The following is a 57,546-nucleotide window of genomic DNA, read 5'->3' as shown; positions in this document are numbered from 1 at the left end:
CGTCCTGGTGCTCGACCAGCTGGTCGTCCGGCGCGTGCCGGCCCTGGCGAACTGGTTCGACACGGTCCAGCACTAGCAGCGAGGGTGGGGCCCATGACCGACGAGACCGACTTCGCCAGCCGCTTCCGCGCCGCCGCCCGCTCCTGCGAGCGGACGGTCTTCTGGCGCAAGACCCGCCCGGCCGACGACCTCGGCCGGTTGGCGATCGCCTGCGAGGAGCTGGGGATCGAGGACTGGGACTCCTACGGCTCCCGCGGGGCGGTGACCGACCTGGAGACGCAGGTCGCCGCGCTCCTGGGCAAGCCGGCCGCACTCTTCGTCCCGAGCGGCACCATGGCACAGCAGGCCGTGCTGCGGATCTGGTGCGACCGGTCGGGGAGCCGTCGCGTGGCGCTGCCCGACCTGTCCCACCTCGTCCACCACGAGGAGGACGGCCCCCGGCGACTGCACGGACTGGAGTGGGAGTTCCTCACCACCGGTCGGCGTACGCCGGTCGCGGCCGACCTCGAGGCGGTTCCCGGCCAGCTCGGGGCGGCGCTCACCGAGCTGCCGCTGCGCGACGCCGGCTGCCTGCTGCCGTCGTGGGACGACCTCGTCGGGCTGTCCACGGCGGCCCGGGAGGGCGGCGTACCGCTCCACCTCGACGGGGCGCGGCTGTGGGAGTCGCAGCCGTTCTACGACCGGCCCCTCGACGAGATCGCGGCGCTGTTCGACAGCATCTACGTGTCGTTCTACAAGGGCCTCGGCGCCCAGGCCGGCGCCTGCGTCGTCGCCGACGAGGACGTGGTCGACGAGCTGCGGTCGTGGCGCAAGCGGATGGGCGGCACGCTCTTCACCATGACGCCGTACGCCGTCGGCGGACTGCTCGGCCTGCGCGACGAGCTGCCGCGGATGGGGGAGTACGCCGACTGGGCGCGGTCGCTGGCCGGCGCCCTGCCGTCGCGGGGACTGCGCGTGCACCCGGCCGTGCCCGGCATGTGCACGTTCGAGGTGTACGCCGACGGCCGGGCCGACGAGGTCAACGACCGCCTGGTCGACTTCATGGAGGCCGAGCACACCCTGCTGTGCGGACCGTTCCGGCAGACCGACGACCCGGGCACGGTCGTTGCCGAGCTGGCCTGCTACGCCGCCGCCACCGAGCACGACCCCGAGACGGTGGCCGACTGGCTGGCCCGCGTGGTCAACGGCTGAGGGCCCCGAAATGGCCGCTGGGACCTGAGTCACGAGGTGACTCAGGTCCCAGCGGGAACAGCGAGGGTGCTGCGATCAGCCGTTGACGGCGGTCTTGAACGCGGCGCCGGCCTTGAACGCGGGGGCCTTGCTGGCCGCGATCTCCATGGTCTCGCCGGTCTGCGGGTTGCGGCCGGTGCGGGCCGAACGCTCGCGCGACTCGAACGTGCCGAAGCCGGGGAGGGTGACCTTCTCGCCCTTGGCCACGGTCGAGGTGATCGAGGTGATCACGGCCTCGAGGGCCTTGTCGGCCTGCGCGTTGGTCAGGTCGGCGTGCTGGGCGATGGCGTCGCGAAGCTCGGTCTTGTTCACGTGTATTGCTCCTTGTTCGATCCTTGGGATTTCACTCCACCCAACAGGATCCGGGGGTTGATCCCCAAACCCGGCTACGTCTGGGCGTCGTGCTCGAAGAGCAACGCTATAGGCACACCCGGGATTGACGTGGCACCCATACCCGCTCAGGCGAGCCCTCTCGTGGTCGCGAGGGGCCCCGAGGCCGCCACGGGTCGCCGGTCAGCCGCGGCTCGCCCGGCCGACCAGGATCGGCAGGACGGCCAGCAGGAGCACGGCCGCGGTGAGCACCGCGGCCCCGGCGACCCAGCCGGCGACCCGGCCGAGGACGACGTCGAACACCATCGAGGTGACGCCGGCGATCAGCAGGGCGACCGCCCCCAGCAGCACCTGGGAGACCGGCTGGGCGGTGGCGACGAGCCACTCCTTGACCCCGTCGCCGAACAGTCGCCGGTGCACCGCGACGGGCACCAGCATCATCAGCGTGGTCAGGCCGGCCAGCGTGAGGACGCAGAGGTACAGCGTCCGCTGGTAGTGGTCCAGCTCGGCGAAGGCGCTCTGGAAGGGGAGGGTGACCAGGAAGCCGGCCAGCAGCTGGACCCCCGTCTGCATGACCCGCAGCTCCTGCAACAGGTCGTCCCAGTTGCGGTCGAGCTGCTCGTCGCGGGTCTCGTGGCGGCCTCGGGTCGTCGGCTCGGAGCCTTCGGTCATCCCGTCAACTTACTCGCGCGGACGACCGTCGCGCCCGCAGGATTCGGTGACGTCCGGCGCGGGTCGCCGGGCCCTTCGGCCCTCCCGCGCTCCGGTCCCCAGCGGCAGCGTGGGGACGAGGACCCACTCACGAAGCTCGGAGACCGCCATGCCCGACCAGAAGGCCAAGCCTGTCCTCGTCGCCGTCGGGCACGACCCGATGGACGCGGCCCTGGCGTACGCCACCGAGGTGGCGGTCCGCGAGGGCTGCGGGCTGCACCTGATCCACGTCCTGCACCACGTCGCCCAGGGCCCCGAGATGGTGCTGGTCGACATCGTGGACCTCGAGCACGCTGCCCGGGGTGTCCTGGGGGCGGCCGTGGAACGGGCCCGCGACCTCCTCCCGGAGGGCCTGCCCGTCACCACCCAGCTGGTCTGGGGCGGACCGGTGCCGGCCATCGTGTCGGCGTCGGAGGAGTGCCGCATGGTGGTCCTCCAGCGTCGCCCGCTCGCGCGGGTCCTGAGGGTGGTGACCCGGTCGACGTCCAGCGGCGTGGCCGCGCACGCGCACGTACCGGTCGTGTCGGTGCCGGCCGCGTGGACGCCCCGCGAGGACGACGTCCCGACGGTCGCCGTCGGGGTGGACATCCCCGAGCGGGCCGAGCACGTGCTCCGGGCGGCCGCCCACGAGGCCCGGGCGCGCGGAGCCACGTTGCGCGTCGTGCACACCTGGGCCTACCCGGGTGCCTACGACGACATCATCGTGTCGCGGATCGAGCACGAACAGTGGACCGAGCGCGCCACCCAGGACATCCACACCGCGCTCGCCGCACTCGGCGACGAGGTCGAGGGCCTCACGGTCGTGATCGAGGCGCGGCACGCGCACGCGGGCGACGCGCTCATCCGGGCGGCCCGCACCTCCGAGGTCCTGGTCATCGGGCGGCACGACCCGCTCGTCCCGGCCGGGTCCCACCTGGGTCCGGTGGCGCGGGCCGTCCTGCGCGAGGCCGCCTGTCCCGTGCTGCTGGCCGACCCCCGGCCCCGACACCACTGGGGCACCACGCGCCAGCACGCCGACGTGGTCTGAGGGCCCGGCGGGCCGTGATGGTCTAGATTGCGCTCCCGTGAGTGCCCAGGCCCCTTCCGCAGTCATCCTGATCCGCGCCGAACGGTTCACCCCCAACCCGGCGACGGCCGCCGACAACGCCTTCCAGGCCGACGCGCCCGTCGGTCAGAGCGACGACGACACGGCGGCGCGGGCGCTGGCGGAGATGGACGCCCTGGCCGAGGCCCTGCGCGGGGCCGGGGTCCGGGTGCACGTCTTCGCCGACGAGGACCACACGCGTCCCGACAGCGTCTTCCCCAACAACTGGCTCTCCACCCACGCGGGCGGCATGGTCGCCGTCTACCCGATGTACGCCTCCAACCGGCGCCACGAGCGTCGCGCCGACGTGCTGGAGATGCTCAAGTCGTCGTACCGCGTGCAGACGATCGTCGACTACTCGGGCCTCGAGCCGGACGGGATCTTCCTCGAGGGCACGGGCGCCATGGTGCTCGACCACGTGTCCCGGGTGGCCTACACGGCGCGCAGCTACCGCGCCGACACCCATGTCCTGGAGCGCTTCTGCACCGACTTCGGCTACGAGCCGATGGCCTTCGACGCGGTCGACTCGACGGGCGTGCCGGTCTACCACACCAACGTCATCGCCTGCATCGGCACCGAGGTCGCCCTGATCGCTCTCGAGATGATCCCCGACCCGGACCGGCGGGCCCAGGTCCGTGAGCGCCTCTCGGTCAACGGGCGGACCGTCGTGGAGCTGACGGAGGACCAGATCCGCGAGTTCGCCGGCAACGCCGTCGAGCTGTGCGGGCGTACGCCGCAGGGCCGGCGCCGCTACATCATGGCCATGTCGGCGCGCGCGTGCGGCAGCCTCCGTCCCGACCAGGTCGCGGCGATCGAGGAGTCCTGCGAGATCGTCGCCGTGGACATCCCGACCATCGAGCTCGCCGGCGGCTCGGTGCGCTGCATGATCGCGGGGGTGCACCTCGACCGTCGGCCGAGCGCCGAGCCGGAGCTCACCGAGGCCGTCGAGGCCATCAACGAGGACGCCGGGACCCTCGACGGCAGCGACCTCATCCTGGCCGACGAGAAGGCCGACGCCTAGCCGTAGGCGGCGACGAGCTGGGCCTCCGCCGCGTCGAGGTAGCCCGCCATCGCGGACTCGGCGCCGGTGAGGTCCCCGGCGGCGAGCAGCTCGAGGATCCTCCGGTTGCCCGGCAGGTAGGCCTCGTGGAAGGCCTGCGGTGCGGCCATGACGTGGAAGACCAGCCGCAGCTCGGCGAGCAGGTGTCCCATCGCCTCGTCCACCCGGGGGCTCTCCGCGAGAGCGGAGACCGCCTGGTGGAAGTGCATGTTGGCCGTGCCCACGGCCACCCACTGCCCGCGGGCGGCGGCGGCCTCGCCCTCCTCGACGGCGTCCCGGGCCGGTTCCAGCAGCCGGGTCCAGCGGTCGGTGCCGAGCTCGTCGGGGGCGTACCGCTCGGCGGCCCGCCGGACGGCGCCGCACTCCAGGATGCGGCGCAGCTGGTAGAGGTCGTGGACGTCCTCCACCGTGAGCTTGCGGACGAAGACGCCGCGATTGAACTCGTGCACCAGCAGGCGCTCGTGCCCGAGCAGCCGGAACGCCTCGCGCAGGGTGTTGCGCGAGACCCCCAGTGCGGCGCCGATGTCCTCCTCGGAGAGGCGGGTGCCCGGGGCGAGGCTGCCCTCGGTGATGCGGGTCCGCAGCACGTCGGCGACCCGGCCGGCGGTGCTGGCGCGGCCCAGCCGGGACCGCTCGGCCTGGAGCTCGTCGAGCCACTCGGTGGTCGTCACGAATCCGACGATAGCGGATCGGACTATTGACGGATTGTTCAACAATCGGCATTCTGGTGTGACGGGGACCACCTCCCGATCGCATCATTCGGGACCGACAGATGGGTGAGCCATGACCGACGACCAGGCCAGCGAGAGCAGGACCGGCCGGACCAGTCCGCAGCAGGAGTCCCCGACGGCGAGCCCCGGCGGCAGTGCCCGCGGAGCCCTGCTGGGCGCGATGTTCCTGATGGCCACGAGCGCCATCGGCCCCGGCTTCATCACCCAGACCACCGTCTTCACCGCCGAGCTCGGTGCCGCGTTCGCCTTTGCGATCCTGGTGTCGATCCTCGTCGACATCGCCGTCCAGCTGAACGTGTGGCGGGTCGTCGGAGTGTCCGGGATGCGTGCTCAGGAGCTGGCCAACACGGTGCTCCCGGGCGCCGGCTACGTGTTGTCCGCCCTCGTGGTGCTCGGCGGCCTGGTGTTCAACATCGGCAACATCGGCGGCACGGCGCTGGGCGCCAACGCCATGCTCGGGATCGACGTCAAGATCGGCGGCGCCGTCTCCGCGGCGATCGCGATCGGGATCTTCCTCAGCAAGCGGGCCGGCATCGCGATGGACCGCATCGTGGTCGTGCTCGGCGTCCTGATGATCGCCATGGTGCTGTACGCCGCCATCGTCTCGGACCCGCCCGTCGGTGACGCCCTGCGCCAGACCGTGCTCCCGGACCAGATCGACTTCCTCATCATCACCACCCTGATCGGCGGCACGGTGGGTGGCTACATCACCTACGCCGGGGCCCACCGGTTGGTCGACTCGGGCATCACCGGTCCCGACCACGTCCGCGACATCACCCGCGGGTCGGTCACCGGCATCATGGTGACCGGCGTGATGCGCGCCCTGCTGTTCCTCGCCGTGCTGGGCGTCGTCGCCGGCGGCGTGACGCTGGCCGCGGGCAACCCGCCCGCCKCCGCCTTCCAGGCAGCACTGGGCGACGTGGGGGTGCGCGTCTTCGGCATCATCCTGTGGGCCGCGAGCATCACCTCGGTGATCGGCGCGTCGTACACCTCGGTGTCGTTCCTCGCCGGCTTCTCCAAGCGTCTGGAGGCCAGGCGCAACCTCATCACCGTCGGATTCATCGTCTTCTCGGCCGTGGTCTACCTCGCGCTCGGCAAGGCGCCCGTCACGCTGCTGGTCCTGGCCGGTGCGCTCAACGGACTGATCCTCCCGGTCGGCTTCGCCGTGATCCTGTGGGTCGCCGCGCGCCGGATGGACCTCCTCAACGGCTACCGGTACCCGAGGTGGCTGCTGGCCATCGGAGCCCTCGTGTGGGTGCTCACCGTCTACCTCGGCTGGAACTCCCTCGAGGGCATCAAGGCACTGCTGTGACGGCCGTGCAGCGGATCGACCTCAACGCCGACCTGGCGGAGGGCTTCGGCGCCTGGACCCTCGGCGACGACGACGCCCTGCTCGAGGTCATCACCAGTGCCAACGTGGCGTGTGGCTTCCACGCGGGCGACCCGACGGTGCTGCGGCGCACCTGCGAGCGAGCCGCGGAGCGTGGCGTGGTGATCGGCGCCCAGGTCGGCTACCGCGACCTGGCGGGCTTCGGCCGGCGCTTCGTCGACATGGATCCCGAGGAGCTGACCAACGACGTGCTGTACCAGATCGGAGCCCTGGAGGCCTTCGCCCGGGTGGCCGGCACCCGGGTCGCCTACGTCAAGCCGCACGGCGCGCTCTACAACGCGATCGTGCACCACCAGGCGCAGGCCGAGGCCGTCGTCGAGGCCGTCATGCGCTACGACCCGACGCTGCCGGTGCTCGGGCTGCCCGGCTCGGTGTGGCTGGCGGCGGCCGAGGGTGCCGGGCTCACGCCGGTGCCCGAGGCCTTCGCCGACCGCGCCTACACGCCGCAGGGCACCCTGGTCCCGCGGCGCGAGCCCGACGCCGTGCTCCACGACGCCGACGAGGTGGCCGAGCGCACCGTCCGGATGGTCACCCGGCAGGAGGTGGTGGCCGCCGACGGCTCGGTCGTCTCGGTGAGTGCCGCGTCGGTGTGCGTGCACGGGGACAGCCCGGGGGCGGTGGCCATGGCGACCGCCGTACGACGCGGGCTCGAGGAGGCGGGCGTCCGGCTGGCCCCGTTCGCCGGGGGTGACGCCGCATGAGGCTGCTCCCGTGCGGCGACTCCGGGCTGCTCGTCGAGCTGGCCGACCTCGACGCCGTGCTCGCGCTCTACGCCGAGCTGGTCGACGACCCGCCCGAGGGCGTCGTCGACCTGGTGCCGGCCGCCCGGACCCTGATGCTGCGCATCGACCCTGCGCACTCGGACCCGACGCGCGTCGGCCAGGCGGTCCGGGCCGCCGAGCCGCGGCCGGGCAACCGCCCCGACGCCGGCCGCCTGGAGGTGCCCGTCTCCTACGACGGCGAGGACCTCGCCGAGGTCGGTCGGCTGACCGGGCTGGGGGAGCGGGGCGTCGTCGAGGCGCACACGGCCCAGGAGTGGACGGTCGCGTTCTGCGGCTTCTCGCCCGGCTTCGGCTACCTCGTCGGCACCGACGACCGGTTGACCGTGCCGCGGCGCAGCGCCCCCCGCACCCGCGTCCCGGCCCGCGCCGTGGCGCTGGCCGGCGAGTTCAGCGGGGTCTACCCCCGGGAGTCGCCCGGCGGCTGGCAGCTCATCGGGCACACCACCCTCCAGCCCTGGGACCTCGACCGCGACCCGCCGGCCCTGCTGGTGCCCGGTGTCCGCGTCAGGTTCGTGGAGGCGTGATGCCGCTCGGGAGCAGGACCGGGCACGCGACGTCGACCTGGCTCGAGGTCGTCGCTCCCGGAGTGCTGACCACCGTGCAGGACCTGGGCCGCCCGGGCCTGGGCGCGCTGGGCGTCGGCCACTCCGGTGCCGCGGACGTCCCGGCCCTGTGCCTGGCCAACCGGATGCTCGGCAACCCCGAGTCCGCGGCCGCGCTGGAGGCGACCTTCGGGGGCCTGGAGCTCATCGCCCACGGGAACGTGACCGTCACCCTGACCGGAGCCCCCTGCCCGGTCACGGTCGACGGTCGCCACGAGGGCGCCCACGGCGTCGTCTGGGTGCCCGACGGCGCGACGCTGCGCCTGGGCACGCCCCCGGCCGGACTGCGCAGCTACCTCGGCGTGCGGGGCGGGGTCGCCGTGCCGCCCCAGCTGGGCTCCCGGTCCGCGGACACACTCGCCGCGCTCGGCCCGGCGCCGCTGGCCGTGGGCGACCGGCTGCCGGTGGGCGCCGCCGTGGCGCCGCTGCCCGGCGTCGACCTGGCACCGGTGGCCGCGCCCGAGGCGGGCGACGTGACCCTGCGCGTCGTCGACGGACCGCGCGCCGACTGGTTCACCGCGACCGCCCGGGACGCCCTCGTGTCCGGTCCCTACGAGGTCACCGCGGACAGCAACCGCATCGGGATGCGGCTGTCCGGGCCGGAGCTCGAGCGCACGCAGGAGCGCGAGCTGCCCACCGAGGGCATGGTCTGCGGCGCGCTCCAGGTGCCGCCCTCCGGGCAGCCGACCCTCTTCCTGGCCGACCATCCCGTCACCGGCGGCTATCCCGTCATCGCGGTGGTCGTGCCCAGGGACCTCTCACGCGCGGCCCAGGTCCGCCCCGGCCAGCGCATCACCTTCACCCGAGTGCCGACCACCCCGCTGACAGGAGCACACGATGACTGAGACCACCCTGCCCGACCGTCCCGCCGCCCTGACGCCCGCCGAGGCCCGCGAGGTGTTCCGGTCGGGGCTGAAGGTCCCGACCTCGGGCTGGTGCACCGGCTGGACGCAGGCCAACGTGCTGGCGGTGCCCCGGGCACTCGCGTACGACGTCCTGCTCTTCGCCCAGCGCAACCCGGCGGCCTGTCCCGTCCTCGACGTCACCGAGCCGGGCGAGGTCGGCAGCCCCCGGTTCGCGGGTGACCTGCGCACCGACCTGCCGTCGTACCGCATCTACGAGCACGGTGAGATGGTCGGCGAGGTCGACGACGTGAGCGACCGGTGGCGCGACGACATGGTCGCCTTCCTCATCGGCTGCAGCTTCACCTTCGAGGGGGCGCTGCTCGACGCAGGCGTGCCCGTGCGCCACATCGAGCAGGGCAGCAACGTGCCGATGTACCGCACCGACGTCGCGTGTCGTCCCGCCGGCGTCCTGTCGGGCCCGCTCGTGGTGTCGATGCGCCCGATGCCGGCCTCGCAGGTGGCCACCGCCGTCCGCGTGACCTCCCGCTATCCCGCGGTCCACGGGGCGCCGGTGCACATCGGCTCGCCCGCCGAGCTCGGCATCGCCGACCTCGACGCCCCCGACTTCGGGGACCCCGTCGAGGTGCGTCCGGGCGAGGTGCCCGTCTTCTGGGCCTGCGGGGTCACCCCGCAGGCGGCCGTCATGCAGTCCCGCCCGGAGCTGGCCATCGGTCACGCGCCGGGCCACATGGCCATCACCGACATCCGCGAGAGCGAGCACCTCGTGCCGTGAGGTCGCAGCGTCAGCGCGCCCCGGCCTCGGTGCCGAACCAGCCGGACGGGCCGAGCTCGGAGCCCATCCGCGGGACGTACTGGTCGAAGTAGACCCGCGAGATCAGCTCGCGCCGGCTGCGGACGTCGGCCTTCTCGAAGACCGATTTCAGGTGGTCCTGGACGGTGTACGCCGAGACGTGCAGCGTCGCGCCGATCTGCTTGGTGTCGACGCCCTGCAGGACGAGCTGGGTCACGTCGCGCTCGCGCTGGGTCAGGCCGAACGCCGCGACGACCAGCGCGACGATCTCCGGCGGGCGGGCCTCCTCGATCGTCACCACCACGTCGCCCTCGCGGTCCGCGAAGGTCGTGAGCGGGGACGCGTGCAGCACCAGCCACATCCCGCTGGACCCGCGGACGCGGCTGCGAGGTGGCACGCTCGTCTCGCCCCGGGCGAAGCGGCGCGCCGCGCCCACCAGGGCACCGATGGCCGCCATCGGGTCACCGGCCGCCTCGCCCTTGAGCAGGTCGGCCACCCGCTCCTCGGCACCCATGCTCATCTGCACGACCTGGTTGTCGGAGCCGACGATGAGCACCGCGGGCCCGACGGGTCCGTCCGCGACGCCCGGCGCCGTGGCGATGCGCGCCAGCATGCCGGTCCGGACCCCCTGGGCGAACAGGCCCGAGAGCGAGGCCAGGAAGTCCACGTCGGCCTCGTCGAACGCCACGTCGTCGGAGCCCCGGAAGAGCGCCATCGCGCCCCAGGGCTGGGTGCCGTCCCGGAAGATCATCCGCGCCTCGTCGTGGAAGCCGAAGCGCGGCCGCATGAAGTGGCTCATCCGCCCGGACCGCTCGATGTCCCCACCCGTGGCGAGGTGGACACCGGCCGCCGGCACGACCGCCGCGGTCAGCTCCGAGAACGCGGTCGCCTCGACGGTGCCGTACTCGATCAGGCCGAACTCGTGGTCGTGCTCGTTGACGTCCCGCAGGTCGCCGTACTTGCGGGCGCTGGTGAGCAGGTGCGTGCTGGGGTCGTGGGTGGCCAGGCAGGCACTCGCCCACGGGACCGCACGGGCGACCGAGTCGACGGCCTCCTCGAAGAAGGTGTCCAGGTCGAGGCCGGCGCGGGCCACGACCTCGACGTCGCGGCGCACCCGCTCGACGGTCAGTGCGGTGGCCATCTCCCGAGTGTCCGCGCAGACCCCTGATCGGCACATCCCACATTTCTGGGTGGACCAGACCACCACTGCCGGACGGGCCGATCTCCCCGCCCGTCCGGGATGGTCGCGACCCCGTCACCGACCGCACGGTAGGGCCATGGACCTCCTCACCGGCACCCGAGCGGCGCCACTCGACGACGAGGGCCGGCTCCTGCACGGGGAGGACGTCGCGGCCCAGCTCGCGCTCGCTGTGGAGCGGCTCGAGGCCGCCCTGCGTGCCGACGGCCGCAGCCCGGCCGAGCTCTGCGACCTCCGCGTGCTGACCACGGACCGTGACGCACTCACCGGCGTGCTCGACGTGCTCCTCGAACGGCTCGCGTCCCTGGGCGTCACGCCGCGGGTCGCGGTCGACGAGGTCGAGCAGCTCGACCTCCCCGGGATGCTCGTCGCCCTCGAGCCAGCCCTCGAGCCAGCCCTCGAGCCAGCCCTCGCACCAGCCCTGGAACCGATCACCMCACCCACACGAGAAGGAAGCACCATGACCACCAGCACCACCACCGTGAGCATCGCCCCGAGCACGGCCGCCGCCCTGCGCGGCCTCTGCGAGGGCCGCGTCCACCTGCCGGGAGACGCGGCGTACGACGTCCACCGCGTCCCGTGGAACCTCGCCGTCGAGCTGCGCCCGGCCGCCGTGGCGATCCCGCACAGCGTCGCCGAGGTCCAGGACGTCGTGCGTGCAGCGGCCGCGGCCGGCCTGCGCGTCGCCCCGCAGAGCACCGGACACGGGGCCGGTGCCCTCGGGGAGAAGGACCTCGGCGACGTCGTCCTCCTGCGCCTCTCCGAGCTCACCGGCGTCACCGTCGACGCCGAGGCGCGCACCGCCCGGGTGGTGGGCGGCACCCAGTGGCAGGACGTGGTCGCGGCCACTGCACCCCACGGCCTGACCGCGCCGCACGGCAGTGCCCCCGACATCGCCGTGGCGGGATACGCGCTCAACGGCGGCCTGTCGTTCTACGGCCGCCGGCACGGGCTCGCGGTCAACTCCATCCGGGCCGTCGACGTCGTCCTGCCCGACGGCTCGTGCGTGCACGCCGACGCCGGGCTCAACGCCGAGCTGTTCTGGGCGGTCCGCGGGGGCGGGGCCAACCTCGGGGTCGTGGTCGCGATCGAGCTCGACCTCCTGCCGTACGCCGACGTGTTCGCCGGCATGCTCCTGTGGGACCGGGAGCAGGCGGCGGCGGTCGTCCCCGCCTGGGTCCGGTGGAGCCGGGAGGTCCCGGAGTCGGTCACCACCTCGCTGCGGGTGATGAGCTTCCCGCCCCTTCCCGAGCTGCCGCCGTTCCTCAGCGGTCGCGACCTGGTCGTCATCGACGGCGCGGTCCTCGAGGACGACGCCCGGGCGGCGGAGCTGCTGGCGCCCCTGCGGGTGCTGGCGCCCGAGATGGACACCTTCGGCCGGATGCCGGTCACCGGGCTGCTCGGCGTCCACATGGACCCGCCGGCCCCGGTCCCCGCGGTGTCCGACCACAGCGTACTCGGCGAGCTGGACGAGGCCGCGGTCGAGGCGTTCCTGGCGGCCGTCGGCCCCGGCACCACCACGGGGCTGCTGTTCGCCGAGCTGCGCCAGCTCGGCGGGGCGCTCGGTCGACCGGCCCCGGGAGGCGGAGCCCTCTCGCACCTGACGGGCTCCTACGCGATGTACTGCGTCGCGATCGCCCCGTTCCCGGCGGCGGCGGCGGCCGGGGCGGCGGCAGCGGCCGGCGTCGTACGGGCGCTCGCCCCGTGGTCCCTGCCCAGCAGGATCGCCACCTTCACCGAGGCCGACGAGGACACGAGCAGCATGTTCGACGGCGAGGCGTGGGCGCGGCTCGCGCGGTTCCGCGACGCCCACGACCCGCAGCGGGTCCTCCTGGCGCACCACGCGGTCTGAGGGACACGCGGCGCCATGGCCTGACCCCGGGGGATCAGGCCATGGCATCGGGGTTGAAGAGGGCGACCTTGAGGGCGCCGGTCTCGCCGGCCTGGGAGAACACGTCGTAGGCGTCCTGCATCTCGTCGATCCCGTAGCGATGGGTGCACAGCGCCCCGACGTCCAGCCGGCCCTCGCTGAGCAGGCGCAGGAGCAGCGGCGTCGTCCGCGTGTCGACCAGGCCGGTCGTGATGGTGACGTCCTTGATCCACAGGGTCTCGAGGTGGAGGGTCGCGGGCTCGCCGTGGACCCCGACGTTGGCGACGTGGCCACCCGGGCGCACGAGCTCGGTGCACAGCTCGAAGCTCGTCGGCACGCCCACCGCCTCGATCGCCACGTCCGCGCCGGCGCCCCCGGTGAGCGAGGACACCATCGCGAGGGCCCCCTCGGGGCCGACCACGTCGTCGGCACCGGCGGCCAGCGCGCTCCGGCGTCGCGCCTCGGCGGGATCGACCAGGATGATCCGCGAGGGGCTGAAGAGCCGGCCCGTGATGAGGGCGGCCAGCCCGATGGGACCGGCACCCACGACGACCACGGTGTCGCCGGGGGAGACGTGCGCGGCCAGCACCCCGACCTCGTACGACGTGGGCAGGATGTCGGCGAGCATGAGCGCGTCCTCGTTGCTGACGTTGTCGGGCAGCACGTGGAGCGAGTGGTCGGCGAAGGGCACCCGGACCTGCTCGGCCTGGGTGCCGTCGACGGTGTGGCCCAGGACCCAGCCCCCGCCGCCCAGGCACTGCCCGTAGCGGCCCTCCTTGCAGTAGCGGCAGCGACCGCACGAGGAGATGCAGGAGACGAGGACACGATCACCCGCGCGGACGTCGCGCACGTGGTCGCCCACCTCGAGGACGGTCCCGACGGCCTCGTGCCCCAGGATGCGGCCCACCTCGACCTCGGGGACGTCCCCCTTGAGGATGTGGAGGTCGGTGCCGCAGATCGTGACGGCGTCGACGCGCACGATCGCGTCGTCGGGGTCCTTGATCGCAGGATCCGGCACGTCGACCCAGGATCGGTGGTCGACGCCGCCGTAGACGAGTGCCTTCATGACGGTCCTGTCCTCTCGACGGGTGCTCGTCCTCCATCCTGCGACCGGCACCGGGGCGACGCCGGAGGCGTGGTGCCCCGCAGGCAGGGACCTTGGTCCCCAGGGCCAGGTCGAGCCCAACGTCCGGACGGGACGGGCCTTCGGGCCCTGCCCGGAGGGGTGAGGCGTGTCGGACGCTGGAGACGGAGGCGTCGAGCACAGATCGGGGCCGGGTCGAGGACAGGGGCTGCCATGAGGGCCTACCGAATCGGGTGGCACATCGTCAACGGTGCCGTCTGCCTTCTGGCACTGGTCGGAACGGCGCTGGCGGTGCAACCCGTCCTCTTCCTCGCCATCGGTGCCACCCTCGCCATGCTGGGGGCCCTGCTGGGCGTGGCGTTCAAGGAGGAGCTGAAGGACGTCCCGCACCCGGTCCTGACGGGCGCTGCGCTGGCTACCACCCCGGCCCTGCTACCGGGACTCACCGAGGTGYTGGGCGGAGCGACCATGGCCGTGGCGGGGGTGCTCGTGCTGTCGTCGCCCTGGGTGGTGGCGTGGGCCGACCGCCGGCTGCGGCCGTGGTTGTTGCCCGCCCGCATCGTCCAGGCGGGCATGGCCGAGCCGGACGAGGCGCTGCGCCGGCAGTGGGCGGAGTCCACCCGACAGCTGGCGAAGGCCACCTCGCTCGCGGACCGGATGGTCGTCGTGCACGCCCGTCAGCAGATCCTCGACGACGTCGCGGCCCGCAACGGGGGGCGGCTGCCGGCCTTCGTGTGGACGATGCCCGAGGCCCGCGGTGGACTGGACCACCCGTTCGGCGAGCCGCACCGGCCGCGGTGACGCGAGCGATTCCGGGACCTTCGGCCCTACCCGTGACGTCGGGGTGCACCGACGGTGGGACCACGACGACCGGTGTACGCCGGTCGGCGCCGCGGGCGGACGACGCGCCCGAGGGCTCCCGGGGAAGGGGTGGATCGTGGCGACAGCGATCGAGGTCAGGCAGGCCCACCAGGACATGCTCGAGACGGCAGCGCGCCTGGTCGACGAGATCGGGCACCTGCCGCCCGGCGGAGTGCTCCGCTCCTACTGGCGGGCGGTGAGGCTCATGCGGCTCGCCGGCTGTCCCGTGCCCGCCCTCGCGGGGGAGGCAGAGATGCTCGCGCGGGACCTGCTGGGCGCCCGGGGCGTGCGCGTGCCGCAGCCGCGGAGCTCCATGCCGATCGCTCGCGCCAGCTGAGCCGCACGGTCGTGCTGGCCCTGCCGCCGGTCCCCCCGGTCACACCCACCGTGGTGGACATCCGGGCGTCCCACCATCCCGGTGTCGACCGGATCGTGATCGAGCTCGCCGGCGGGCTGCCCGCCACCCGCCGGGTGCGCTACGTCGACCGGCTGGTCGCCGACGGCTCCGGGTTGCCGGTCCGCATCGCCGGACGTGCGGTGCTGCGCGTGGTGCTCGGCCCGGCCCAGGCCCACGACGCGCAGGGTCACTCCACGGTCCCGCGGCGCACGGCGTACTCCTTGCCCAACGTGATGACCACCGTCCGGGCGGGCGACTTCGAGGGGGTGACGACGTACGGGATCGGGCTGGCCAAGCGCACGCCCTTCGAGGTCTCGACGCTCCAGGACCCGAGCCGTGTGGTCATCGACGTGCGCGCGGGCTTCCGCACGGAGCAGCGACCGGTCTTCTTCCTCGACCGGGACCGCTTCGTCGACGGGGTCGAGCCGTTCTTCGTCCGGCGGATGCGACCGGTCCGGCCCGGGACCCCGGCGACCGGCCTCATGGACCGGCTCTTCGCCGGGCCGCTCCCGGCGGAGCAGCGGGCCGGCCTGCGCCTGCTGAGGTCGCGGGCGACCGGGTTCGCCGACCTGGCCGTGGCGGGCGGGGTGGCCCGCGTCCGGCTGACCGGCGGCTGCAGCAGCGGTGGGTCGACGGTCACGGTGGCGGGCTCGATCATGCCGACACTGCGCCGCCTCCCGACCGTGGACTGGGTGAAGGTGCTCGATCCCTCGGGCCACACCGAGGCCCCGACGGGCCCCACGGACTCGATCCCCGCCTGCCTCGAGCCCTGAGGCCGCGCGACCGGATCAGTCCCTGAGCGCCAGCGGCACCAGGGCCACCGCGCAGGACGCGTGCTCCAGCACCGAGCAGGCCACGGACCCGTAGACCATCTCGTGCGCCGCGCTGCCGTGGTGGGTGCCGAGGACCACCATCTCCTTGTCGGCGGCCGCGTCGAGGACGGCCAGGTCGGCCAGGCCGGTGGCCAGGGTGCGGTGCACCTCGACGTCGGGGTACTTCTCGGCCATGCCGGCCAGGGTCTCGGCGAGGATGAGCAGCTCGTCCTCGTCGGCGTGGATGCCCTCCTCCTCGCCGTGGGCGTGGACGGCCGCGTGCCGGACGTCCCAGTAGGCGTGCAGGACGGTCAGCGGGAGCTGTCGCATCGAGGCCTGCTGGTAGGCGAACTCGAGGGCCGGCGCGCAGCGGGCCGAGCCGTCGACGGCGGCCAGGATGCCACTGCGCTCCGCGCCGTCGGTGGGTCGCATCACCACGACAGGGCAGGCGGCGTGGTGGGCGACCCCGACCGCCACCGAGCCGAGCAGCAGGCTGCCCACCGGGCCGCGGCCGCGGGAGCCCATGACCACGAGCGAGGCCCGGGACGCCGCGTCGACCAGCACCTGGCGCGGGTCGCCGAAGCCGAGCACCTCGTGCACGTCGAGCTCCGGGGCGCGTCCGGTCACGTCGGTACGCGACTCCGCGAGCAGCTCGTGGGCCTGGGACTCCAATGCCTCGAGCCCGACGCCGGTGCCCATGCTGGGTGACAGCCCGACCGGCGCCAGCCAGACGGTGCTCATCGGTGAGAGGGCGTGCACCAGGGTGAGCGAGCGGTGCGTCAGCAGCGCCTGCTCGACGGCGAAGTCCACGGCGTGGTCGGAGGACGGGGAGCCGTCGACGGCCGCGACGATCGTGCCCAGGGGTGCGCGGACGGTGTTCATGGTGCTCTCCTCGTGCCCTCGCCAGCGGACCTCGCTGCCGGTACCTCCAGACTCCTCGACCCCCGCTAGGCAGGGGAGGGGCGCTCGGTCCCGATCGCAAGGACGTTGTGCCCTGCGTGGGCCGCTCGTCCTGCGGACGCCGGATCACCGGTGAGCACCCGGACGGCGAGCGACGTCGTCGCCTCGATGCCCAGGAAGCCGACCACGCGGCTCACCCGGTCGATGTCCAGCGGCAGCAGCCCCGGAGTCCCCGGGACGTCCGGGGTGAGCCCGAGGTCGAGGTCGTCGCGCCCGGACATCATCCGCACGTTGAAGTCGTAGCGCTCGCGCGCCCCGGGTGCGGTGAGTCGTCGTACGACGCCGGCGCCCAGTCGGCGGCCGCCGGTCTCGGCGGCCAGGGCGTCGAGCGCCGCCGCCAGGGAGCGGCCGCCGTCGTGGTCGACGTCGGCCCACACGGCGTCCATCGAGCCGGCGGTGAGCAGCAGCGCGGCCGCCGCCTTCTCGCCGATCCCGGTCACGCCGGGCAGGTTGTCGCTGGCGTCGCCGCGCAGCGCGGCGTACGCGAGGTAGCTCTCGGCGGCCACGCCGTACATCGCGTGCAGCCGGGCCGGGTTGAGGAGCGGGGAGGCGTTGATCCCGCCGTCGATGAGCCGCAGCACCTGGGTGTGGTCGCTGATGTGGGCGAAGGCGTCCCGGTCGGAGGTGATGATCACACAGTTCCAGTCGTGGGCGGTGGCCCACGTCGCCYCCGACGCGTTGACGTCGTCGGCCTCGAGCCCCTCCGGGGTGAGGGTGGCCAGGCCGAGGGCGTCGAGCAGGGCACCCGCGCGCTCGAGCTGGTCGACGAGCTCGGGGTCCTTCTCGGCCCGCCCCGCCTTGTAGTCGGGGTAGAGCTCACGGCGCACGGACGCGGTGCGGTCGTCCAGCCCGAAGATCACCGCGTCCGGCGCGAACTGGTCGATCGACTCCAGGATCTGGCGGAGCATGCCGTGCAGCGCCCACACCGGCCGGCCCGCCCGGTCGGTGATCCGGGTGTGCGCTCGCGCGTGGTGGTTGCGGTGCAGGAGCGACGGTGCGTCCACGACCAGCAGCAGTCGGCGCTCGTGGGGCTCGGAGGGGGACTCGGGCGGGGGCATGGCTGACCCAGCCTGCCACCTCGCGTGCTGCTCGCGGTCTCGGGCCGGTGCCGGCACGAGCGTGCCTCGGACGAGGGAGGACGGATCCGTCGCCCAGGCACTAGCCTCAGGGGTGGGGCAGAGTGGGGAGGGGGGTCGCATGACCGAGGCGGCAGGGAGCGGCGAGGGACCGCAGCTCGACGAGCTGCTGTCGCAGTTTGTCGCGCGCGCCCAGGACGTGATGGCGGCCCAGAACCGGCTGCGCGGCCTCCTGCACGCCAACCGACTCGTCATCGGCGAGCTCTCCCAGTCCACCGTGCTGGAGCGCATCGTCCAGGCGGCCTGCGAGCTCGTGAACGCGCCGTACGGCGCGATCGGGGTCATCAGTCCTGGGGGCAGGGGCCTCGCGGAGTTCATCCAGGTGGGCATCGACCCCGACCAGATGGCTCGCATGGGGCACCTCCCGGAGGGGAAGGGGCTCCTGGGTGCCCTCATCGACGACCCCCGGCCCATCCGGTTGCGGAACCTCAGCGACGACGTCCGGTCGGTCGGCTTCCCGGACTCCCACCCGCCCATGCGGGGGTTCCTGGGGGTGCCCATCCGCGTGCGTGGCGAGATCTACGGCAACCTCTACCTCGCATCGCTGGCCGAGGGTGAGTTCAGCGCCGAGGACGAGGAGCTGGTCCTGGCGCTGGCCGCGACGGCCGGGGTGGCGATCGAGAACGCCCGGCTCTACGAGGAGGCCACGCACCGTCAGGACTGGCTCGAGGCCTCGACCAGCATGACGCGACGGGTGCTCACCGACCCCGAGGATGAGTCGCTGCGGACGGTCGGGCAGGTGGTCGCCGACCTCGCCGACGCCGACCTGGTCACCGTGATCCTGCCGGGGGCCGATGCGCAGGAGCTCCAGGTGAGTGTCGCGGTGGGCCAGGATGCCGATGACCTGGTCGGCTTCACCTACCCACTCGACGGTTCCATCGCCAAGACAGTGCTGCAGAGCGGCCGGGCGCAGGTGTTCGACGACGCCGCCGCCCTGCAGCCGCCGTCGGCGGTCGTCGCGGTGGCGCAGGTGGTCCCCCTGGGGCCGGTGATGGTCGTCCCCCTCGCGGGAGCCAAGGGGATCCTGGGCGTCCTCGTGGTCGGACGCCGACAGGGATGCCGGCCCTTCGACGCCGCCGAGGTCGACATGGCCTCCAGCTTCGCCTCCCACGCCTCCGTGGCCCTCGAGCTCGCCGACGGACGGCGTGAGGTGCAGCGGATGGCCCTGTTCGAGGACCGGGCGCGGATCGCCCGCGACCTGCACGACCACGTGATCCAGCAGCTGTTCGGGGCAGGCATCTCCCTCCAGGGCGTCCTGGCGGGAATGGAAGGAGGCGCCGGCGGCGAGCTGGTGAACCGGGTGATCGACAGCATCGACGACTCGATCCGGCAGATCCGGGCCTCCATCTTCCAGCTCCGGCCCCACGCCATGCTGGGCGTCGGCCTCAGGTCCGCCGTGCTGGCGGTGGTGGCCGGAGCGACCCCCTCCCTGGGTTGGGAGCCGCGGGTGGAGTTCGTCGGGGCGGTGGACTCGGTGAGTGACGAGCAGTTCGCCGACGACGTGGCGGCGGTGGTGCGCGAGTCGCTGAGCAACGTGGCGCGTCACGCCAACGCGCGCCATGCCACCGTCTCCGTCTCGGTGATCGGTCCGATGCTCGAGGTCGTCGTGGAGGACGACGGCATGGGCTTCAGCGACGTGGGACGGAGCAGCGGCCTCACCAACCTGCGCAAGCGGGCTGAGAGGCGTTCCGGCAGCTTCGTCGTCGGGCAYGGACCCCGTGGGCTCGGGACCCGCCTGACCTGGCAGGCGCCGTACCTCACGATGTGAGCCGAGGGGACCAAAGACCCTCCCGACCGGGACCATCGGCCCTGAGGCCTTCCACCCCGGCGATACATCCTTGTGGTGAGGGCGATCTCGACCGACCGGGCACCAAGTGCCACGTCGTGTTCGGAGCCCTCTGGCCCGACGAGTCGGCCACCGCATACCCGTGCTGCCCCAGGGGGGTCGCCGCACGGTCCCGACCCCCTCGCTCACGCAGCCCGGGGGTCGGGTGCGGGCCGACGTCGGGCCACCCCACGTTCCTGCCGTGGTGGTCGTCAGTGGGACCGGGCCGTGGCCGGAGCCGACCACGACGCGAGGAGCGCCAGTGCGTCCGCGGTCCGGGACGCGGGCTCGGCCGCGTAGATGGTCAGGGTGAGCCCGGGCTCCGAGAGCATCTCGACGCTCTCGTAGGCGAGCTCGAGGTCGCCCACGGCTGTGTGGTGGAACGTCTTGCTGCCGGCCGCGTGGATCCGGACGTCGTGGTTGCTCCACCGGCGCCGGAACTCGTCGCTGCGCGTGGCGAGCTCCCCCACGAGGTCGTGCATCTGGGGGTCGTGGGGGTCGCGTCCCGCCTCGGTGCGCAGGATGGCCACGCAGGTGTCGGCTGCGGCGTCCCAGCTCGGGTAGAAGCTGTGGGAGTCCTCGTCGAGGAAGGTGTAGCGCGCGAAGTTGGGGACCTCACCGGGTGAGCGCTCGTACATCGCCGCGTGCATGGCGTGCCCGAGCCGGTTGGTGGCCAGCAGGTCCATGCGTCCGTTGCGGACGATCGCCGGGCCCCCGGTGATCGTGTCCAGGACCCAGGACAGGGCCGGACCGGGGACCCAGGCGCGACGGGTCCGGCGGCGGGGTCGCAGCATCTGACTGGTGCCGTCGGCCGCCTGGGCGAGGTGGAACAGGTGTGCCCGCTCGGCGTCATCGAGCTGCAGGGCGCGGGCGATCGCGTCGAGCACCGAGGCGCTGACGCCCGACAGGGCGCCCCGCTCGAGCTTGGCGTAGTACTCGATGCTCACCCCGGCCAGCGCGGCGACCTCGCCGCGCCGCAGGCCGGGCACCCGACGTGCACCCACGTCCGGGAGCCCCACGTCGGCCGGCGTCAGCTTCGCGCGCCGCGTCGACAAGAACTCGCGCACCTCGTCCCGATTGTCCACGGCCACCACCGTACGGCGGCTCGGGGGCGTGTGGGATGCCCTGTCAGTACACGTCACGACGGAGCCTTTTCCAGGTCCTGCCGACCGGGTCTCATGGTTCGTGACACGGCGCGGACCCCCTCGCGCCCGAGCGAGAGGAAGACTGTGCGGACCACCGCGATCGACCGTCGGGACCGACGCGAGGACACCTCCGGGCGGAGCGGGCCGAGCCCTGTCGTGCTGAGCCGGGTCGTCCTGGCCAACGTGGTGCTGCTGACGATGATCGCGCCGCTGGCCACGGACATGTACGTCCCGGCGTTCCCCCTCGTGGGCAGGGACCTGCAGGCCACCGCGACCGAGGTCCAGCTGACCCTCACCACCTTCTTCGTGGGCATGGYGCTCGGCCAGCTCGTGGGCGGCCCGGTCTCCGACCAGCGTGGGCGCCGCGGGCCGCTGCTCGGCTCGATCGCCGTGATGATCCTCGCCTCCGCGGTGTGCGCGGTGAGCCCGACGATCGGGATCATGATGGCGGCCCGCTGCGTCCAGGGCTTCGCCGGTGGCTGGGCGATGGTGATCGCCCGGTCCGTGGTCGTCGACCTCACCTCGGGTCCCCGCCTCGTGCGCTCGCTCAACCTGGTCCAGGGGGTGGCGGGCGTCGCACCGATCATGGGACCGCTCGCCGGCGCCCTGATCCTGCAGCTCTCGCACTGGCGGATGTCGTTCTGGCTGCTCGCCGCGTGGGCCGTGGCCATGCTGGTCGCCGTCGCTTGGTCGGTACCGGAGTCGCTTCCGGTCGAGCGTCGCCACGGCGGCGGGCTCGCTCAGCTGCGGCGGTCCGCGGGGACGGTGCTGGGTCGCCCCGGCTTCGTCGGCCACCTCGTCGTGATGGCTTTCTCGATGGGCATCATCTTCGCCTACGTCGCCACCTCGGCCTTCGTGCTCCAGTCGATGAACGGACTCTCCCCGGTCACCTACTCGATCGACTTCGCGCTCAACGCCGTGGGACTCACGGTGGCCACCCTCGCCGCCGCACGGCTGGCCGACCGCGTCCCGACCCGCACCGTGGTCGCGGCGGGGCTGGTCGCCACCGGTGCCGCCGGGGTCCTGCTGCTCGTGGGCGCGGTCTGGTTCGACATGCCGCTCTGGGTCGCGGTGGTCGGCTTCTTCGTCCTGATGAGCGCCCAGGGCCTGATCGGCCCCAACGCGGGCGCGCTGGCCTCCGCGGAGGTGCCCGAGCACCCCGGCACCGGCTCGGCGATCCTCGGGTTCTGCCAGTGGTGCATGGCCGGCCTCGTGGCGCCGATCGCCGGGCTCGGCGGCGAGCACACCGCCGTACCCATGGCGGTCATCGTCCTCGTCCTGGTGGCGGTGTCCGTCGCGGCGCTGCGCCTGGCCGCCCGCGCCCCCAGTCCTCAAGGTCCTGGTCACCCCGTGATCGCGTCCCTCCACCGCAGGACGGAGTCCTCATCGTGCTCTGGCGACTGATCCCGCTCGTCGCGGCGGGTGCCCTGCTCGGTGCCTGCTCGACCTCCGAGGGCGGGGGCCGTGCTGCGACCCCCGCGCAGGACGCCACCGCCGAGGGCCCTGCCCGCCTCGGGATCGTGGCGGGCGGCGTGGAGCTCACCGCGACCCTGCGCGACACCGCGGCCGCCCGAGACCTGGTGGCGCTGCTGCCGCTGTCGGTCGCGATGCGTGACCACGGCGGCGTGGAGAAGACCGGCCGGCTGCCGGGTCCGCTGTCCATGGCCGACGACCCGTCGGGGGCCGACCCGGACCCGCGCGACCTCGGGTACTACGCCCCGGGCGACAGCCTGGTCCTCTACTACGGGGACCAGTCCTACTTCGAAGGGATCGTGGTCCTCGGACGTCTCGAGGGGGACGTCGACGCCCTGGCCGGGCTGACCGGCACCGTGACCGTGGAGGTACGCAGCCTCCCGTCCCGATCGGGCGGACCGGGCATACCCGATCGGTGGGAGGTTGGCCGGTCGGCGCCACCGTGCCTCCCGCGCGGGCCATAGGTTCCCGGGATGCGAGGGCGACGACTGGCCAGCGCCCTGGTGGCCGGCGCCCTGCTGGTCGCGGTCGTCGCGGTCGTCGCGGCTCGCGACGCCGGGACCGCGGTGGCGGGCGGCGCGCGCGTCGACGGTTATCCGCAGCGCATCGGCTTCGAGCGGCCGTCACCCGCGTTGCCGCAGCGGCCGGGTCCGCTGGCGGCGACGCTCTTCGACAATGACTTCGGGACGTCGCGCCCGCTCGGCGTGACGTCCCGCGGGCGCCTCTACGAGCTTCCCTACGGGCCGAACGTGCTCTCGCCCGACGGGCGGCTGCTGCTGACCGGCCAGGGGGACTGGTCCGACAGCAGGATCGCGGTGCACGACCTCTCGACCGGGGAGGTCCACGTCTTCGAGGACATCGGCCAGACGATCTTCGGCACCGAGCGCGGAGAGGTCACCCACAAGATCGACTCGAACGGAGCCGTCCTGTGGTCCCCGGACGGGTCCGTCGTCCTGGCGCGCTTCGCGGGCGACGGCCCGGGCGGCCGTCCCCGCACGCGGCTGCTCGACGTCTCGTCCGGCGCCCTCACCGACGTCAGCGGCGGAGCACCCGCCGGCTTCCTCACCGCCGCGGAGGTGGTGACCGTCGGCGAGGTCGTCGAGGACGGCGTGACCACGGGCATGGTCGCGACCACGACCGACGTGGTGAGCGGTGCGACGAGCAGCCTGCCCCTGCGGCTGGACGGGCCGTGGCGCGGTGCCGCGGACTCGAGCGTGGAGGCGAGCGTCTCGCCGGAGGGGACGCTGCTCCTGGTGGAGGCCGAGAAGGGGCGGCGGCCGGACGCGACCTTGCGCCTCTTCTCCCTCGCCGACGGCACCGAGCTCGCCCCGCGCAGCATCCGCGGGTGGGACGGCTGCTCGCCGGGCTGGCTCGGCGACGACCCCGTGCTCCCGACCACCACGCGGGGCTTCCGGGGCTCGCTCGCCGCCGGCGAGGCGCTGGTCACCGCCGAAGGGACGCGCCCGCTCGTGGCCGTGCACCACCGGATGCAGTCGTCGTGCCTCCAGCTGAGCGCCGCTGCCTTGCGGGCCGGCCSGCACCGGTCCCTCCTCGGCACCTCCACAGCGCTGTGGACCTGGTACTGGTGGCAGCTGCTCCTTGCCACCTCGCTCGCGCTGCTCGGGATCGCCCTGGTGGCCCGGCGCCGGTCGCGCCCCCGTCCGTTCCACCCTCGAGTCGACGCGGTGCGCTAGGGAAGGACGACTCGACCCATGAACGTCTCCTCACCGACGGAGGCGCCGGCCTCGCGGAACTGGACGACCATCTGGCCGCCTCCGGTCGTCCCCTCGTAGCGGCCGGAGCCCTCCAGGACCACCCACTCGCTGGTCTGCACGGCATCGTCCATCTGGTCGGGTCCTGGCCCGAACCCGATTCTCAGCTCACCCTCGTCGCAGAGGAAGACGTTCACGGCGGGGTAGCCGATGTCGGGACTTCCACGCTCGTGTCGGACGCGACCACCGGAACAGAAGGGCGACTGGCCGATGACGGACCCGGCGAGGACCCTTCCTGAGAACCCCCGGACTCGCGTCCGCACCAGCATCGGGCTGGCCCCCTCGTTCCTGGGGGTCGCCACACCCGTGCTGGTCGTCGGCGTGACGGAGCTGCTGGACGTGGCGCCACCGTCACCCCGCGGGTCGTCACCGCTGCAGGCGCCCAGGCCGGCGAGCGCGATCACCAGGACACCGGCGGAGCGCCGCAGCCACGTCCACGGTGTCGTCGAGAAGGTCATCGGCGCTCCTGACCCGACCGATACGTCGGCCTGCGCGCCATTGTCCGTCGCTCGGTCCGCCGGCACCAGAGCCGGCACCGCGCGATGCGGACCTTCGCCTCTATCCCGGTCCGGTCGACCGGCGTTACGTCGTGACCACTGACACGGGAGCCCACCCGGGGCGTCCGTGACGTCAGTCAGGACTGAGGAGCACCACATGTATGCACGCGTAGTCATCTACACGCATGACGAGGACCCGGTCGCGCTCGAGGCCAAGGCCCGCGCGGGGGTGATCCCGATCGTGACCGGTACGCCGGGATACATCTCCTACGGGGTGATGTTCGAGGGCAACCGCGTGGTGTCGATCAGCCAGTGGGAGTCCGAGGAGCACGCCAAGGTCGCCGACGCCGCGCTCGCCCAGTGGGTCGAGGACAACACCACGATGACGAGCGCCACCCGCATCACCGGTGACCTGGCGTGGCTGGAGCTCGCCGGCGGTTGACGGCCGGTCCGGCCGGGTCGACCATGCTTGAAGGTGCGTCGCAGGGAGGTCCCATGCCGGCAGGTAGGGCAGACGAGTCACCGCAGTCCCGCGCCGCGAGCGCCGCTGGTGACCTCTCGGACCGCTGGCCCGGACCCGTCGCGGGTACGGACCTCGCCGCGCTGCGAGCCCTTCCGGCCGTCGAGGCCCGGGCGCTCGTCTCGCGACTGTGCGCCGCGCTGCCGTCCTCGTCGGACGGCGCCGTCGAGTCGCAGCTGCTCGCCGACCTGCGCCGCATCGTCCTGGCGCTGCTCACCCCTCCGGACCGAGCCGACTACGAGGCCCTGGCCGCCAGGTACGACGACTGGATGACGCAGGGCTCCTCCGGCCAGGTGCCGGTCGTCGACGCCCTGGACGCCCTGGCCGAGGCCTTCGTGCCACCCATGGCGGCGGCCCCCGTCGCTCCGACGACCGCGTCGCAGCCGTACGGCGAGCCCACCAGCGAGCCGCCCCGGGGTGCCGGGGGCGGGTTCGGGGCCCTGTGGGCCCGGGTCCGCTCTGGGATGTCGGCGCTCCGACGCGACCCGTCCCCGACGTCGATGCCGGCGCCGACGCGAGCTGCGCCTCCCGAGATGGACATCCTGCTCGGGGACCCCGTCGGGGAGGCCCTCCCGCCGCAGCCGGAGGACTCGCCCGAGGCGCCCGCGKCGCGGCAGTGGCGAGCCGACGTGACGGGCCGTGCACCCGACGAGGCCTACACGGTCGGGCAGGAGTACCACGTCGAGCTCGGCATCACCGCCGATGTGCAGGGCGCCGCGGCGGTGGCCGACTTCGAGGGTGAGCGGGCGCTGCTGGACAGTGCCCCTGACGCCCAGTCCTTCCAGCTCACCGTCCAGGTCGACACCGAGGACTTCGAGGTCCGCGGTGAGCGGAGCCGGACGCTGTCGCTCCCGAGGACCGGGCCGAGCAGCACCGCCGGTTTCGACGTCGTCCCGTTGCACGCGGGGCCCTGCAGCCTCACCGGCACCGTCCACCTCGACGGCAACTTCGTCAGCCAGCTCGCGTTGGACGTGCCCGTCGGCGACCCTGCCGACACCGACGTCACGATGACGAGCGTCGGCCGGCCGCCGGAGTCCGCGACGACCCTCGAGCCGCGCGACATCATGCTCATCCTCGAGCCGGCGCCCGAGGGCGGTTTCGTGTGCACGCCGGTGGGCGGCATCTCGTCGCGTGTTCACCTGCCCATCACCCGCGAGGAGCTGGCGCTGGCCACGGAGGCGGTCCAGCAGGCGATGCTCGGGGTGGTGCTCAGCGTGGACGCGGAGGGCCGCAAGCCCTTCACCTCCTCCATCGACATCCCCGAGGAGATGGAGTCGCAAGCCCTGCAGAGCCTCGCGCGAGCCGGGGGACGGCTGTTCCAGCAGCTCTTCAACCACCCGGGAGCGGGCGCGGACGTGGCGCGGGTGGGGGAGTGGCTGCGCCAGCAGGCCGGCGCCGACGGCGTACGGCTGACCGTCCAGGTCGTCGCCCACGACGTGCCTGTCCCGTGGGCCCTGCTCTACCTCGGGCCGGTCGCGGCCGGCGCGGAGCTGAGCTGGGACCACTTCCTCGGGGCGCGCCACGTCATCGAGCAGATCCCCTTCCAGATGTCGCTGTCCGTGCCCGACCAACGCATCGTCAGCACCCCGGTCCTGTCCGTCGGCATCAACACCAACCGCGACATCGACGCGCAGTTCGGCGTCACCCTGGTGGCCGACCACGTGACGTACTGGAACGACCTGCGCGACCGTCGGCACACGATGACGCTCATGCCGCGCAGCACGCGCGCCTCGGTGGTGGCGGCGCTCGCGGATCCGGCGACGGCCGACCAGATCCAGTACTTCTACTGCCACGCCACGAGCAAGGGCAAGGACGGCAACCCCGACGGGGCGACCCTGCAGATGGGTCTCCAGGACATCCTCACGCTGGCCGACCTCAACCTCGACGCACCCGCGATGGTCCAGCTCGAGTCGCACCCCCTGGTCTTCATCAACGCCTGCGAGTCGGGGGATCTGTCGCCCCTCTTCTACGCCGGCTTCGTGCCCTACTTCATGGCCAAGGGGGCGCGCGGGGTGATCGGCACCGAGTGCCGTACCCCGGCGTTGTTCGCAGTGCGCTTCGCCGAGGCGTTCTTCGGACGACTGCTCGACGGACGCACCGTCGGGGACAGCGTGCTCGGCGCCCGACGCGACTTCCTCGAGCAGCACCGCAACCCGCTGGGACTCATGTACGCCGTGCACTGCGACGCCGACACCCGCATCGACCCGGCGCTCACCTGATCCCGACCCCGACGCTGACACCTGCACGGAGGCACCCATGTCGATCCGCACGGTCCCGGACACGACGGTCACCTACCACCTCGTGCTGTACGACAAGGACGGGACGGAGACGCCCGACGAGGACGGTTCCCTGGCGTCGACGCACGTCCTGTCGGCGGTGACGGAGGAGGTCACCGATGTCTTCCTCCTCAGCCACGGCTGGAAGGGCGACGTCCAGGCGGCGATCCGCCAGTACGACCGCTGGATCGGTGCGATGGCCCGCCAGGGGGCCGACCGCGAGCGCATCCGCGCGGTGGTGCCGGACTTCAAGGCCCTGCTCGTCGGCCTGCACTGGCCGAGCCAGCCGTGGGGCGACGAGAGACCTCCGGCGGCACTCCTGGGTGATGAGGTGCAGGACGAGTTCGTCGAAGAGGCGGGTATGGACATCGGGCGGCTCGTGGACCTCTACGCGCGTCGGCTGACGACCGCGGACGCCGACGGAGCCGCCGAGGCCGAGGTGCGCACGGCACTCACCACCATCCTCTCCTCGGCCGACGACCCTGCCGTCGCGGCCCGGGTGGCTCGCGGCGATCTCCCACCCGCACTCACCGCGGCGTACACGACGCTCTTCGCGCACGCCGACGTGGGGACCGAGGGCTTCGTGGCGGCACCGGGCGACGACCACGACGACTTCGACCCGCGGCTGACGATCACGCAATGGGTCGGTCAGGACCCGGCGGCCGCCCCGGAGATCGATCCGCTGCTGGGACCCCTCGACGGACTCGGCGACCTCGTCGCGAAGGCGAAGGACGCCCTCCTCATGCCCGTGCGACAGCTGTCCTTCTGGACCATGAAGCGCCGGGCACGGGTGGTGGGCGAGCGCGGTCCGCACGACCTCGTCGCGGCGATCCAGGCCGCCGTACCGTCGGCCCGGATCCATCTCATGGGTCACAGCTTCGGCTGCATCGTCGTGTCGGCGGCCGTCGCGGGACCCTCGACCGAAGGACGGCTGACCTCGCGCCTCCCGGACGCCGTCGACTCCGTGTTCCTGGCCCAGGGCGCGATGTCGCTGTGGTCGTACGCCGACGACGTCCCGTTCGCTCCCGGCTCGCAGGGCTACTTCCGGGTCGTCCGCGGGGACCCGACCCTCGTCGACGGGCCGATCGTCACGACCCGGTCGATCCACGACACCGCGGTCGGCAGGCTGTACCCGCTCGGAGCCAAGGTCGCCGACGACGTCCTCCTGGGCGGGGAGCTGCCCCGGTTCGGCGGGATCGGCGCCTGGGGGATCCAGGGTGCCGGGGGTCATGACTGCGAGGTCCTGGCCCCCACGGAGGACTACGACTTCACCCGCGGCGAGATCTACAACGTCGAGGCGAGCCGGGTCATCAAGGTCGGGACGGGTGCGTCGGGGGCGCACAGCGACATCAGTCACGACGAGGTCGCCCACGTGATGTGGCAGGCGGTGATGGCTGCGGCGCGAGACTCGGGCGCACCACCTCCGTGAGCTGCTGTCCGCCCACGACCAGCTGGACCTCGGGCAGGTAGATCTCGACGCCCGGTGGGGCGGTGAGGATGAGGTCGGCCTGGGTGTCGTCGAGTCGGTGGGTGCCGGTGTGGTCGACGAGGTAGCTGAGGCCGTGGGGTGTCTGCCACAGGTGTCGGCCGGGGCCGACGGTCCGGCAGCGGTATCCGCCGTGGGTCTTCCAGCGGTGGTGGCGTCGGCGCAGGGGGCCGCTGTTGTCAGGTCCGGTCTGCCCGGGCGGGCCGTTCGGGTCGTACGGGACGTTGTGGTCGAAGTCGACCTGGTCGCGGGTGGCGGTGCGGGGGCTGTAGGGGAACACGTCGCCGCCGGTCTGGGTCCAGACGTGGTCCTTGAGGGATTCGGGGTGCTCGTAGGCGTCGACTCGACGGCGGTCTCGCAGGTCCAGCACGGGCAGGACGGTGACATCGGCGTGGCCGAAGAGGTCGCCGAGCTGGGCGACGTCGACGGGTCCGATGCCCTCGACGCGGGCGATGCCGGTGCGGGTGCGTAGCGCGTGGTCGGTGACGTGGACGAACAGCTGGCCGCGCCCGCGCAGGGACGCGAGCTGACGGGTGGTGAGGCCGCAGAGCCGGTCGACCGTGTCAGTGAGGTGGTCGGGAGACCACACCGGCCGAGGGTCCGGTCCCGTCCCTGCCGGTGGCTCGGTCTCGCCGGTCTCCGGGTCGGGTGCGCCGAGGTCGGTCTCGTCGTCGGTCTCGGGGTGGGGGTCGGGGTGGGTGTGGTCGAGGAGGAGGCGGAGGAGGTCGACGGGCCGCGCGAGCCAGCCCAGGGCCAGGGACCGGAGCTCGTCGTGGTTGTGGTCGTGGCCGTGGGTGGCGGTGAGGATGTCGGCGACGCGGTCGACCATGGCGTCGATCCAGGCGGCGTCGCCGGCGGTGACGCGCGCGATGAGATGGCGGTAGCCGTACTCGTCGGCGCGTGAGAGACGGACGTAGCGCTCGTGTCGGATCCGTTCGCGTTCGGCGGCGTGGGTCTCGGGGTCGGCGGCGATGACCTTGGCCCGGGCGATCGCAATCACCGTGGAGGGGGCGTGTCCGGCGATGGCACGGGCCACGGCCCGGTCGACCATGGCGACGGTCTCGAGCAGCAAGGGTCGGCACATGGTCGCGACCTTGCGGGCCAACCACGGCTCGCACCGCCCCGCGAGAACGACCGCCCAGGTGCGGGGGAGACGGTGGATGAGGTCGAGGGTGTCGGCGATCAACGCTCGCGCGGTCAGGGAATGGGTCTCCTGGGCCATCGCGAGCTCGGCCAGTGCGTACTCCCGAAGGTCGGGGGTGCCGTCCCCGCCGGGCTGGACCATCGGGTCCCGCTCGTCACGGGCCGTGCCGTGGAGGACCGCCCACTGCGCGGCGAGGAGCATCTCGTCGACCTCGGCCAGGCGCCGCACGCGGCGCCGCTCGGTGGCCATGTTGAGCAGGGCCAGCTCGTCGAGGTCCTCGAGCCCGGGCACGGCCGGGGCGTCGGGGAGCGCTGGTGACGGAGACATGCTCCGATTCTCTCTCGAACACCAGTTCGGATCAAGGAAATTTGGAGGTATGTGGACGATGGGATCTGACAGAGGTCTGTCCCTCTTGACGGCCGTGATTCCGGCATGCTTGTTTGCCGGATCTAGCACCCGCACCTCTCAACTGGGGTGGCACGTAGGTCCTGGAGTGCGACGACGCCGAGCGGCTGGCACGGTTCTGGCAAGAGGTTCTCGACCTGCCCGAGCCCGAGGGCGACTGCGCGTTCTGCTCGCCGCGCGGATCACCCGGAGCCCGGGCCTACTACCAACAACTCCGCACCTGTGGCACCGGCCACCAAGCCGCCCTACGCCAGCTCGCGAACCGCCTCGTCGGGATCCTCCACGGCTGCCTGAAGACCCAAACTCCCTACGAGGAACACACCGCCTGGAGCCACCACATCACCAGCGCCGCTTGACATCGAAGAACCTGGGATGTCTGCCGCGACTCGTGCGCCCGCTGATGGCTCCACGAGCGGGCGGCCTCACGTCCGGTGCGACTCACGATCCCCGCCTAACGCGGCCAAACCGAGTTGCATCACCTCGCGAGTCGACGACTATGTGCGGGTGAGCCCACTCGCCTCTGTGCCGGCCGACGTTGCCCCACACCCCCAGGTCGTGACCCGGCTGCTTCGCGAGCAAGCCCCGCATCTGGCCGACATGCCCGTCCGGCCAAACAGCGCGTCCGGGAGCAGCAACTGGGTCTTCCGCCTTGGAGACACCCTGGCCATCCGTTTGCCACGGTCGGACGACTACGTCGCGGACCTGGTGAATGAGGTGCGCTGGCTGCCCCGCCTTGCACCCACACTGCCAGTTCCGGTCCCAGAGGTCGTCGCCGTCGGCCAGCCCAGCGGGGCCTTTCCCCGGCCATGGGCGGTCGTGTCCTGGGTGCCGGGCGACCTTCCGCTCGCACTAGACGGTTCCCAGCAGGCGCTACTTGCAGATTCCTTAGGCACCTTCCTCCAGAGCCTCCACGCTGTCGACATCGCCGACGTCCCGGTCGAGCCGGAGCAATGGGGTTATCGCTGCGGCGAGCCCGTCACCGACACAATCGACGAATGGGCCGAATACGCGGCTGCAGAACTGGCGGACCTGTTCAACCCAACCAGCGTTCGTGAGGCATGGCGGCGACTGCGCGACGTCCCTGCGGCCACCGAAGCCGCCTGCTGGGTGCACACCGACCTGTCCGAGGAGAACCTGCTCGCTCATCACGACGGAAGGCTGGCCGGGGTGATCGACTTCGGCGGCGTTGGCGTCGGCGATCGGTCCGTGGACCTGCTCTACGCCTGGAGCCTCTTCGACGCCCCGGCTCGCGATGTACTCCGCGCCGCGTCCGGGGCCGATCACGCAACCTGGACTCGCGCCCGCGCGTGGGCCTTCGTCGGCCCAGGCCTGCTCACCATCGCCAACTATCGGCTCACCATGCCCTCCCGAGTCGAGCGCCTCACCTCGATGGTCGAGACGATCGCAGCCGAGGTAGACATCCGGCTCCGGTGACGGCCATCTTCTGGTGGTGCAAACGCCGGGACGTCGCAGGGCAAGCGCGCGTGCGACTCTGCGAGGTGGCAACGTCCGCACTTACCGCTGGTCGGGTGTGCGCTGCGGCCCGACGAGCAGGCCGAACATCCGCCAGCCCAGCTCTCTCACATGCGCGGCGGCCGTATGTGTCAGAAACGGGCCGCGACGCGCAGGTGGATGCCTACGGCTTGGGTGCCTCGCTGGTACCCGTGCGAGTAGGTGAGGTCGACGCCCCTCGTCGTGCGATGCCTGGCCTGCTGAGGTGGGCCACCATGACCGGTTGTTGTCCAGCGGTTGCTGAGGTGTCCAGCGGGGTGCCGTCGTTTACCGGCACCGGCTCCAGGCAGTTCTGATCGAAGGCGCGCCGGCCGTTGAGTCCGAGCACCACCGACCCATCGGCTGGGAGCGTGCAGACGTAGAACTCGAACCTCGCGTCGGCGGTGTTTCGGATGACTCGCGGAGTCGCGGCGTGGATCGTGACAATGTCGCTTCCTTCCGGGCGGTACGTGACGCCGACCGTCACCATGTCCTCGCCCGCTGGTAGGGGCACGGTCAGCTTGTTGCCGTCGCCGGGGAACGTGTCTGGATGGATGCGCCACTGCCATGACCACGCCAGTGCCGCGACCACACCACACGCGAGCAGACCCACGAGAGTGAATCCGAGCAAGTGCCGACGGGCGCGGGGCGCTTGCCTATCGCGCACCGCGGGGTCTGCATGGCCGTCACAGCGCAACCTTTCCATATCTTGGCGATGCTCCGGACTATGTATGCCAGCAGAGGTGGCGCCCAACTGACCGGGTCTGCCGCGATCCGCGTGGCTTGGCCGACAACGCGTACACCCGGTGACGTGTAACTTCGCCGAATGCCCTGGACCACGCCGGAGCGGCGCGAGCCACCTCACGACCCGGGCGACGAGCGCACCGCCCTCGAGGACCGCCTCGACTACCACCGCACCACGCTCCTGATGAAGTGCGGTGGGCTCACTCCCCACCAGCTCGTGCAGCAGTCTGTGCCGCCGTCGAACCTCTCGCTGCTCGGCCTGGTCCGCCACCTCTCCGGAGTCGAGGCCTGGTTCCACGGCTACGACGGCCGACCCGACCACCAGTTCTTCTGGAACTACGTCCCGGGAGCCAGCGATGGCTYCATCGGCGTCAGCCGGGACCGGGCCGACGACGACCTGGCCAGCTATCTGGCGAGCGTCGAGCGGTCGCGCCAAGCCGTCAAGGACCGGACTCTCGACGAGGTGGCCCCGGGCGAGCACGACACGCTGCGGTGGATCTATCTCCACATGATCGAGGAGTACGCACGCCACAACGGCCACGCCGACATTCTCCGCGAGCGCATTGACGGTGCCACCGGCGAGTAGCCGGACGCGCTCAGTCGTGACGAGCGGCGAGCGCCAGCCCGGCCGCCCACCCGGGCGCGCGACCTCCTCGCGGCGGTGCGATCACGTCCATGTCGTGGCCGGCGGATGCCAGCAGCCACGCCACGGCGGAGTTGGAGTTCCACATCTCGCCGGTGCCCAGCTCGTCGCGTCCCCACGTCAGCGCCGGAAGGTCCGCAAGGGCGGCCAGCACGGCCCTCACCACGATCGGGTCGGACGTGGTGCGCACCGGGCTGTCCACGGCCTCGGCGATGTCGGGGATGAGGCCACCGGGCCAGCACCGCATCTCGTACCTGAACGCGCGGAGATGCCCGAGCAACCTCGACCCGACCGGCCCTTCGACGACGACACCGCGATCGGCGTCGGGCACGTTCCAGACCGGGCCCATCTCCACCGCACAGGTGGTGTCGGCCAGCCTCACCATCAGCCCGCAGTGGTACAGCTCCGCGGGTGCGCGATGTCCCCGCCTGGCCGAGAACCACTCGTACACGCGACCGTTCCAGCGCACGACATGGCCGCCCGCTCCCAGTGGGAGCCAGTACAGGTCCACCGACGCGTCTGCGGCTTCGTCCACTGCCATCACCCGTCCCCACCCCACCACGGCTGGGTCCCGGGGATCAGGGCCGAAGGTCATCGCGGTCAGGCGGGATCCGGCTCGTCACAGGCACTGACGGGGCTTCACCCGGTCGCGGGTGAGGCTTCGTGGGCTCCCCGCTGGCAGGATGACGCCATGCCCGGGGAGCCCTACGTCACGACACCGCTTGCTGCCCGCGACGTACGCCCCTGGTACCGGGCCTACGGACTGCAGGTGGTCCTTGCACTGGGCCTGTTCGGCGCTGCGCTGTTGATCGCCCGGATCGAGCACCTCCCCGTGCGCGACCCGGACGACTCGATCGTGGGGCCGTCGTACATCCGCCTGCCCCTCCTCGCGGTGGCGTGCTTCCTCGTCGACGTTGCCGCCCGTGCGCTGCACGGTGGCGGTCTCGCCGGGTGGCGGTCGCGCGTCCCGGCGATCGTGCGGGAGCGGTGGAGCGCCCCGCGGGTGCGCCTGGTGCTGATCGGCATGGGCAGCTGGTACCTCGCCTACGTCGGGTTCCGCAACCTCAAGAGCTACGTCCCGTTCGTGCGGCCGCACATGCTCGACGACGAGCTGCTGCGCCTCGACCGGAGCCTGGCCCTGGGCCACGACCCCGCCACGGTGCTCCACGACCTGATGGGCACCGGCTTCGCGGCCCACCTGATGTCCCTGACCTACGTCGCGTGGATCGTGTTCCTCACCCTCTCCCTGGTGATCGCGCTCTTCTGGACCAGCAACATCGACACCGCGTGCTGGTACGTCACGGCCGTCGCGGTCAACTGGGTGCTGGGGGTGTCGATCTACTACCTCGTCCCCTCCACCGGCCCGATCTACGCCCGCCCAGACCTGTTCGCGGACCTGCCCGAGACGCAGGTGACCCACATCGCGCAGAGCTGGCTGTCCGACCGGGTCGACATGCTCGCCGACCCGTTCGGGACCGACGCCCTGCAGACCATCGCGGCCTTCGCGTCGCTGCACGTGTCCGTCATGGTCACCGCCTCGCTGGTCGCGATGATGATCGGGTTGCGGCCGCTGTGGATCCAGTGGGGGCTGTGGGTCTTCCTCGTGCTCAACGTCCTGGCCACGGTCTACCTGGGCTGGCACTACCTCGTCGACGTGTTCGGCGGCGTGGGGATCGGGGTGGCCGCGGTGTGGATCGCGGCCTGGGGCACGGGCAACCGGCACCGGCTCCCGCGCATCCTGCCGACGCGCCACCAGGACGCCGACCTCCTGGGCTCCTCCGGTGAGGCGTACGACGCACGGGTCCCCGCCGTCGGTGGCGTGCGGCCCGAGCGCGAGCGGTTCTGGACGTGGCCGACGGTGGTGACCGTGCTGCGGACCGTCGGCGCGCTCGCCCTGGTCGGCATGGCCGTCGACGCACGCTCCCTGGGCCTGCTGCTCGCAGCGCTGGCCGTCTACTGGACGGGCGACATCCTCGATGGCTGGCTGGCCAGGCGCCTGGACCAGGAGACCCGGATCGGAGCCGTCGCGGACATCGTCTGCGACCGGCTGTCGGCCGTGCCGATCTACGTAGGACTGGCCTGGGTGGACAGCACCCTGGCGCTGCCGGTGGCGATCTACGTCGTGGAGTTCCTCGTCGTCGACCTGCTGCTCTCGCTGACGTTCCTGGCCTGGCCGCTGGTCAGCCCCAACTACTTCTACCTCGTGGACCACCGGATCTGGGCCCTCAACTGGTCGCCGCTCGCCAAGACGGTCAACGGGGCCGTCTTCCTCGGCATCCTCCTCCTGACCGGGAACGTCGTGCTCGCGACCGCCTTCGCCCTCGCGCTGCTGGTCCTCAAGGGCGGGTCCCTGGCCTGGGTGCTGCGCCGGTCGCTCCCCGCCGCAGCCACACGAGGTCTCCCGGTCCGTGCCCACACGCCGCCCTCGGCGCGGACGGCCCCGTGAGCCTGCCCGACACGCAGGACCGCTGGTGGGTGGCCCGGGTGTGGGGGATCGTCGCGCTCGTCTCGATCCTCACGGTCTGGGGCTCGTACGCCGTCGGCGTGCCGATCCGGGACCCGCACGGTGCGTGGCTGCCGCGGCGCCTGGCGATCACGCTGGTGCTGCTGGTGCTGCTCGCCGTGGTGGACGCAGCGGTCCGTGCCGGTCGACCGGGGTGGACGCCGCGGAGGACCCTCGGGGTGCTGCGCCAGCGGTGGACGCGCCGGCGCGTGGTCCTGGCTGCGAGCGGCCTGCTGGCCTACCACCTGGTGTACCTCGGCTACCACAACCTCAAGAGCTGGGTCGTCTTCCGGGAGCCACGCGACGCCATGCTCCAGCGGTGGGACGAGTGGCTCTTCCTCGGTCACACCCCGGCCGTGCTCCTGCACGACCTGCTCGGCCTGCACCTCGCGTCGTACGTGCTGACGTGGTGGTACGTGTCGTTCTCGACCGTGGTGACCTTCTCGCTGGTCGCGTCGCTGGCCTTCACCGACCGGATCCGGCAGGGATACGTCTACCTCACCTCGGCCATGTGGGTGTGGGTCCTGGGGGTCGGCGCCTACTACCTGATCCCGTCCCTCGGCCCGTTCAGCCACGCGCCTGAGGACTTCGCCGGCCTGGCCAGGACGATGAACCAGGACACCCAGGCGCGCTACCTGGACCAGCGTGCCGTGCTCCTGGCCGACCCCCGGGCGCACGACGCGACGGCGCAGGTCGCGGCCTTCGCGAGCCTGCACGTGGCGGTGGTCCTGATGATCCTGCTGATGGCGCGCTACTACGGCCTGCGCACGGTCTCCAGAGTCCTGGCCGTGTACCTCGCGGGCACCCTGGTGGCCACCGTCTACCTCGGCTGGCACTTCGTCGTCGACCTGGTCGGGGGGATCGCGATAGCGTACGCCGCCGTCGCGCTGGGGCGCCTGACGGTCTACGGGCGACGCGCCGGCGAGAGGACCACGACGAGCACGCCGGTGGCGAGGTAGGTCGAAGTGCCTCCGGTCCCTGGTCCCGCGTCCTCCCTCACCCCTCGGGGGTGATCCCGGAGGGGGCGTGCCGGTGCCACCGTGGCGGGACAGTCCGGTGAGAGGAGATCCGCCATGGCCACCCGTTCGACCAACGCGAACATCCAGCAGGACGAGGACGAGGAGCCCAGGTTCTGGAACGGGATGATCGCGTTCGCCGCGTTCATGTTCCTGCTGATCGGGGGCTTCCACTTCATCGGCGGACTGGTGGGGCTCTTCGAGGACGACCAGTACCTGGTCGGGGACTCCGAGCTGCTGATCCAGACCAACTACCGGTGGTGGGCACTGGCCCACATGCTCCTTGCCGTGGGGATGTGGGTGACCGGGTACGCGTTGTTCTTCAGGCGCACCTGGGCGCGGTCGGTCGCGGTCGCGGTCRCGGGGATCAGCGCGGTGACCAACCTCGCCTTCCTGTCGGCCAACCCCTGGTGGTTCACGTTGATGATCGCCCTGGACGTCCTGGTGATCTACGCCGTGACCGTGCACGGCGGCCCGGAGGACGGCTTCCAGGGCTGAGCGCGCACCGCCCACACTCCGGCGTCGGCGCGGCCTGACATGCTCGTGGCCGTGACCCACTCCGCTCGTCGGCTCCTGATGCTGCTGCTCGGCTGCGTCGTCCTCGGCGCCGGGGTCGCCCTGTTCCTCACCGCCGACCTGGGCTCGGACGGCTACTCGACCCTGGTGAACGGCATCGCCCTCACGACCGGGCTGGCGTTCTGGGTCGCCAACCTGCTGGTGGGGGTCGTGCTCGTCGCCCTGGCCGCCGTACGTCGCGTGCAGCCCGGGCTCGGCACGGTGGTCCAGGTGGTCGTCGTCGGGGTCACCGTGTCCGTGCTCCTCGGGTCGCTCGACACTCCCGCCGGGCTCGGACTGCGCCTGCTGCTGATGGCCGGTGCCTTCCCCGTGCTCGCCGTGGGGATCGCGGTCTACCTCGGCAGCCACACCGGTGCCGGTCCGGCGGAGGCGGCCGCCCTGGCATGGGACCCGCCCGTCCCGTTCCGGTGGAGCTACAGCGCGGTCCAGGGCGGGGGAGCGCTGATCGGCTGGCTCCTCGGCGCCACCGTCGGGCTCGGCACGGTCGCGGTCATCCTGTTGCTCGGCCCCGCGGTCGACCTCGCGAGCCGGCTGTTGCGCGTCGACGTGCATCAGGGGGTTGCCGCCGAGGCCGGTGCCGACCGGGCGGTGTGATCAGTCGTCGCGATCTGGTGGTTTCGGGACCTTTGGCCCTTCATCGCCGCTTCGAGCCTGCCTAGCCTCATCAGCGCAACAGACCACGGTGCACCCACCACGGCGACGGCACCATGCCCCTGAGGAGCAGACGTTGGAACGAAGCCAGGCCGCCCAGTCCGTCACTCTCGTCGACCGGTGGCGCTACCGGTCCGCGTTGCACGCCGCCCGGGTCCTGAACTCGCTCGCCCGACCCCCGGCCGGCGCCGGCCCGTCCGCACTGGTCCGCCCCCGGCAATCCGTGGAGAGCGGTACGTCCCGCGCCTCCTGACTCCGGACCCGACGGGGAGTCCGCGAGGAGACCTCCATGGAACGTCTGACCCCGTTGGCCACCGCCTTCCTTGACGCCGAGGACGTGGACCCCCGCGCCGCGCTCGCCATCGGCTCACTGGCCGTCTTCGAGGGACCCGCACCGGCATTCGAGGACTTCGTCGACCTGATCGCCGGGCGTCTCGCGCTGATCCCGCGCTACCGCCAGAAGCTGCGTACCGTCCCGCTCGACCTGGCGGCGCCGATGTGGGTCGACGACCCCGACTTCGACATCCGCTGGCACATCCGCAACACGGCCCTGCCCGCGCCCGGGGGACGTGAGGAGATCGGGCGGTTGATGAGCCGGGTGATGTCGCGCCGGATGGACCGCGACCGTCCCCTCTGGGAGTACTGGTTCTGCGAAGGCCTCGAGGGCGGTCGGTGGGCGCTGCTGTCCAAGCTGCACCACAGCCTCGTCGACGGGGTCTCCGGCACGGACCTGTACCGACTGGTGCTGGATCCCACCCCCACGACGCGACCGCCGGTCCCGGACGACTGGGTCCCCGCGTCCCCGCCCTCGTCGCTCTCCGTGACCGCGCAGGCCGCCTGGGAGCTGGTGACCTCGCCGATCCCCGCGGTGCGCGCCGTGGTCGGGACGGTCGCGAGCCCCCGTCGGCTCGCCAGTGCGTCCGTGCGGACCGCACGCGGTCTGCTGAGCATGACCTCGGCACTGCTCCCGGTCCAGTCCACCTCGTTGACGGGTCCGCTCGACGGCAGTCGTCGCTATGCGTGGGCGGACATCTCCCTGGACGACGTGCGTGTCGTGCGACGGCGGTACGGCGTCACGGTCAACGACGTCGCCCTGGCCGCGGTGAGCGGCGGCTTCCGGCAGCTGCTGATGTCGCGGGGGGAGGAGCCCGACCCGCACACCCTGCGCTCCCTGGTCCCGGTCTCGACCCGCGAGCCCGGCGCCGAGTCGATCCCGGACAACCGCGTCTCCCTGATGCTGCCCCACCTCCCGGTGGACGTGGCCGACCCGCACGAGCGGCTCCTGGAGGTGCAGGCACGCGTGCAGGCCCTGCGTGCGCAGCACGAGCCGGAGGCCGGCGCGAGCCTCACCAGTGCGGCGGCGTACGGCCCCTTCATGCCGGTGGCGTGGGGGATCCGGCTCGGACTGCGGCTGCCCCAGCGACAGATCACGACCGTGACCACCAACGTGCCCGGTCCACGTACGACGCTGTATGCCCTGGGCCGTGAGGTCACCGAGATGCTGCCGTACGTCCCGATCGCCGACCGGGTCCGCGTCGGGGTGGCGATGTTCTCCTACCGGGACACGCTCACCTTCGGCCTCACGGGTGACTACGACACGACCCCCGACCTGCAGCTGCTCGCCGACGGTATCTCCGCGTCGATGGAGGAGCTGCTGGCGCTCGCCCGACCGACCGGTTGAGGCCGGGGCCCGTCAGCGGGGCCAGCGGCGCTCGACGAGCGTGGCCGCCAGCTTGCCCGACGTGATCCCGATCAGGGACCCCGCCACCACGTCGCCCGGGTAGTGCACGCCGCAGTGCACCCGCGACTCCGCGACCGCGGTGGCGGCGAGCCGCAGCAGGATGCCCGGCCACGGACCGGTGGCAGTGACACCCTCGACGAAGGCGAAGGCCGACGCGGAGTGACCGGACGGGAACGACGTCGACGAGGGCATCGGCACGTGGCGCGCGTGCAGGGGATCGTCGGCGCGACCCGGACGACGACGCCGGGCCAGGGGCTTGAAGAGGAGGTTGACGGACCCGGACGCGACCCCGATCGAGGCCACCCCGCTCAGGGCCGCCCGGCGTCCGGCCGGCCCCCCGAACGCCGCCAGCACGGCGGCGACGCCGAACCACAGCTTCGACTTGTCGGCCGCGAGGCTCAGGCGCCGCAGGGCGACGTCCAGGGTGGGCGTCTCCGACTCGGCGACTGCGACGTAGAGGGCCCGGTCGAGCCGAGACATCTCCTCGAGGGCCGAGCGCACCCACGCGGACGCCGGTGTGTCGTCCGGCACCTCGGTCATGACGCCCCCTCGAGCCCGTGGTGGTGGGTCGGCGGGCGACCGCGGGCGACGTCCACGAGGTCACCGAGGTCGAACCCGTGGGCGTCGCGCCGTGCGGCGACGTCGAGGCTCTCCACCGGCACCCGCAACCTCAGTCCACGAGGGTGGATGGCGAACGTCAACGGGCTGTCGAGCTCGAGGGACTCCCCGTCGACGCCGGCGAAGACCCGCCCGCTGTGCGACCGGATCTCGAAGGACGTCGCCGTGAACTGGTGGATGTGAGGGTCACGTGCCGCCAGCCCGGCGGTGGAGCGGGCCACCATCGCGGCCGCCTCGCGACCGGTCCTGGCCGTCACGGCGACCACACCGAGGACGCCGGTCTCCACGCTGCGTCGCTGCGAGAGGTCCAGGGCGGGCCCGAGCACGTAGGGGTTGTTGGAGACCAGGACGAGGAAGGCGCCGTCGACCTCCACGCCGTCGGGCTTGGTGAACTGGAGGTCGAACGGCTCGGCCTGACGGCCGAGGAGCTCGGGCAGGAGCTGGCGCGAGGTCTGCGTCTTCGCTGCGCGATAGCCCTCCTGCTGCACGATGGTGGCGTAGACGCCGAGGGACACGTTGTTCACGAACAACCGGTCGCCGACGGTGGCGTAGTCGACCCGTCGCTCGATGCCCTCGCGGAAGGCAACTATCCCGGTCCTCGGGTCCTCCCGGTCCAGCCCGAGGTCGAGCGCGAAGTGGTTGCGGGTCCCGGCGGAGATGCAGACGAACGGGAGGTCGTGCTCGATCGCGATGGAGGCGACGAGCGCCTGGGACCCGTCCCCGCCGGCCATGCCGAGACAGTCCGCACCACCGGAGATGGCGTCGAGCGCGAGCTGGGCGAGATCGAGCCCGTGGTCGAGGAAGACCGTCTCCACGCCGAGGTCCGCGGCCAGCTCGGCCAGCCCGAACCTCTCCACCTTCCCCCCTCCGGACCACGGGTTGCACAGCAGCACCGGCTTCCCCGGTCGCGCGGTGACCTCAGCCGGGCGAGGTCCTGGTCGGTGCGGGTCGCGCAGCATCGCCACCCGCGCGGTCGCAGCGGCGACGGCCACGAGAACGACCAGGAGGAGCAGCTTCAGCAATGCCCCGTCGCTGCTGGACACCGAGCCCACGACAGCGACCGCGAGGACCACGCCCCCCAGTGCCACCCCGCCGAGGCCGACGGCGCGACGCGGCATGCGCTCGGTGAGGGCCCACCACCCACCCGCGACCACCAGAGCGAGACCGGCCAGGCCGCCCACGAGGAGACCGGGGTGTCGCAGCAGCATCACCACCACGGCACCGACCAGCACCAGGGTGGTCACCAGGGAGACGACCGCCGCCCACCGGCGACGGGAGGACGGTGCGTCGAGGACCTGTGTCACCGCGTCCTCCTGGTCCTCGGTCGTGCCTCGGGCCTCGAGGACCCCGGCTCCCCGACCGTAGGAGGGCCCGCGGGAGCCCGACCTCCCCCCGGCGCGACGTTCACCCGGGTGAGGTCTCCACGGGGGTGGGGTCGCCCCCGGACGCGCCGGAGCACGATGGGTCCGTGCGTCACCGTGGCGCGACTCGGCGTTGGGAGGCCACGTGAGCGCTCCGACCGACGCGGCCCCGGGGACGTGGACCCGCCACGTGCCGGCGGTGGGCCTGCTGCGCCGCTACCAGCGGGCCTGGCTCAGGCCGGACCTGGTGGCCGGGGTGGTGCTGGCCGCCATCCTCGTGCCGCAGGGCATGGCGTACGCCGAGCTGGCCGGCCTGCCCCCCGTCACCGGCTTGTACACCACGATCGCCTGCCTCGTCGGCTACGCCCTGATGGGTCCGTCCCGCATCCTGGTGCTCGGACCCGACTCGTCGGTGTCGCCCCTGATCCTCGCCGCGATCATCCCGCTCGGCGCGTCCACGGACCCGGCGAGGGCGATCGCGCTCGCCGGGATGATCGCCCTCTTCGTGGGCCTCATCGAGATCGGCCTGGGGGTTGCCAAGCTCGGCTTCGTCGCCGACCTGCTCTCCAAGGAGGTGCAGGTCGGCTACATGAACGGGCTGGGCATCACCATCATCGTCAGCCAGCTGCCCAAGCTGTGCGGGTTCTCGACCGATGCGGACGGCTTCGTCGACGACGTCCGCGCGTTCTTCACCGACCTCGACCAGACCAGCACGACCACCCTCGCGGTCGGCCTGGGGACGCTGGCGATCCTGCTCCTGCTGCCCCGGGTGACCAAGAAGCTGCCGGCGATCCTGATCGCGATCGTCGCCGCCACCGTCCTGTCCGCGGTCCTGGATCTCGCGAGCGAGGGCGTGGCCACGGTGGGTGCGCTCCCGCAGGGCCTGCCTTCGCCGGGACTTCCCCGGATCGCCTGGAGCGACGTCGGCCCTCTGCTCATCGCGGCCCTGGGCATCACCCTCGTGTCCCTGACCGACACCATCGCGACGTCGACCAGCTTCGCGGCCCGTCGTGGTGACGAGGTCCGCCCCGACCAGGAGATGATCGGACTCGGCACGGCCAACCTGGCTGCGGGCCTGTTCCAGGGGTTCGCCATCTCGACGAGCGGGTCGCGCACCGCGGTGGCCGAGCAGTCCGGCGCGAAGAGCCAGGTGACGGGGCTCGTCGGAGCGGGCATCGTCGCGGTGCTGCTGCTCTTCCTCAACGGCCTGCTGGCGGACCTCCCACAGACCGCCCTCGCCGCCGTCGTCATCACGGCGGCACTCTCGTTGATGGACCTCACCATCCTGCGGCGCTACTGGACGGTCCGCAGGAGCGCCTGGATGCTGTCGATCGTCGCGACCCTGGGCGTGGTCTTCTTCGGCGTCCTGGAGGGGATCCTGATCGCGATCGTCCTGTCGATCCTGCTCTTCTTCCGGCGCAGCTGGTGGCCGCACGGCGAGGTGCTCGGTCGCGTTCCCGACGGCACGTGGCACGGGGTCAGTCACCGCGACGACGCCACGGAGATCCCGGGCGTCCTCGTCTACCGGTGGGAGGCGCCGCTGTTCTTCGCCAACTCGGGGATGTTCCGGCACCAGCTTACGTCCCTGGCGAGCGCGAAGCAGGCCAGGTGGGTCGTGCTGCAGTGCGAGGCGGTGACCGACATCGACGTCACCGCGGCGGAGATGCTGGAGCAGACCGACCGGCAGCTCAACGAGCAGGGGGTCCATCTCGCGTTCGTCGAGCTCCGCACCCGGCTCCAGGACCTCGTGCTGCGCTACGGCCTGCTCGACACCGTGGACCGGGACCACTTCTACCCCTCGATGGACGCCGCGCTCGCGGAGATCGCCCAGACCGGGCCCGGGTAGGCCGGCCGAGGGACCGGGCGTGACAAGACCTCCGCCGCGAGCGGGGGCTCGGGACGGAGGCCTCGGCTGTGGGCGTCGGTCAGTCGCGTCGGTCGCGCCTGTCCTCACGTCGGTCGCCGCGGTCGTCGCGGCGGTCCTCTCGTCGGTCCGCGCGGCGGTTGTGGCCGTGGGCGACGACGACCGCCCCTCCCACCACTGCTGCCGTCCTCCGTCTGCGTCGTCGGGCTGCCATGGGCATGTCAGTCTCCTTCCTCTGCGTCGGCCTCCAGGGCGGCCAACATCGCTTGTACCGGGATCCGGCCGGACGCGACCAGCTCGCCGCCCACGTGACGCACGGCGGCGCCGAAGGGTGCGGCCCACAGGTTCTCCCAGACCAGGAGGGCGCCGGAGTGGCCCGGCTCGATGGTCACGGCCAGGTCGAGCACGTCATCCTCGGAGAGCACCATGGCCAGCTCCGTCTCGGCGAGTCGCAGGCCACCCAGCATGCCCTCACCGACGTCCTCCAGCTCGGCGAACTCGAGCGCGCCGTCGGCGTCCTTCTGCAGGAACAGCATGTCCAGGATGCGGATGAGGCCGCGGTCGACGTAGTCGGCGAGGATCGGCGCGAGCGTGCCGTCCCCGAAGTTCTCGGTGGGGAACTCGACGACGAGCCAGTCCACCGGACCGAGCTCGTCGAGGGAGCGACTCGCGTCGCTCCCGTCCTTCGTTGCAGCAACCCCCATCAGGGTCACCACCTCTCTTGTCGGAACACCTTGTCCTGCTGATCGAAACACCGCCGGCACCCCGCTCGCATCGCCTACCGCGCCGCTCACCCGGGTGGGGTCGGGGCGCCCTGATCACCCGGGTGATCAGCCYGCCGGGGTGAGGCACCCGGCGCCGGACCGGTCGCATGCTGGTCGCGTGCTCCAGCGCTACACGGAGGTGGGCGTCGACGCCAGACGTCGGCCCGGGGACCGGACCGTCGACCGGCTGGCGCCGCACGGCCTCACGGAGCCGCTCCAGCGGATCGTGGTCACGCCGCCCACGGGGTCCCACGGCCGGTCGGACGACCCGGCCGACGACTGGCAGGGACTGTCCCCGGAGGGGCACGACCTCGCCGAGCTGTTGGCCCGGGACCTGGCGGGCACGCACGTCTACCGGGTGCTCTCGTCGCCGGGACTGCGCTGCCGGCAGACGGTGATGCCCCTGGCCGTGCGACGCGGGCTCGACGTGGAGCCGGTCTCGGCCCTGGCGTCGGGGGCCGCGGTCACGACCCTCGCGGAGCTCGTGATCAGCCCCGCCCTGCCGCACGCCGTGATGTGCGTCGACGAGATGACGCTGAGGCGGCTGGCCACCCACCTGCGCGGGTCGGCCCGGTCGTCGGCACGTCTCATGAGTGGCTGGACGAGCGTCGGCTGGGTGCTGACGCTGGTGCCGCGGGAGCAGGGTCCGAGCATCGGCGGCGTGCTGACGCCCGTACGGCGGGCCCCGACCCGGCCCACCTCAGGTTCACCTGAGTGAAGTCCGCGACAGGGGATGCCAGCACCGGCGGCGGGGGGCACGGTGAAGGCATGCAGAGGTATCGCTTCGTCGGCCGGGCGGGTGGGGAGCCGGTTCCCTACCAGTTCGTCGTCCGCGGAGACCTGCGGGACCGTTTCCCCGATGCGTTCCGTGGGCTGTCGACGCGGGGGGAGGGGGAGCTCACGGTCATCAGCGGCGACATCATCGACCAGGCCCAGCTGATCGGGGTCATCGTCTGGCTGGGCGACTGCGGGGTCGAGATCATCAGTGTCGCTCCGGCCGGGAGGGGCCTTTCGTAGCCCGCGACGGGACCAAAGCCCCGGGCACGCCCGCTGGTTCGTCGTTACGTTGGAGCGATGACACGGGCGACGCGCAAGGCGTCCGGAGCGCTCCGAGCGCTGCGCACGGATGTGACACCCCTGATCCCGGCACGCAGCGACGACAGCACGCCCGTTCCCCACCCCAGGAGCCCCCTCGTGGCGGCACCGCGCCACGACACACCTGGATCGTCCATCCCGGTGCCGCAGTCCAAGCTCCGGTTCCCAGCCCTGCGTCCGGACCTCGTGGGGCGACCCCGGCTGTTGTCGCGGTTGCTCGACACCGACGCGCGCCTGGTCCTGGTCTCGGCCCAGGCCGGCTTCGGCAAGTCCGTGCTCCTGGCCCAGTGGGCCGCCGAGGACCCTCGCCGGTTCGCCTACGTGTCCCTCGAGACGTCGGACAACGACCCGGTGTCGATGTGGACCGGCATCGTGGCGTCGGTGCGCCAGGTGGATCCCACGTTCGGGACGAGCGTCGAGCCGATGCTGCACTCCATCGGTGGCCTGGCCCTGGAGGTCCTGGTCCGGCGGCTCCTGCTCGACCTCGAGAGCCTGCAGGAGCCCCTGGTGCTGGTGCTCGACGACTACCAGCTCGTGCGGACCCGCTCGTGCCACGAGTCCATCGAGCTCCTCATCAACCTTGCCCCACCGCAGCTGCACATCGCCCTGGCATCGCGGTTCGACCGGCCGCTGCGGGTCGGGCGCCTCCGGGCGTCCGGTGGGCTCCTGGAGCTGAGGGCCCACGACCTGGCGTTCACCGTCGAGGAGACCCGGCTCCTCACCGCCGGGACGCTCGTCCCGCCCCTGAGCACCGACGACTCCGCCCTCCTGCACGAGCGCACCGAGGGCTGGCCGGCGGGGCTTCAGCTGGCGATGCTGAGCCTGCGGGCAGCCGATGACCGCACCGCGCTCCTCCGGTCCTTCGGTGGCTCGAACATGCACGTGATGGACTACCTGACCGAGGTCGTGCTCGCCTCCCTGAGCGAGGACGCCAGGGCGTTCCTCGTGGACACCTCGATGCTGTCGCAGCTGACCGGCTCGCTGTGCAACGCGGTCACAGGCCGTGAGGACGGGGCCGACCTGCTGCAGGAGCTGGGTCGGCTGAACCTGTTCCTGGTCCCGCTGGACGACGAGCGTCTCTGGTACCGCTACCACCACCTCTTCGCCGAGTTCCTGACGCAGGAGCTCGGGTCGACCGACGCCGCACACCGGGCCGAGCTGCACCGGCGGGCGTCCCGCTGGTTCGCCGACGCCGGGGACGTGACCGAGGCCATCGAGCACGCCATCGCCGCCTCCGACCTCGACGAGGCGACCGACCTCGTGCTGTCGCACTGGGCGCTCCGGGTCTTCCAGGGTCGCCTGGCGACGGTCGCCTCGTGGCTCGACGCGTTTCCCGCCGGCCACGTCGCCACATCGGCCCCGCTGAGCGTCGCACGCGCGTACGTGTGCGGCCTGCAGGGCCACCAGGACGAGGCACGGCTCGCGGTGGAGCAGGCCCTGCGTGCCGCGCGGCCGGGCCAGCGGATGCCGGACGGAGCCAGCCAGGTAGAGCACTCGGTCGCCCTGATCCGCGCGATGCTCGTCTGGGGGGACGCCGAGGGCCAGCAGGTGGCCGCCCGGTCGTTGGACGAGCTGCACCCCGACTTCGCGCCCGAGTTCCAGGCGCTGTCCACGTTCGCGACCGGGCTCGGCCTGTTCCTGGCGGGTGAGCACGAGCAGGCGCTGCCGCACCTGCAGCGGGCCGTCGTGCTGGGGGCGGAGTCGGCCACCTGGGTGAGCGTCATGGACGCCATGGGCATCGAGGCCCAGATAGCCCTCGGGCGCAGCTGCCCGGAGGAGGCGTGGGAGCTGGCGGAGCGGGCCGTCGCCCGCGCACAGGAGAACGGGCTCGGCGACCTGCCCCACGCCGGCTACTACCTCGCGACCCTGGGCGCCGCGATGGCACGGTGCGGCCAGGTGTCCGAGGGCGACCCACTGCTGGCGCGCGGCATCGAGCAGTTCGGGGAGTGGGACCTGCTGCTCGCCGCCCACCTGCGCCTGATGCGAGCTCCGGTACGCCGCCGCCTCGGGGACGCCGACGGGGCGCGGGCGCTGCTCGAGGAGGCCAAGGCGCTCCTCGCTCGCTGCGGTGACACCGGCTTCATCGGCCGCCTCGTGCCGAACCTGGAGCGGTCGCTCACGACCTCGCACCGCAGGGGAGAGGGACGCACCGACCTGACCGACCGCGAGCTCGACGTGCTCCGCCTGATGGCCCAGGGGCTCACCAAGCGCGACATCGCCCACCAGCTCTTCCTGTCGTTCAACACGATCCACTCCCACACCAAGTCGATCTACACCCGGTTGGACGTGAGCAGCCGCACCGAGGCGATCGCGCGCGCACACCACCTCGAGCTGATCTGACCCGGGCGCGGCGGACCACGCGCGGTCAGACCCCCTCCACGGCCTCGATCCGCGACGTACGCACTGCGTCGACGAACGCGTCGTAGTCGCGCTCGTTCTGGTCGGCGTAGCGCTGGGAGAAGTCGGTGATCGCCAGGTCGAAGGTGTCGTCGTCGCCAAGATAGGCCGCGATGGCGATCGGGTCCCCGGAGCGCGCGTGCGCCCGGGCCAGCGTCCAGCCGCAGAGGCGGCCGTAGAGCTCCAACGTCCCCGCCGACATCTGGTCGACCAGCGCCGAGCCCTTCATGTCCCGCAGCTGGCGCCAGTAGAAGTACCTGCCCTCCTCCTGCCCACGGGTCCACCCCAGGAAGATGTCGCTCGTCCCCTGCATCAGGCGTTGGCCGTGGACCACCCGTTGTCCGGGCTGGGCGAAACGGCTCTTGCGCAGGGGTCCCTCGAGCACGGACGACGTGGCCTCCTTGACCTGGAGGAACAGAGGGTCCGTCTCGTCCGCCCCCTGCAGCAGGGCTATGAACGCCCGGGTCCCGACGCTGCCCACGCCGACCACCTTGCGGGCGAAGTCGACGACCTCGAACTGCTGGAGGAGGTGTCGACGGTCGTGCTGGAGCGACGCGCGGTAGCTCTTGAACTGGGAGAGGATGACCTCCTCCATGTGCTCGGGGACGAGCCCGTACGTCCCGTGCAGCTCTCGTGCCGGCACGACGACCGGGGGGACGCTGACGATCCGGTGGGTGCCGTCGACGACCTCGGTCAGCTTCGACAGCGCCTGCATGCTGGTCCGGCCCCGGGCCTTGAGGGCATTCTTCTCGAACCGCTTCTCGAGCTTCTTCGCCTCCTTGGCCGACATCGTGCCGACGCCGGCAGCGGTGACCTCGTCGCGCACCTCGTCCTCGGACTTGTCGGACTTCTCGGACTTCGAGCGCTTCTTGTCCTTCTTGTCCGAGCCCGTGCCCTTGATCGTGCCGTTCCCGGCCGAGGGTTCGTCGATGGCCCGGCGCATCATCTCGCGCAGGTCGTCCTCGGTGAGGCGGGCGTACCAGAGGTCCATCGTGCCCATCGCCGCGAACTCGGCCATCGCCGTCCGGTAGGCGGTCACGCACGCCTGGGTCACGTCGCGGGCCTGCTCCCGCGTGCACCCGTTGTGGTACGCCGCGACGGTGAGGCTGGCGGCCAGCCGCTTGACGTCGAACTCGAACGGTCCGGGCAGCGTCTCGTCGAAGTCGTTGATGTCGAAGACCATGTTCCGCTCGGGAGACGCGTACACCCCGAAGTTGGAGAGGTGGGCGTCGCCGCACAGCTGGACCGTCAGGCCCGCGGTCGGGGTGCCCGCGAGGTCGTCGGCCATGATCTTGGCTGCKCCCCGGTAGAAGGTGAACGGCGATGCCATCATCCGCCCGTGTCGCACCGGGACCAGGTCGGCGTCGCGGCGGACGTTCTGCTCCTCGATGAGCGACACCGGATCGCTCCGGCGGGGTCCGCCGGCCCACCCGACGTGTGCGCCGAGGGGGGTGCGGACGCGGGCCTCCTTCCCGAGTACCTCGCGCTGCTCGCGGGTGGGATGTTCGACAGTGGTGGCCATGGTGAGACGCAACCATCCCGGGAAGTGGGGCGCCTCGCCTCCCGGCCGATCTCACCCGGGGGAGCCCGTGCGTGGCGTCTCMGACCAGCGGGCGTCGAGGGCGACGGCACTGACCAGGGCCACGACGGCGGCGAGCATGACGATCGGGATCTGGCTCGAAGCCTCCGACCCGAGCAGGAGCACGACGAGGACGACCGAGGTGATCGGCAGGCGCAGGATCGCACTGGTGGCGGCAGCCATCCCGATCGCTATGCCCGCGGTCGTCCCCAGGCCGGGCAGCGGGGCGACGAGCACGCCGATGGTGGCGCCGAGGAAGACCGCCGGGAACGTGGGGCCGCCCCTGAAGGCGCCCAGCGACAGCCCGTAGCCGGCACCCTTGAGCAGCACGAGCAGGACCAGGCTGGTGGTGGACCAGTTGTCCGGGGAGGTGACCAGGGCCGAGAGGGAGTCCTGCCCCGACTCCAGCACGTCAAGGGCCGTCCGGTCGGTCATCAGCGTGTAGGCGCCGGCGCAGGCGCCGACGAGCAGACCGACGACCGTGGTGACCGGGACCGTGTGCCGGGACGCCGCACGGGCGGTGCGGAGGCCCAGGCGTCGCATGAGCAGCATGGCCACGGCGGTCATGACCGAGACGGGCACCACCCAGAGGAGGTCTCCGACGTCCACCGTCGCGGAGGGAAGTCCCGGGATGGTCAGCGACGGCACGTCGATCCCCGACCAGGTGCCCAGCCCCGTGAAGACGATGTCTCCGAGTCCACTCGAGACAATGCACGGCAGGAGCACGACGAGCACCTGCTTGCCGGCGAGACCGACGATCTCCATGATCAGGACCGACGCGACCAGGGGGTTCCCCAGGACGGCCGAGATGGCAGCGGCGGAGCCGGAGGCCGCGATCAGGGTCACCGCCTGGGACGAGGCGCCGAGACGGGTCCGCTTGGCGGCCATGAAGGCCAGTCCGCTGCCCAGCGCGAGGAGCGGCCCCTCGGGACCGATCACGGCCCCGAGGACCAGGCTCGCCACGGCCGCCAGGACCACCCCCGGGAGGTCGACCCCCGTCGTGACCCCGCCCGCCATCCCGGCGGCGGGCACGTGCCCGCCMCGCCCGGGCAGGAAGGCGACGACGAGGCCCACCAGGAGCCCGCCCAGACCCAGGACCACCACGCAGTACCAGGCGGTCGGCCGGTCCCACCCGAGGTCCTTCGGGAGGTCGTGCCAGACCCACTCCTGCATCACCGTCACCAGGGCGAGGAAGCCCCAGGCGACCAGGGCGACCGGGATGCCGATCAGGCCGGCGGCCAGCAGGAGGACGTGGTAGCCGCGCCCGCGCAGGACCGTGGCGACGTCGGGTGGCGACGCCCCTTCGTCGTCGCCGGCGCTCACGGCCCTACCTCGTGCCCGGGCCCGGGCCCGTCGCCCACGGACGGGACCGCTTCCTCGCCTTGGCGTCGTCGCCCCACGTTGACGACGCCGACCAGGAGGTGGACCCCCAGGCCGAGGATGACGAGGTCGAGCAGCATCTGGGTCATCACCAGCACCCGCGCCGCCTGGCTGGTCGCGGTGATGTCGCCGAATCCCACCGTGGCGAAGACCGTGATCGTGAAGTAGAGGGCGTCGGTGCGCGTGATCGAGGTGTTGAAGTTGTCCGGAGCGTCCTGGGCCAGGACGCTGTACGCCGTCGCGTACAGGACCAGGAAGAAGGGGACGGTGAACGCCAGGCCCTCCACGGCGCGCAGCACGGGGTACGACGCGTGGGCGATGGCCCAGAGCTGCCAGGCCACCACGACCGAGAAGACCAGCAGGCCCACCGAGAGCGAGACGATGACCGGGACGGTCTCGAGGCGGTCGAGGGGCGCGGCGTAGAGGAGACCGATCAGGATCCCCGCGGCGGCCAGCGACCGTAGCAGGGCACGCACCAGCAGTCGGCGGACCGTCCTGCGGTTCGACCGCCCACTCACGGTGCCTCCCGCCTTGACGTCGCGACCTGCTCGAGCGCCACCCGGGCTGGACGGCGAGGCGGCCGGTCATGATGCTGCCCGTCGCGGGAGCGACCGGGCGTCACCCGGACCGCGACTTCACCCGGGTGAGCGGAGCCGGTGCCACGCCAGCGCGCCACCCCGAGCTGGTCGCGCTGGTCAGCTCCCCAGGCGGCGGGCCAGGTACGTCGCGGTGAGGCCCACCCCGGCCGCCGCGACGTCGCGGGGGACTCCGGTGGCGACGACCCGGCCTCCGGCGTCGCCGCCGCCGGGGCCGAGGTCGACGACCCAGTCCGCGGTGGCGATGGTGTCGAGGTCGTGCTCGACCAGGACGACCGTGTTGCCCGCGTCCACCAGCCGATGCAGCTGGCGCAGGAGCAGGTCGGTGTCCTGCGGGTGCAGGCCCGAGGTGGGCTCGTCGAGGAGGTAGAGGGAATGGCCCCGGTTGGCGCGCTGCAGCTCGGTGGCCAGCTTGATGCGCTGGGCCTCGCCGCCGCTGAGCTCGGTGGCGGGCTGGCCCAGCCTCAGGTAGCCCAGCCCTACCTCGCGCAGGGTCTGCAGACCGCGCGCCGCGGCGGGCACGTCGGCCAGGAAGACGGCGGCGTCGTCGACCGACATGGCGAGCACGTCGGCGATCGTGCGGTCGTGGTGGGTCACCTCCAGGGTCTCGGCGTTGTACCGGGCTCCGTGGCAGGTCGGGCACGGCGCATAGGTGCTGGGCAGGAACACCAGCTCGACCGAGACGAACCCCTCGCCCTGGCAGGTCTCGCACCGCCCTGCGGCGACGTTGAACGAGAACCGCCCGGCGCCGTAGCCGCGCGCGCGGGCCTCGGGGGTGGCGGCGTACAGCTTGCGGACCGCGTCGAAGAGCCCGGTGTACGTCGCGAGGTTGGACCGTGGCGTCCGGCCGATGGGTCGCTGGTCCACGACCACCAGCCGGTCGAAGGAGTCGATCCCGCTGACCTCGCGGACGTCGACGTCCCCGACCACGGCGGCCTCGTCGTCCTCGTCGGTCCCGGTGGGCTGGCCCAGGTGACGGCGGACCACCTCGGCCAGGACCTGGACCACCAGGGTCGACTTCCCCGATCCGGAGACGCCGGTCACCGCGGTCAAGGTCCCGAGGGGGAGGTCGAGCGACACGTCCTGGAGGTTGTGGCGCGAGACGCCGCCGAGGTGCAGCCACCCGGCCGGGGTGCGTGCGTCGTGCTCGAAGCGGGCGGCGCGGCCGAAGAGGTGGGCGCTGGTGGGCGACTCCGCGACGTCCTCCAAGCCGGCGATCGGGCCCGAGTAGAGCACCCGTCCACCGCCCTCGCCCGCGGCGGGACCGATGTCCACGACCCAGTCCGCACGGCGTACGACGTCCATGTCGTGCTCGACGACGAAGAGCGAGTTGCCGGCGGCCTTGAGCCGGTCGAGGACCTCGAGGAGCGGCTCCGCGTCGGCCGGGTGGAGGCCCGCCGAGGGCTCGTCCAGCACGTAGACGACGCCGAAGAGGCCAGAGCGCAGCTGGGTCGCGATCCGCAGGCGCTGCGCCTCGCCGGGTGACAGCGTCGTCGAGCTGCGTCCCAGCGCCAGGTAGCCGAGGCCGAGCCCGAGCAGCACCTCGATCCGGGACACGAGGTCGCCGCTGATACGCCCCGAGACGTCGTCGCTGTCGTCGGTGACAGCCGGGCGCAGGAGCTCGGCGAGCTCGGTGAACGGCAGCGCGTTGGCCTCGGCGATCGAGGCCCCTGCGAAGGTCACCGCGAGTGCCTCGACGCGCAGGCCGCTGCCGTGGCAGGTCGGGCAGGTGGTGCTCCGCACGAACGGCAGCACCTTGGCGCGCATGGCCTCGCTGGCCGACGAGGCCAGCACCTGGCGCACGTGCCGACGGGCGCTGCGGAACGTGCCGTGGTAGTCGCGACCACCGCCTCCGTCCTTGTCCTGTGGGCGGATCAGGACCGACGGCTGCTCGTCGGTGAACAGCAGCCAGTGCCGGTCCTCCGGGGACAGCTCGCGCCAGGGACGGTCCACGTCGATGCCGAGGTTCTTCACGATGCGCCGCAGGTTGTGCGCCTGCCAGGCACCCGGCCAGGCGGCGATGGCGCCGGCGCGGATGCTGAGCGACCTGTCGGGGACCATGAGGTCCTCGGCGACGTCGTGCACGACCCCGAGGCCGTGGCACTCGGGGCACGCCCCCGCGGCGGTGTTCGGGGAGAACGCCTCCGCCGCGAGGTGCTCGGCGCCGTCCGGGTAGCTGCCCGCCCGGGAGTAGAGGATCCGCAGCAGGTTGGACAGGGTGGTGATGGTGCCGACCGTCGACCGGGAGCTGGCCGCGCCCCGGCGCTGCTGGAGGGCCACGGCGGGCGGGAGCCCCGAGATCTCCTGCACGTGCGGTGCGCCGACCTGGTGGAGCAGGCGGCGCGCGTAGGGCGCGACGGACTCGAAGTAGCGACGCTGCGCCTCGGCGTACAACGTGCCGAAGGCCAGCGACGACTTCCCGGAGCCCGAGACCCCGGTGAAGGCGACGATCGCGTCGCGGGGCAGGTCGACGTCGACGTCGCGGAGGTTGTGCTCGCGGGCTCCCCGGACGCGTACGAACCCGGCCCGCTCCTGTGTGCTCACGCTCCTGTCTAACGGATCGGCGTGGCGGTCCGCCCGTCGGGTCCCTCAGACGAAGGTCGGGAACGTCGGCGCCGGGAGCGGACCTGTGGCGGCGTCGCGCGCCGCCTCGTAGCCGTGCGCGACCTCGATCAGCCCGCGCTCGCTGCCCGCGGTACCCCAGAACGACACCGCCACCGGCAACCCGGCGGCGAGCTCGGTGGGGACCGTGACGAGCGGGTAGCCGGCCACCGCGGCCGGTCCGGAGCAGGCGCCCGGGAAGGACTCGGGGTTGACGAGGTCGATGGGACCGGCGGGGGCRTAGGCCGGGGTGACCAGCGCGTCCAGCCGGTGCTCGCGGAGCGCCCGGTCGATGCCGTCGTCGCGGGTGGCCGCGACGCCGCGCTCCCGCGCGGAGAGGTGCTCGGGGCTGCCCGCGACCGGTCCGGCGAGGGCCTGCTCGAAGAGCCCCTGGCCGAAGTGGGCGAGCTCCTCGTGGGCGTGCTCGCGGTTGAAGTCGACGAGCTCGCGCAGCGTGCGCGGCACGTCGCCGCCGCGGGTCGCGAGGTAGTCCTCCACCCCGGCCCGGAACTCGGCCAGGAGCACCAGCATCTCGACGTCCCACACCTCGTCGCCGAGCGCCGGCAGGTCGGTGTGGTCGACGATGGTCGCACCCTCGGCGGCCAGCAGGGAGAGCGCCCGCTCGGCGGCGGCGTCGGCATGCGGGCTGTAGCCCCAGAACGTCCTGCGGGGCACCCCGATCCGCTTGCCCGCCAGCCGCCCGGGCACGGCGTGCGACGCGTAGTCGGTGCCGTTCGCGGCCAGCACGGTCAGCAGCGCCGCCGCCCGGGCGACCGTGCCGGCCATCGGTCCGGGGGAGTCCTGGGACCACGAGATCGGCACGACGCCGTCGGTGGGGACCGTGCCGACCGTCGGCTTGATGCCGACGCACCCGTTGAAGGCCGCCGGGCAGCTGATCGAGCCGTCGGTCTCCGTGCCGATGGCGTAGTCGGCGAGACCGGCCGCCACCGCGGCGCCGCTGCCGGAGCTCGATCCGCCGGCGGAGCGGTTCGACGCGTACGGGTTTCGCGTCAGCCCGCCGTATCCGCTCCATCCCGAGGTCGAGCCCTGGTCGCGGATGTTGGCCCACTCCGACAGGTTGGTCTTGCCGAGGACGACCATGCCGGCGTCGCGCAGGCGCCGTACGAGCGTGGCGTCGCGATCCGGCGCCGGCGCGGCGGCGAGCGCCAGCGAACCGGCCGTGGTCGGGAGGTCGTGGGTGTCGATGTTGTCCTTGACCAGCACGGCCCGGCCGTGGAGGGGACCCCGGACCGCGCCCTCGGCGGCCTCGCGGTCGAGCTTGTCCGCCTGCTCCAGTGCGTCCGGGTGGAGCGTGCAGATCGCGTGGGTGCGGGCGTCGACCTCCTCGATGCGGGCCAGGAGCTGCTCGACCCCCGCACGGGCTCCGGGCGGGGGCGGGAAGGACACCATGGTCCGAGTCTGCCGGGCACCTGGTCGCGTCCCTCCGGGGAGCGCATCCGATGGTCCTGCCGGTGGGTGCCATAGGGCACTGAGGCGTTGGCGGTCCGCGACGCACTGTGGAGTCATGGCGACACATCGCACGCCCACGCCCACGGCCGCAGCCGCGGCGTCCGCGCAGGACGCCGCGTGCGCCCGGCACGCGGTCAAGGTCTACGGCACCGGCGACACGGCGGTGACCGCCCTGGACGACGTGACGCTCGAGCTCCCTCCGGGTCAGCTGACCGCCATCATGGGTCCGTCCGGGTCCGGCAAGTCGACGTTGATGCACTGCCTGGCCGGCCTGGACACCCTCACGAGCGGGCAGGCGCTCGTGGGCGGGACGGATCTGGCCTCGCTCTCGGACCGCCAGCGGACGATCCTGCGCCGCGACCGCCTCGGCTTCGTCTTCCAGGCGTTCAACCTGCTACCCACGCTCACCGCCGAGGAGAACATCACGCTGCCCGCCGACCTCGCCGGCCGCACCCCGGACCGGGACTGGCTGGAGACCGTGGTCACCACCCTCAAGATCGGGGACCGGCTGCACCACCGGCCGTCCGAGCTGTCGGGGGGACAGCAGCAGCGGGTCGCCGTGGCGCGGGCGCTGATCTCGCGGCCCGATGTCGTCTTCGCCGACGAGCCGACCGGTGCACTCGACTCGAAGGCCAGCACGGAGCTGCTCCGCTTCCTGCGGTCGGTCGTCGACGACCTGGGCCAGACAGTGGTCATGGTGACCCACGACCCGGGTGCGGCGGCGTACGCGGACCGCGTCGTGTTCCTCGCCGACGGTGCGGTCGTCGAGGAGCTGCTCGAGCCGAGCCGGGAGCGGATCCTGGACATCATGGGCCACCTGGACGGCTGAGATGCTCCGGGTCTCCCTGCGCAACCTCCTGGTCAACAAGCTGCGCCTGTTCCTGACGGTGATGGCCGTGACCGTCGGCGTCACGTTCGTGTCCGGCACCTTCGTGCTCTCCGACACCATGCTCAAGGCGTTCGACGAGCTGTACGCCGGCCTCACGTCCGGCACCGACGTCGTCGTGAAGTCGCAGGCCGCGTACGACGCCGACATCTCGGTGACCGGGGGACAGGTCCGGCCCCTCGCCGAGGACATCGTCGCGACGGTGCGCGACGTCCCGGGCGTGGCCGTCGCCGAGGGTGGGGTGACGGGCTACGCGCTGGTCCTGGACGACCACGGCGACCCGATCCAGCCGGGTGGCGCCCCAACCTTCGGCACCAGCGTCTCCGCCGACCGCCGCCTCGCCGGGGCGGCCTCCTTCCGTGAGGGTCGAGCACCCTCCGGGCCCCATGAGATGGCCCTGGACGCCCGGACCGCCGAGAAGGGCGGCTACGACCTCGGTGACCGCGTCGTCGTCGTGCTCCAGGACGGGCCGCGAACCTTCCGGCTGGCGGGCATCATCGGCTTCGGCGAGTCCGACAGCCTGCTGGGTGCCACCATGTCCGGCTTCGACCTGGCCACGGCCCAGCGGGTCCTCGGCAAGGCGGGGGTGGTGGACGAGGTCGACGTCCTGGCCGCGGACGGCGTCGACGCGGGTGAGTTGCGCGACCGGATCGCGCAGGTGCTGCCCGACGGTGTCGAGGCACTGACCGGGGCACAGGTGGCCGACAACGGCACGCAGGCCGTGCGCGACTCCCTGGGCATCTTCACCACCATCATGCTGGTCTTCGCCGGCGTCTCGGTGCTGGTCGGGTCCTTCGTCATCTGGAACACCTTCAACGTCCTGGTCGCGCAGCGTCGGCGCGAGGTGGCCCTGCTGCGCGCGGTCGGGGCGACCCGGCGACAGGTCCTGCTCGGCGTCCTGGTCGAGGCCGGCGTCATCGGGCTGGTGTCGGGCGTGATCGGGCTGCTGCTCGGGGTCGGGCTCGCCGCCGGCATCCGATCGCTGCTCGAGCTCATCGGCGTGGAGATCCCGTCGACCTCGCCGTCCGTCGAGCCGCGGACGGTGGTGGCCGCGCTGGCCGTGGGGCTGCTGGTGACCATGGCGGCGGCCATCGCGCCGGCCTGGGCGGCCACCCGGGTCGCCCCCATGGAGG

Annotated in this window: 54 protein-coding genes (1 of these 54 only partly in view); 34 read left to right on the top strand and 20 right to left on the bottom strand. The window is 72.4% G+C overall.

The genetic code is table 11. The annotated features are described in order from the left end of the window. Positions 1-76: the final stretch of a PepSY-associated TM helix domain-containing protein gene (locus tag AC1DQF_RS04445; RefSeq protein ID WP_477523997.1), read on the top strand. 1,358 nt of this gene lie to the left of the window's left edge; the window shows 76 of its 1,434 coding nt (coding positions 1,359-1,434); its start codon lies beyond the left edge, outside the window; its stop codon occupies positions 74-76. A 17-nt stretch (positions 77-93) separates the two neighbouring features. Beyond that, positions 94-1,191, top strand: coding sequence for a threonine aldolase family protein (locus AC1DQF_RS04440; protein WP_477523996.1), 1,098 nt, complete (start codon positions 94-96; stop codon positions 1,189-1,191). A gap of 75 nt (positions 1,192-1,266) precedes the next feature. On the opposite strand, the gene AC1DQF_RS04435 is transcribed toward AC1DQF_RS04440, so the two are convergent. Beyond that, positions 1,267-1,542 (bottom strand): HU family DNA-binding protein, encoded by a 276-nt coding sequence (locus tag AC1DQF_RS04435; RefSeq protein WP_056927365.1) that lies wholly within the window; start codon positions 1,540-1,542, stop codon positions 1,267-1,269. A gap of 201 nt (positions 1,543-1,743) precedes the next feature. Next, entirely contained in the window at positions 1,744-2,232 is a 489-nt protein-coding gene (locus AC1DQF_RS04430) for a DUF6328 family protein (protein WP_477523995.1), read from the bottom strand. A gap of 148 nt (positions 2,233-2,380) precedes the next feature. Here AC1DQF_RS04430 and AC1DQF_RS04425 point away from each other — a divergent pair, with 148 nt between their 5' ends. Then, the gene (locus AC1DQF_RS04425) at positions 2,381-3,298 is read left to right on the top strand and encodes a universal stress protein (RefSeq protein ID WP_477523994.1); all 918 of its coding nucleotides are present in this window, start codon (positions 2,381-2,383) and stop codon (positions 3,296-3,298) included. 37 nt (positions 3,299-3,335) lie between these two features. After that, positions 3,336-4,376 (top strand): citrulline utilization hydrolase CtlX, encoded by a 1,041-nt coding sequence (gene ctlX, locus AC1DQF_RS04420; protein WP_477523993.1) that lies wholly within the window; start codon positions 3,336-3,338, stop codon positions 4,374-4,376. On the opposite strand, the gene AC1DQF_RS04415 is transcribed toward ctlX, so the two are convergent. Then, positions 4,373-5,086: a GntR family transcriptional regulator gene (locus AC1DQF_RS04415; RefSeq protein ID WP_477523992.1), complete on the bottom strand. Its 714-nt coding sequence runs from the start codon at positions 5,084-5,086 to the stop codon at positions 4,373-4,375. The two genes, ctlX and AC1DQF_RS04415, sit on opposite strands and share 4 nt — an antisense overlap. Positions 5,087-5,198: 112 nt before the next feature. On the opposite strand from AC1DQF_RS04415, the gene AC1DQF_RS04410 reads away from it, so the two are divergent. Genes AC1DQF_RS04410 through AC1DQF_RS04390 form a run of 5 tightly spaced genes read left to right on the top strand, consistent with a single transcriptional unit; the run spans position 5,199 to position 9,558 of the window. Further along, entirely contained in the window at positions 5,199-6,458 is a 1,260-nt protein-coding gene (locus tag AC1DQF_RS04410) for an NRAMP family divalent metal transporter (protein ID WP_477523991.1), read from the top strand. A 5-nt stretch (positions 6,459-6,463) separates the two neighbouring features. Next, positions 6,464-7,237, top strand: a complete 774-nt coding sequence (locus AC1DQF_RS04405; RefSeq protein ID WP_477524001.1) for a LamB/YcsF family protein — start codon at positions 6,464-6,466, stop codon at positions 7,235-7,237. Further along, entirely contained in the window at positions 7,234-7,842 is a 609-nt protein-coding gene (locus tag AC1DQF_RS04400; protein ID WP_477523990.1) for a 5-oxoprolinase subunit B family protein, read from the top strand. The genes AC1DQF_RS04405 and AC1DQF_RS04400 overlap by 4 nt, the downstream gene beginning before the upstream one ends. Then, entirely contained in the window at positions 7,842-8,765 is a 924-nt protein-coding gene (locus AC1DQF_RS04395) for a 5-oxoprolinase subunit C family protein (RefSeq protein WP_477524000.1), read from the top strand. The genes AC1DQF_RS04400 and AC1DQF_RS04395 overlap by 1 nt, the downstream gene beginning before the upstream one ends. Then, positions 8,758-9,558: a putative hydro-lyase gene (locus tag AC1DQF_RS04390; RefSeq protein WP_477523989.1), complete on the top strand. Its 801-nt coding sequence runs from the start codon at positions 8,758-8,760 to the stop codon at positions 9,556-9,558. Before AC1DQF_RS04395 ends, AC1DQF_RS04390 begins: the two co-directional genes overlap by 8 nt. Before the next feature lie 10 nt (positions 9,559-9,568). Here AC1DQF_RS04390 and AC1DQF_RS04385 read toward each other — a convergent pair whose 3' ends face one another. Beyond that, positions 9,569-10,717, bottom strand: a complete 1,149-nt coding sequence (locus AC1DQF_RS04385; RefSeq protein ID WP_477523988.1) for a helix-turn-helix transcriptional regulator — start codon at positions 10,715-10,717, stop codon at positions 9,569-9,571. A 136-nt stretch (positions 10,718-10,853) separates the two neighbouring features. Between AC1DQF_RS04385 and AC1DQF_RS04380 the strand changes: the two genes are divergently transcribed. Next, positions 10,854-12,626 (top strand): FAD-binding protein, encoded by a 1,773-nt coding sequence (locus AC1DQF_RS04380; RefSeq protein WP_477523987.1) that lies wholly within the window; start codon positions 10,854-10,856, stop codon positions 12,624-12,626. A 34-nt stretch (positions 12,627-12,660) separates the two neighbouring features. On the opposite strand, the gene AC1DQF_RS04375 is transcribed toward AC1DQF_RS04380, so the two are convergent. Continuing rightward, positions 12,661-13,710 carry an alcohol dehydrogenase catalytic domain-containing protein gene (locus AC1DQF_RS04375; RefSeq protein WP_477523986.1) on the bottom strand — a complete coding sequence of 350 codons (1,050 nt, stop codon included), beginning with the start codon at positions 13,708-13,710 and terminating at the stop codon, positions 12,661-12,663. 231 nt (positions 13,711-13,941) lie between these two features. Here AC1DQF_RS04375 and AC1DQF_RS04370 point away from each other — a divergent pair, with 231 nt between their 5' ends. The 3 genes from AC1DQF_RS04370 (at position 13,942) to AC1DQF_RS04360 (ending at position 15,759) form a co-directional block, all read left to right on the top strand. Further along, positions 13,942-14,529, top strand: coding sequence for a hypothetical protein (locus AC1DQF_RS04370; RefSeq protein WP_477523985.1), 588 nt, complete (start codon positions 13,942-13,944; stop codon positions 14,527-14,529). A 136-nt stretch (positions 14,530-14,665) separates the two neighbouring features. Further along, positions 14,666-14,926 (top strand): hypothetical protein, encoded by a 261-nt coding sequence (locus AC1DQF_RS04365; RefSeq protein ID WP_477523984.1) that lies wholly within the window; start codon positions 14,666-14,668, stop codon positions 14,924-14,926. Positions 14,927-14,937: 11 nt separating this feature from the next. Continuing rightward, positions 14,938-15,759 carry an AMIN-like domain-containing (lipo)protein gene (locus AC1DQF_RS04360; RefSeq protein ID WP_477523983.1) on the top strand — a complete coding sequence of 274 codons (822 nt, stop codon included), beginning with the start codon at positions 14,938-14,940 and terminating at the stop codon, positions 15,757-15,759. A 15-nt stretch (positions 15,760-15,774) separates the two neighbouring features. On the opposite strand, the gene AC1DQF_RS04355 is transcribed toward AC1DQF_RS04360, so the two are convergent. Both AC1DQF_RS04355 and AC1DQF_RS04350 read right to left on the bottom strand, forming a co-directional pair. Continuing rightward, the gene (locus AC1DQF_RS04355) at positions 15,775-16,680 is read right to left on the bottom strand and encodes a universal stress protein (RefSeq protein WP_477523982.1); all 906 of its coding nucleotides are present in this window, start codon (positions 16,678-16,680) and stop codon (positions 15,775-15,777) included. Between the two features lie 65 nt (positions 16,681-16,745). Beyond that, positions 16,746-17,816, bottom strand: coding sequence for a 5'-3' exonuclease (locus AC1DQF_RS04350; RefSeq protein WP_477523981.1), 1,071 nt, complete (start codon positions 17,814-17,816; stop codon positions 16,746-16,748). 139 nt (positions 17,817-17,955) lie between these two features. On the opposite strand from AC1DQF_RS04350, the gene AC1DQF_RS04345 reads away from it, so the two are divergent. Further along, entirely contained in the window at positions 17,956-19,662 is a 1,707-nt protein-coding gene (locus AC1DQF_RS04345; RefSeq protein ID WP_477523980.1) for a GAF domain-containing sensor histidine kinase, read from the top strand. A gap of 269 nt (positions 19,663-19,931) precedes the next feature. Here the strand turns inward: AC1DQF_RS04345 and AC1DQF_RS04340 are convergent, their stop codons facing one another. Continuing rightward, positions 19,932-20,804, bottom strand: coding sequence for a helix-turn-helix transcriptional regulator (locus AC1DQF_RS04340; protein WP_477523979.1), 873 nt, complete (start codon positions 20,802-20,804; stop codon positions 19,932-19,934). A gap of 144 nt (positions 20,805-20,948) precedes the next feature. Between AC1DQF_RS04340 and AC1DQF_RS04335 the strand changes: the two genes are divergently transcribed. From AC1DQF_RS04335 to AC1DQF_RS04325, 3 genes are read left to right on the top strand one after another with little or no spacing between them, the layout of a single operon-like run. Further along, complete coding sequence (locus AC1DQF_RS04335) at positions 20,949-22,268, top strand: multidrug effflux MFS transporter (protein ID WP_477523978.1); 1,320 nt, start codon at positions 20,949-20,951, stop codon at positions 22,266-22,268. Next, positions 22,253-22,801 (top strand): cyclophilin-like fold protein, encoded by a 549-nt coding sequence (locus tag AC1DQF_RS04330; protein WP_477523977.1) that lies wholly within the window; start codon positions 22,253-22,255, stop codon positions 22,799-22,801. Before AC1DQF_RS04335 ends, AC1DQF_RS04330 begins: the two co-directional genes overlap by 16 nt. Before the next feature lie 9 nt (positions 22,802-22,810). Beyond that, positions 22,811-24,031, top strand: coding sequence for a hypothetical protein (locus AC1DQF_RS04325; RefSeq protein WP_477523976.1), 1,221 nt, complete (start codon positions 22,811-22,813; stop codon positions 24,029-24,031). On the opposite strand, the gene AC1DQF_RS04320 is transcribed toward AC1DQF_RS04325, so the two are convergent. Continuing rightward, positions 24,028-24,567, bottom strand: coding sequence for a hypothetical protein (locus AC1DQF_RS04320; protein ID WP_477523975.1), 540 nt, complete (start codon positions 24,565-24,567; stop codon positions 24,028-24,030). The genes AC1DQF_RS04325 and AC1DQF_RS04320 overlap by 4 nt on opposite strands. A gap of 196 nt (positions 24,568-24,763) precedes the next feature. On the opposite strand from AC1DQF_RS04320, the gene AC1DQF_RS04315 reads away from it, so the two are divergent. The 3 genes from AC1DQF_RS04315 to AC1DQF_RS04305 are packed head-to-tail and all read left to right on the top strand — an operon-like array spanning position 24,764 to position 28,831. After that, positions 24,764-25,048, top strand: coding sequence for a hypothetical protein (locus tag AC1DQF_RS04315; protein WP_477523974.1), 285 nt, complete (start codon positions 24,764-24,766; stop codon positions 25,046-25,048). A gap of 53 nt (positions 25,049-25,101) precedes the next feature. Beyond that, entirely contained in the window at positions 25,102-27,345 is a 2,244-nt protein-coding gene (locus AC1DQF_RS04310) for a CHAT domain-containing protein (RefSeq protein ID WP_477523973.1), read from the top strand. Between the two features lie 37 nt (positions 27,346-27,382). After that, on the top strand, positions 27,383-28,831 hold the full coding sequence (locus AC1DQF_RS04305; RefSeq protein ID WP_477523972.1) for a hypothetical protein: 1,449 nt from the start codon (positions 27,383-27,385) through the stop codon (positions 28,829-28,831). Here AC1DQF_RS04305 and AC1DQF_RS04300 read toward each other — a convergent pair. Beyond that, complete coding sequence (locus AC1DQF_RS04300) at positions 28,752-30,359, bottom strand: hypothetical protein (RefSeq protein ID WP_477523971.1); 1,608 nt, start codon at positions 30,357-30,359, stop codon at positions 28,752-28,754. The two genes, AC1DQF_RS04305 and AC1DQF_RS04300, sit on opposite strands and share 80 nt — an antisense overlap. Before the next feature lie 633 nt (positions 30,360-30,992). On the opposite strand from AC1DQF_RS04300, the gene AC1DQF_RS04295 reads away from it, so the two are divergent. After that, positions 30,993-31,871 (top strand): aminoglycoside phosphotransferase family protein, encoded by an 879-nt coding sequence (locus tag AC1DQF_RS04295; protein ID WP_477523970.1) that lies wholly within the window; start codon positions 30,993-30,995, stop codon positions 31,869-31,871. Positions 31,872-32,073: 202 nt separating this feature from the next. On the opposite strand, the gene AC1DQF_RS04290 is transcribed toward AC1DQF_RS04295, so the two are convergent. Then, a complete protein-coding gene (locus AC1DQF_RS04290; protein ID WP_477523969.1) occupies positions 32,074-32,541 on the bottom strand; it encodes a hypothetical protein in 468 nt (155 codons plus the stop codon). Between the two features lie 213 nt (positions 32,542-32,754). Here AC1DQF_RS04290 and AC1DQF_RS04285 point away from each other — a divergent pair, with 213 nt between their 5' ends. Then, positions 32,755-33,258, top strand: coding sequence for a DinB family protein (locus AC1DQF_RS04285; RefSeq protein ID WP_477523968.1), 504 nt, complete (start codon positions 32,755-32,757; stop codon positions 33,256-33,258). A gap of 10 nt (positions 33,259-33,268) precedes the next feature. On the opposite strand, the gene AC1DQF_RS04280 is transcribed toward AC1DQF_RS04285, so the two are convergent. After that, a complete protein-coding gene (locus AC1DQF_RS04280) occupies positions 33,269-33,850 on the bottom strand; it encodes a hypothetical protein (RefSeq protein ID WP_477523967.1) in 582 nt (193 codons plus the stop codon). A gap of 156 nt (positions 33,851-34,006) precedes the next feature. Here AC1DQF_RS04280 and AC1DQF_RS04275 point away from each other — a divergent pair, with 156 nt between their 5' ends. The 6 genes from AC1DQF_RS04275 (at position 34,007) to AC1DQF_RS04250 (ending at position 39,742) form a co-directional block, all read left to right on the top strand. Then, a complete protein-coding gene (locus tag AC1DQF_RS04275) occupies positions 34,007-35,761 on the top strand; it encodes a phosphatase PAP2 family protein (RefSeq protein WP_477523966.1) in 1,755 nt (584 codons plus the stop codon). Continuing rightward, positions 35,758-36,777 carry a phosphatase PAP2 family protein gene (locus tag AC1DQF_RS04270; protein WP_477523965.1) on the top strand — a complete coding sequence of 340 codons (1,020 nt, stop codon included), beginning with the start codon at positions 35,758-35,760 and terminating at the stop codon, positions 36,775-36,777. The genes AC1DQF_RS04275 and AC1DQF_RS04270 overlap by 4 nt, the downstream gene beginning before the upstream one ends. A gap of 114 nt (positions 36,778-36,891) precedes the next feature. Beyond that, positions 36,892-37,332, top strand: coding sequence for a DUF7144 family membrane protein (locus AC1DQF_RS04265; RefSeq protein ID WP_477523964.1), 441 nt, complete (start codon positions 36,892-36,894; stop codon positions 37,330-37,332). A gap of 51 nt (positions 37,333-37,383) precedes the next feature. Beyond that, complete coding sequence (locus AC1DQF_RS04260; protein WP_477523963.1) at positions 37,384-38,004, top strand: DUF6198 family protein; 621 nt, start codon at positions 37,384-37,386, stop codon at positions 38,002-38,004. Positions 38,005-38,137: 133 nt separating this feature from the next. Then, positions 38,138-38,314: a hypothetical protein gene (locus tag AC1DQF_RS04255; protein WP_477523962.1), complete on the top strand. Its 177-nt coding sequence runs from the start codon at positions 38,138-38,140 to the stop codon at positions 38,312-38,314. 36 nt (positions 38,315-38,350) lie between these two features. Further along, positions 38,351-39,742, top strand: coding sequence for a WS/DGAT/MGAT family O-acyltransferase (locus AC1DQF_RS04250; RefSeq protein ID WP_477523961.1), 1,392 nt, complete (start codon positions 38,351-38,353; stop codon positions 39,740-39,742). Between the two features lie 12 nt (positions 39,743-39,754). On the opposite strand, the gene AC1DQF_RS04245 is transcribed toward AC1DQF_RS04250, so the two are convergent. Both AC1DQF_RS04245 and AC1DQF_RS04240 read right to left on the bottom strand, forming a co-directional pair. Further along, a complete protein-coding gene (locus AC1DQF_RS04245) occupies positions 39,755-40,342 on the bottom strand; it encodes a phosphatase PAP2 family protein (RefSeq protein WP_477523960.1) in 588 nt (195 codons plus the stop codon). Beyond that, a complete protein-coding gene (locus tag AC1DQF_RS04240) occupies positions 40,339-41,724 on the bottom strand; it encodes a diacylglycerol/lipid kinase family protein (RefSeq protein ID WP_477523959.1) in 1,386 nt (461 codons plus the stop codon). Before AC1DQF_RS04240 ends, AC1DQF_RS04245 begins: the two co-directional genes overlap by 4 nt. 202 nt (positions 41,725-41,926) lie before the next feature. Here AC1DQF_RS04240 and AC1DQF_RS04235 point away from each other — a divergent pair, with 202 nt between their 5' ends. Further along, complete coding sequence (locus tag AC1DQF_RS04235; RefSeq protein WP_477523958.1) at positions 41,927-43,627, top strand: SulP family inorganic anion transporter; 1,701 nt, start codon at positions 41,927-41,929, stop codon at positions 43,625-43,627. Between the two features lie 239 nt (positions 43,628-43,866). Here AC1DQF_RS04235 and AC1DQF_RS04230 read toward each other — a convergent pair whose 3' ends face one another. Further along, positions 43,867-44,349 carry a DUF6325 family protein gene (locus AC1DQF_RS04230; protein ID WP_477523957.1) on the bottom strand — a complete coding sequence of 161 codons (483 nt, stop codon included), beginning with the start codon at positions 44,347-44,349 and terminating at the stop codon, positions 43,867-43,869. 178 nt (positions 44,350-44,527) lie between these two features. Between AC1DQF_RS04230 and AC1DQF_RS04225 the strand changes: the two genes are divergently transcribed. From AC1DQF_RS04225 to AC1DQF_RS04215, 3 genes are all read left to right on the top strand, one after another. Continuing rightward, the gene (locus tag AC1DQF_RS04225; RefSeq protein ID WP_477523956.1) at positions 44,528-45,127 is read left to right on the top strand and encodes a histidine phosphatase family protein; all 600 of its coding nucleotides are present in this window, start codon (positions 44,528-44,530) and stop codon (positions 45,125-45,127) included. A 50-nt stretch (positions 45,128-45,177) separates the two neighbouring features. After that, the gene (locus tag AC1DQF_RS04220; protein ID WP_477523955.1) at positions 45,178-45,426 is read left to right on the top strand and encodes a hypothetical protein; all 249 of its coding nucleotides are present in this window, start codon (positions 45,178-45,180) and stop codon (positions 45,424-45,426) included. Between the two features lie 219 nt (positions 45,427-45,645). After that, entirely contained in the window at positions 45,646-47,844 is a 2,199-nt protein-coding gene (locus AC1DQF_RS04215) for a winged helix-turn-helix domain-containing protein (RefSeq protein ID WP_477523954.1), read from the top strand. Positions 47,845-47,869: 25 nt separating this feature from the next. On the opposite strand, the gene AC1DQF_RS04210 is transcribed toward AC1DQF_RS04215, so the two are convergent. The 5 genes from AC1DQF_RS04210 to AC1DQF_RS04190 form a co-directional block, all read right to left on the bottom strand. Beyond that, positions 47,870-49,423 (bottom strand): DUF2252 domain-containing protein, encoded by a 1,554-nt coding sequence (locus AC1DQF_RS04210; protein WP_477523953.1) that lies wholly within the window; start codon positions 49,421-49,423, stop codon positions 47,870-47,872. Between the two features lie 51 nt (positions 49,424-49,474). Next, entirely contained in the window at positions 49,475-50,803 is a 1,329-nt protein-coding gene (locus tag AC1DQF_RS04205) for a chloride channel protein (RefSeq protein WP_477523952.1), read from the bottom strand. Beyond that, positions 50,800-51,378, bottom strand: coding sequence for a potassium channel family protein (locus AC1DQF_RS04200; RefSeq protein ID WP_477523951.1), 579 nt, complete (start codon positions 51,376-51,378; stop codon positions 50,800-50,802). The genes AC1DQF_RS04205 and AC1DQF_RS04200 overlap by 4 nt, the downstream gene beginning before the upstream one ends. A gap of 177 nt (positions 51,379-51,555) precedes the next feature. Next, positions 51,556-54,000 carry an excinuclease ABC subunit UvrA gene (uvrA, locus tag AC1DQF_RS04195; RefSeq protein ID WP_477523950.1) on the bottom strand — a complete coding sequence of 815 codons (2,445 nt, stop codon included), beginning with the start codon at positions 53,998-54,000 and terminating at the stop codon, positions 51,556-51,558. A 45-nt stretch (positions 54,001-54,045) separates the two neighbouring features. Further along, entirely contained in the window at positions 54,046-55,467 is a 1,422-nt protein-coding gene (locus AC1DQF_RS04190) for an amidase family protein (RefSeq protein WP_477523949.1), read from the bottom strand. A 115-nt stretch (positions 55,468-55,582) separates the two neighbouring features. Here AC1DQF_RS04190 and AC1DQF_RS04185 point away from each other — a divergent pair, with 115 nt between their 5' ends. Both AC1DQF_RS04185 and AC1DQF_RS04180 read left to right on the top strand, forming a co-directional pair. Continuing rightward, positions 55,583-56,356, top strand: a complete 774-nt coding sequence (locus AC1DQF_RS04185) for an ABC transporter ATP-binding protein (protein ID WP_477523948.1) — start codon at positions 55,583-55,585, stop codon at positions 56,354-56,356. A 1-nt stretch (position 56,357) separates the two neighbouring features. Beyond that, positions 56,358-57,546 (top strand): ABC transporter permease (locus AC1DQF_RS04180; RefSeq protein WP_477523947.1); only part of this gene is annotated, 1,189 nt, incomplete at its 3' end.

The organism is Nocardioides sp. P4_G4, from assembly GCF_056401085.1.
Note: the sequence above shows the minus strand (reverse complement) of the source record. Positions and strands in the feature narration are given on the sequence as shown.

Bases quoted from the DNA above. Each gene is read 5' to 3' on its own strand.
- AC1DQF_RS04385 (WP_477523988.1), bottom strand. From the start codon at position 10,717: ATGGCCACCGCACTGACCGTCGAGCGGGTGCGCCGCGACGTCGAGGTC.
- AC1DQF_RS04305 (WP_477523972.1), top strand. From the start codon at position 27,383: ATGTCGATCCGCACGGTCCCGGACACGACGGTCACCTACCACCTCGTG.
- AC1DQF_RS04185 (WP_477523948.1), top strand. From the start codon at position 55,583: ATGGCGACACATCGCACGCCCACGCCCACGGCCGCAGCCGCGGCGTCC.
- AC1DQF_RS04220 (WP_477523955.1), top strand. From the start codon at position 45,178: ATGCAGAGGTATCGCTTCGTCGGCCGGGCGGGTGGGGAGCCGGTTCCC.
- AC1DQF_RS04375 (WP_477523986.1), bottom strand. From the start codon at position 13,710: ATGAAGGCACTCGTCTACGGCGGCGTCGACCACCGATCCTGGGTCGAC.
- AC1DQF_RS04390 (WP_477523989.1), top strand. From the start codon at position 8,758: ATGACTGAGACCACCCTGCCCGACCGTCCCGCCGCCCTGACGCCCGCC.
- AC1DQF_RS04440 (WP_477523996.1), top strand. From the start codon at position 94: ATGACCGACGAGACCGACTTCGCCAGCCGCTTCCGCGCCGCCGCCCGC.
- AC1DQF_RS04430 (WP_477523995.1), bottom strand. From the start codon at position 2,232: ATGACCGAAGGCTCCGAGCCGACGACCCGAGGCCGCCACGAGACCCGC.
- AC1DQF_RS04245 (WP_477523960.1), bottom strand. From the start codon at position 40,342: ATGACCGAGGTGCCGGACGACACACCGGCGTCCGCGTGGGTGCGCTCG.
- AC1DQF_RS04275 (WP_477523966.1), top strand. From the start codon at position 34,007: ATGCCCGGGGAGCCCTACGTCACGACACCGCTTGCTGCCCGCGACGTA.
- AC1DQF_RS04315 (WP_477523974.1), top strand. From the start codon at position 24,764: ATGTATGCACGCGTAGTCATCTACACGCATGACGAGGACCCGGTCGCG.
- AC1DQF_RS04395 (WP_477524000.1), top strand. From the start codon at position 7,842: ATGCCGCTCGGGAGCAGGACCGGGCACGCGACGTCGACCTGGCTCGAG.
- AC1DQF_RS04400 (WP_477523990.1), top strand. From the start codon at position 7,234: ATGAGGCTGCTCCCGTGCGGCGACTCCGGGCTGCTCGTCGAGCTGGCC.
- AC1DQF_RS04355 (WP_477523982.1), bottom strand. From the start codon at position 16,680: ATGAACACCGTCCGCGCACCCCTGGGCACGATCGTCGCGGCCGTCGAC.
- AC1DQF_RS04250 (WP_477523961.1), top strand. From the start codon at position 38,351: ATGGAACGTCTGACCCCGTTGGCCACCGCCTTCCTTGACGCCGAGGAC.
- AC1DQF_RS04425 (WP_477523994.1), top strand. From the start codon at position 2,381: ATGCCCGACCAGAAGGCCAAGCCTGTCCTCGTCGCCGTCGGGCACGAC.
- AC1DQF_RS04230 (WP_477523957.1), bottom strand. From the start codon at position 44,349: ATGGGGGTTGCTGCAACGAAGGACGGGAGCGACGCGAGTCGCTCCCTC.
- AC1DQF_RS04320 (WP_477523975.1), bottom strand. From the start codon at position 24,567: ATGACCTTCTCGACGACACCGTGGACGTGGCTGCGGCGCTCCGCCGGT.
- AC1DQF_RS04300 (WP_477523971.1), bottom strand. From the start codon at position 30,359: ATGTCTCCGTCACCAGCGCTCCCCGACGCCCCGGCCGTGCCCGGGCTC.